Here is a 57671-nt window from a genome sequence, read left to right on the forward strand (position 1 = left end):
TGTTGGCCACGTCGTGCTCGTGCGGCTCCACCCGCGGCGTCACACCCGCCACCGTGTCCTTCACGACGTAGGTGTGCTGCAGGTAGGTGAGGAACACCCACGGCACGTCGGTGGCGAGCTGCTTCTGGAAGGTCGCGTACGCGGCCTTGCGGGCCGCCGGGTCGGTGCTGTCGCGGCCGTCCTGCAACGCCTTGTCCACCACGGCCGACCGGTACGAGCCGGGGTTGAAGAAGCCCTGCCCGGCGAAGACGGAGCTGAACAGCTTGTAGGAGACGAAGTCCGGGTCGTACGGGGTGCCGTAGCCCATGATCAGCGCGTCGGTCTTCATCCGGGGGGTGATCGCGTCCCAGGTCAGCCCCTCCGGCGTGACCTTGACGCCGACCTTCTTCGCGTCGGCGGTGACCGCGAGGGCGAGTTCCTTGCGCAGGCTGTCGCTGGCCGGGTACATCAGCGTGAACGCGGCCGGCCGGCCGGCCTTGACCCGGATGCCGTCCGGACCGGGCTTCCACCCGGCGGCGTCCAGGATGGCGGTCGCGGCGGCCGGGTCGGCCGTGGCCGCGCCGACGACGGACGGCTCGGCGAACTCCGACGACGGCGGCACCGGCCCGAACGCCGGTTCCCCGGCCCCGCCGAGCACACCGGTCACCATCGCCCGCCGGTCCACCGCCGCGGTGAGCGCCCGCCGCACGGCGGGGTCGCCGGTCACCGGGTTGCCCATCGGCAGCATCACCCCGCGGTAGTCGGCGGTGGGTACCCGCTGCACCCGGTAGCCGCCCTGCCCGTCGAACCCGGCGGCCAGCTTGGGTGCCAGCTCGGCCGCGTCGAACTCGCCGGCCCGCATCCGCTGGGCGCGGACGTTGTCGTCGGCGACGAACGCCACCACCACACCGGAGTTGGCGGGCCGGCCGCCCCAGTAGGTTTCGTTGGCCGCCAGCACGAGCCGGTCCCCCGGCGTCCACGACGTCACCCGGTACGGGCCGGTGCCCACCGGCTTCCGGTTGAACTCCGCCTTGTTGACGTCCTGGCCGGCGAACGCCTTCGCGGGGACGATGCCAAGCGCCAGGCGCTGGAGGAACGGCGCGTACGCGTACTTCAGCGTGAACACCACGGTGGACGGGTCCGGCGCGACGACGGAGGCGAGCATGTCCAGATCCGAGCGCAGCGTCGAGTCGACCTTCGGGTCCAGCACCGCCTGGTAGGTGAACACGACGTCCTGCGCGGTGAGCGGGCTGCCGTCGTGGAACAGCACCCCCTCACGCAGCTTGGCGGTGACCGTCCTGCCGTCCGCCGACACGGCCGGCAGCTCGCGGGCCAGGGCCGGAACGATCTGGTTGCGGGCGTCCCGGGCGACCAGACCGTCGAAGATCAGCGAGCCACCGTCCACGCCGTAGTTCAGCACCGGGTTCAGCGTGTCCGGCTCCCCCGCCGTCGCCACCACGACGGTGCCGGCGCCGTCGGACCCACCGGAGGGCGTCGCCGACGACGAACAACCGGCGACGGCGAGGACGGCGGCGACGGCCGCCGCCGTCACACGCGCGGACATGCGCTTACCCATTGACGTGCTCCCGAGGTTGTGCGGTGCGGGCCACTGATGCCAGCGTTACGCAGTTGCCATATCTTCGCAATAGCCTCGGGAGTCGCGATCATCGGGTCGCCGGTCGCCGCGAACTGAGACGCGACGATCCGCCAGCGGAACGCGTGGTACGGGCAGGTGCCCGGGGAGGCAGCTAGTGCGGTGTCCACTTACGTTTGCCGGGTTGGTGGCCGTGGGGATTGTCGTACGGGTGGTGTTGGCTCGGCCTCATGCCACGTCGTCGTGATCCGGGCGCGCCGCGGGTTGTGCATCGCACTGCGCGTGTCGCGTTGAGGTTGACGTCGGGGCAGCGGCGGCGGTGTTTTGGGTTGTTGCGCTCGGCTGGTGACGTGTGGGCGTGCGTGCTGGAGATCAACTCGTGGAGGCGCCGCCGCCGCGATGCGCCGCTGGCCGGCTATCAGGAGTTGTGTCGGGAGTTGGCGGCGGCCGGGCCGGGCACGTTTGGCGAGTTGGACACGACCGGTGCCCGGTCGGTGTTGCGGCGGTTCTCGGATGCGTGGTTCGCGGCGGCGAAACGTCGCGCGGCGGGTGAGGTGTCGGCCCGGTTTCCGCGTCGGCGGCGTCGGTTGGTGCCGGTGCGCTGGTATCACGGCACCTTCACGATCGAGGGGCGTCGGGTGCGCATCCCGGCTGCCAAGCGCATGCCGCCGTTGCGGGTTCGGCTGGCGCGGGACCTGCCGTATGCGGTCGAGCAGGTCCGCTCGATCACCCTGCTGTGCGACGGTGGTCGCCTGTTCCTCGACGTCACCGCCGAAGTCCCGATCGCCACCTACCCGCCCGGTGAGGAACCGGACCCACACCGGGTGGCCGGCGTGGATCTGGGGATCATCCACCCGTTCGCGGTCGCCGGCGGCGACGGCGAAGGGCTGCTGGTGTCCGGGCGGGCGATCCGCGCCGAGCACCGCATGCACCTGGCCGACACCAAGGCCCGCCGCCGCGCCGTCGCTCGGCGGGCCCCGAAACCGGGTGAGAAGGGGTCACGGCGGTGGCGACAGTACCGCCGCCGGGCCCGGGCGGTGCAGGGGCGGCATCGGCGGCGGGTCCGTCAGGCCCAGCACGAAGCCGCGGAGACGGTCATCGGCTGGGCGCAGCAACGGCGGGTCGGGGTGCTGCACGTCGGCGACCCCCGCGGTGTGCTCGACATTCCGGCCGGGCGGCGGCACAACCTGCGGCTGCGCCAATGGCAGATCGGCCGGCTCCTGCAGGTCCTGACCGACAAGGCCACCCTGATCCACAGCATCCACCGGATTACCCGGTGAACGTTAGTGGACACCGCACTAGGCGCCGACGTAGGCCGCGAGATGCTCGCCGGTGAGGGTGGAGCGGGCCGCGACCAGATCGGCGGGGGTGCCCTCGAAGACGATCCGGCCGCCGTCGTGGCCGGCGCCCGGGCCGAGGTCGATGATCCAGTCGGCGTGCGCCATGACCGCCTGGTGGTGCTCGATGACGATCACCGACTTGCCCGAGTCGACGAGCCGGTCGAGCAGACCGAGCAACTGCTCGACGTCGGCGAGGTGGAGGCCGCTGGTCGGCTCGTCGAGGACGTAGACGCCGCCCCTGTCGGCCATGTGGGTGGCCAGCTTGAGCCGCTGCCGCTCGCCGCCGGACAGCGTGGTGAGCGGCTGGCCGAGGCTGAGGTAGCCGAGCCCGACGTCGGCCATCCGGGACAGGATCGCGTGGGCCGCCGGGGTCTTCGCCGCGCCGGACCCGAAGAACTCGGTCGCCTCGGTCACCGACATCGCGAGCACCTCGCTGATGTCCTTGCCGCCGAACAGATAGGTGAGCACCTCCGCCTGGAACCGCTTGCCGCCGCAGTCCTCGCAGACGGTCGTGACCCCGGCCATCACCCCCAGGTCGGTGTAGATCACGCCCGCGCCGTTGCAGGTGGGGCAGGCACCCTCGGAGTTGGCGCTGAACAGCGCCGGCTTCACGCCGTTGGCCTTGGCGAACGCCTTACGGATCGGGTCGAGGAGTCCGGTGTACGTCGCCGGGTTGCTCCGCCGCGAGCCGCGGATGGGCGTCTGGTCGACCGACACGACCCCGGCGGAGGCGGGGATCGATCCGTGGATCAGTGAGCTCTTGCCGGAGCCAGCGACGCCGGTGACGACGCACAGCACCCCGAGCGGAATGTCGACGTCGACGTCCCGGAGGTTGTGGGTCGCGGCGCCGCGGATCTCCAGCGTGCCGCTCGGCTTCCGGACCGACTCCTTCAGGGCGGCCCGGTCGTCGAAGTGGCGGCCGGTGACGGTGCCGCTGGCCCGCAGGCCCTCGACGGTGCCCTCGAAGCAGACGGTGCCGCCCGCGGTTCCGGCGCCGGGGCCCAGGTCGACGACGTGGTCGGCGATCTCGATCGCCTCCGGCTTGTGCTCCACGACCAGCACCGTGTTGCCCTTGTCCCGCAGCCGCAGCAGCAGGTCGTTCATCCGCCGGATGTCGTGCGGGTGCAGCCCGACGGTGGGCTCGTCGAAGACGTAGGTGACGTCGGTGAGCGAGGAGCCGAGGTGGCGGATCATCTTGACGCGCTGCGCCTCGCCGCCCGACAGCGTGCCCGACGGCCGGTCGAGCGAGAGGTAGCCCAGCCCGATCTCCACGAACGAGTCGAGGGTCCGCACCAGCCTGGTGAGCAACGGCGCCACCGACGGCTCGTCGAGGCCACGGACCCAGTCGGCCAGGTCGCTGATCTGCAGCGCGCAGACGTCGGCGATGTTCCGCCCGTCGATCCTCGACGAACGCGCTTCCGCGCTGAGCCGGGTCCCGTCGCACTCGGGGCAGGTCGTGAACGTCACCGCCCGCTCGACGAAGGCGCGGATGTGCGGCTGCATCGCCTCGACGTCCTTGGACAGGAACGACTTCTGGATCGTCGGGATGAGCCCCGTGTACGTCAGGTTGATCCCGTCGACCTTGATCTTGGTCGGCTCCTTGTGGAGCAGGTCGTGCAGTTCCCTCTTGGTGTACCTGCGGATCGGCTTGTCGGGGTCGAAGTAGCCCGACCCGCGGAAGATGCGGCCGTACCAGCCGTCCATGCTGTAGCCGGGGATGGTGAGCGCGCCCTCGTTCAGCGACTTGCTGTCGTCGTACAGCGCGGTCAGGTCGAAATCGGTGACCGATCCGGTGCCCTCGCAGCGCGGACACATGCCGCCGAGACGGTTGAAGGTGACCTTCTCGGTCCTGGTCCTGCCGGGGCCGCGCTCGACGGTGACCCCACCGCTGGCCCGCACCGAGGGGACGTTGAACGAGTAGGCGTTGGGCCCGCCGATGTGTGGCTGTCCGAGCCGGCTGAACAGGATGCGGAGCATCGCGTTGGCGTCGGTGGCGGTGCCGACGGTGGAGCGGGGGTTGGCACCCATCCGCTCCTGGTCGACGATGATCGCGGTGGTCAGCCCTTCCAGCACGTCGACCTCGGGCCGGGTCAGCGTCGGCATGAAGCCCTGCACGAACGCGCTGTAGGTCTCATTGATCATCCGCTGCGACTCGGCGGCGATCGTACCGAACACCAGCGAACTCTTGCCGGAGCCGGACACGCCCGTGAACACCGTGAGCCGGCGCTTCGGGATCTCGACGCTGACGTCCTTGAGGTTGTTCACCCGCGCGCCGAGCACGCGGATCAGGTCGTGGCTGTCCGCGGCGTGCGTCGTCGGCGGCTGCGTCCTCGTGGCCTTGCTCATCGTGTCTCCATCTGTGACGCGGGGCCGCCGTCGCGGACGGCGACCAGGGCACCGCCGCCGACGTCGCGGCCGTGCCCCAGGGCGCCGTCCGTGCGGATCACCGGACGGCTCAGCCCAGCTCCTGGATGCGGATCATGTTGCCCGCCGGGTCGCGGAACGCGCAGTCGCGCACGCCGTACGGCTGATCGGTCGGCTCCTGGACCACCTCGGCGCCGCTGGCCGCCAGCTTCGCGAAGGTACCGTCGACGTCGGCGGTGGCCAGGTTGACGCCGAAGTAGCTGCCCTTGGCCATCAACTCGAGGATGGTGCGGCGCTCGTCATCGGTGAGACCGGGGGTGGCGGTCGGCGGGTGCAGGACGACGGACGTGTCGGGCTGGCCGGCCGGGCCGACCGTGATCCAGCGCATCCCCTGGTGTCCGACGTCACCGCGGACCTCGAAGCCGAGGGTGTCGCGGTAGAAGGCCAGGGAGGCGTCCGGGTCGGTGTGCGGAAGGAAGCTGGCGTGGATGGTGAGGTTCATGGCGGTCACGCTAGTTGCGGCTCGCCGGCCGGGGCTTCTCGATTCCTGACCGGTCTGGTCACCTGCTTCGCCACGCACGGCGGCATCCCCGCCGTCGCGCGCGCCGCCTGCTCCCGGTAGACGCTGGGCGGCACACCGACCAGCTCGGTGAAGCGGGTGCTGAAGGTGCCCAGCGACGAGCAGCCGACCGTGAAACAGACCTCCGTCACGCTGAGGTCACCGCGACGCAGCAGCGCCATCGCGCGCTCGATGCGCCGCGTCATCAGGTACGCGTACGGCGACTCCCCGTAGGCCAGCCGGAACTGGCGGCTGAGGTGCCCGGCCGACATGTTCACGCCGCGGGCCAGCGCCTCGACGTCCAGCGGCTGCGCGTACTCCCGGTCGATCCGGTCCCGGACGCGACGCAGCAGCGCCAGGTCGCGCAGGCGCTGCGGGGTGGCGGATCGGCCGGTCACGCGCACGATCGTGCCACGTCGCGCGGGCATTGCCCAGGTAGCCGGCGCCGGTGTCCCCGTGCCGTCCCGCGGCCGGTCCGCACGACGCGACCACGTCGCGCGGACCGGCCGGCGCCGTGGCGCCCCTCGCCCGCGGCCGGGGTCAGCGTCCGAGCCACTCCCGGTACGTGGTGGGCGCCAGGACAGCGCCTTCCTTCGCGGTGAGCACGTCACCCGGTACGGCGGCGAACATGCCGGCGCTGTCGTCGGTCGTGACGGTCCGCTGGTCACCGCGCGCGGCCAGCGTGATCCTGCCCAGCTCGTCGAGGGTGAAGACCTCGGGGCCGCCGACGTTCCGGGTGCCCTGAAGTGGGGCGCCCAGGCTGACGTCCGCGACGGCCTGTGCCACGTCGGCCGCGGCCATGGGCTGGACCGGGGTGGCGGGCAGGCGGACGGTGTCGTCGTCGGCGGTCCAGGAGAGCACCGCGTCGACGAACTCGAAGAACTGGGTGGCCCGGAGGATCGAGTACGGCAGCCGGCTCGCCTTGAGAATCTCCTCCTGGAGGACCTTGGCGCGGTAGTAGGCGAGGTCGGGGACCTGGTCGACGCCGAGGATGGAGAGGACGACCGTGTGACCGACGCCCTCCTGCCGGGCGGCCGCCAGCAGGTTGTCCATCGTCGTCTGGAAGAACCCGGCCGACGCCTCGTCGAAGGTCGGCGAGTTCGTCAGGTTGACGAGGACCTCGGCGCCCCGCAGCGCCTCCGGCACGCCCGCTCCGGTGAGCAGGTCGACCCCGGTGGACGGCGAGTGGGGTACCGCCTCGTGTCCGGCCGCCTGAGCGATCTTGACCACCTGTGAGCCGATCAGCCCGGTCCCACCCATGACAGCGATCTTCATGTCGTACACCTTCCCAGGTTTCTTCCCTTTTAACCGGTTTGCCCGGTCGGCCGGAATTCTCCCGCGCCTAAACTCGGACCCGTCCTGTCCGGGTACCATACTCGGACACAGGATGGCCGAGTATTCGGGTGGCTAAGGTGGGGCGATGAGGATGTCCGGCGGCGTCGAGTGGGCACTGCACTGCTGCGTCGTCCTCACCGCCAGCAAGGAACCGGTGCCCGCCGCCACGCTCGCGCAGCTGCACGACGTGTCCGGCAGCTACCTGGCCAAGCAGTTGCAGGCCCTGTCCCGCGCCGGCCTCATCCACTCGGTGCAGGGAAAGTCCGGCGGCTACGTGCTGACCCGGGCCGCGGAGAGCATCACGGTGCTCGACGTGGTCCAGGCCGTCGACGGCCCGGCGCCCGCCTTCGTCTGCACGGAGATCCGTCAGCGCGGCCCGTTGGCGGCCCCGGCCGCCGCCTGCACGGCGCCCTGCCCGATCGCGCGGGCGATGGGAGCGGCGGAGGAGGCCTGGCGGCAGGCGCTCGCGACGGTCACGATCGCCGATCTCGCTCGCGACGTCACCGCCGACTACGGCCCCGAGGTCATGCCCGGCATACAGGCCTGGCTCACCGGCAGCAGGAAGACCGCCTGACCGGCTCGGGCGTCGCGACGACCGGCACCGGATCTTCCCAGGGTTAGTGCCGGTCGGGCCGGGTAGACGCGACTGCCACGCGGGCGGACCGGGGACCATCCTCGGACCCCGTCCGCGTTTGGGACTGCCGAGATGTTCTCGGAGGGTCGATGTCAGACGGGCCAGCGGGACCGCGCGGGCCGGCGCGGCCGGATGACGTGGTCGAGCTGCGGGTGCACGGGGTCTCCGCCCCGAGCGCCGCCCAGGTGCTGGCCCGCCCGCTCGTGCACCAGGTCGCGGGGGATCGCAGCGCGGGCTTCTTCCGGCCCCGACCCCCCTGCGCGGAGGTCACCGGCCCGAGCGGGCTGACGACCGTCGAGGCGTACCGGTGGAGTGACCTGCCCTCCGGCACCGCGGTCCGGACCCTGTCGCTGCTGTTCCTGCTGCCGTTCATGCTGCTCAACGTGGCGGTCTGGATGCGACCGGGAGACCCGCCCTCCGACGCCGTGGTCAGGTCCCTGTGCCGGGTGCTGGGCCTCTCCCTGACCGTGCTCTTCGTGCTGGCCGCCACCGGCATCGCGCTGGATCTGGTCGCCTGGCAGTGCATGTCGTCCCCGGCCTGCCTGTCCGGCCGCAACTGGTTGTCCTGGCTGGGTGAGCGACCGGCCGGGTTGCGGTTGGCGGTGCTCTCGCTGGTCCCGGCCGCCGCCATCGGTCTGATCTGGTGGGGCAGCACCCGCCCGGGACGGGCGTTCACCGCGTTCCGTCCGCCGGAAGGCACGGCGTCCCGGCACCCGCTCAGCACAGTCGGCCAGTGGGAGGCCGAGCCGCTGGTGGGACGGTTGCGCTCCATCCACATCGCTGCCGCGTTCGCCACCCTGGACGTCAGCCTGCTCGCGGCGCGGGCGGCACAGGGCGCCTCGGCCGCCACCGTCGTGTTGGCGGTGGCAACGGCGGCCGTCCTGGCGACCTGTGTCGCCCTGCTCTGCACTCCCCCGCTGATCGATCAGGCACCCGCGAACCGGCAGCTCGACCGGGCCGCCCGCGTGCTGCGGATGATCGCCATCGGTCTCACGATCGTGGTCCCCGCCCACCTTCTCGCCGCGCCGACGCGCTGGCACGAAGGGGGTGGCCTGCCCGGCTACGGGTCGACCCTCACCTGCCTGTTCGTCGCTCACTTCGGGCTGCTGGCCGGCCTGGCGGCCGTGCTGCTGTTCAGCCGGGGCCGGCAGCCGGGTCGCCAGCCGCTCATCGGGCTGGGCACGCTGGCGGCCGCGGCCACCGCCACCGGTATCGCGGTCGCGTTCTCCGCCGAGATCGTCCACGTGGCGGCCGACTTCCTGGACCGCAGCGCGGCAACCGCCGAAGGCATGGTCCCCCGCGCGCCCCGGGCGTACACCTGGGCGATCTACGGGTTCTTCCGGGCGGCGCTGATCACGCTGGTCGTCGCCGGCCTGGTGACCCTGATCTCCCGGCCCGGCCGCTCGCGCACGGCGGCCGCGATCGTCGCGCGCGACTTCCCGGACGCCCCCGCGGAGGCCATGCCCCGGCTGCGGCAGGTGCAGCAGGCGATCGTCCGGGCCCGCTTCACCGAACGGCTGTTCCCGCTCGCCGTGCTCTACGCCGGCCTCATCGGGCTCGGCGCGGCAACCACCGCGATCGACCTGCTGGCGCTGTATCCCGGCGACGCCCTCGAGCGGAACGTCCAGGTGCCCGCCGGCCTGGTCGACTTCGCCATCCGGTTGGGCGGCTACACGATCGCGGCGACCATGCTCGGCCTGGTCGTCGGCGGAATCTTCGCCTACCGGACCGCCGCGTTCCGGCGCCACGTCGGCGTCCTCTGGGACCTGGCCACCTTCTGGCCCCGCGCCGCCCATCCCTTCGCGCCGCCCTGCTACGCCGAACGGGCCGTGCCGGAGCTGGCACGACGCATCACCTACCTGGTCGGAAGCGGCAACGCGGTCCTGATCGCCGGGTACAGCCACGGCTCGGTACTGGTCGCCGCCACCATCCTCCAACTGCCGCCCCAGGTCAGCGGCCGGGTCGCCCTGCTCACCTACTGCTCACCACTGCGCCGGTTCTACGCCCGCCTCTTCCCGGCCTACATCGACGACGACATGATGCAGGAGGTGGGTGATCGGGTCGGCTGGCGATGGCTGAACCTGTGGCGCGACACCGACGGCATCGGCGGATGGATCTTCTCGCCCCACCGGCCGGACGAGCCGGTCACCGTGACCGGTCCGGGCGCGACGGTGGACCGCCGCCTGCGGGACCCCGGCGACCTGGTGGCCCCACCCGGCGACAGTGTCCCCCCACCGATCAAGGGACACTGGCCCTACGAGGACGAGCCCTTCACCGAGGCGACCAGGGAGCTGGCCGAGCGTCTCCGCGAGCCGACGGATCCCGGGCCGGATCCGGCCGACCGGGCCGGACCATGAGTTCCGACGCGACGAGGTGATCGGGCCGCCGCCGTTACGGCCGTGCGCCGCGCAGCGACAGGGGCTCCGGTGGGTGCCGTCGGGCACGGGCCGCGTCGGCGGCGGCGACGCCGGCGAGTACGGCGGTCGCGGCGACACCGGACAGCAGCGGCGGCACGTGCGGCATCGCGGGTGCCAGGGCGGCCAACGCGAGCAGCCCGGTCAGCCGGCTCCGGGAGACGCGGGCGAAGACCACGTACTCGAAGGTGGCCCGCCCGGCGAGGAACAGCGCGGGACCGCCGAGCACGACGGCGGCCCAGGCCGGCCGACTGTGCCCGAGTGGGTGCGCGATGACGAGTTCGGCGCCCACGGACGTGACCACGACGCCGGCCACCATGGTCAGGTGGGTGTGGAAGGCGAATCGCGCGCGCCGGGCCGGGTCGGGGGCCGCGGCGATGGCCGCGGACAGCAACTCCCCGGCGCGGAAGATGTAGATCCGCCACAGCAGCACGGCAGTGGTGATCGACACGAGGAAGGCCACGGTCCGGTAACCGGTGAAGCCGGTGCCGCGCATCGTCAGCCCGGCCAACAGGATCAACTCACCCAGCGCGATGATGTAGAACTGCCGGTACCGCTCGGCCAGATGCTCGGCGGCGCTCGGCAGCTGGGCGGCGGGCGTGCGGCCGATTCCGGGCGTGGGGTGCCGCAACACGTAGGCGGCGTAGTCCAGGGCCACCGCCAGGGTCCACAACGCACCGCGTGCCGGACCGTGCACGAGCGCCCCGGCGATCCACGGCAGCGCGGACAGGCCGAACCAGAACAGTCCCCGGATCGTGCTGCGTCGAAGGTCGTGACCCCGCAGAGCGATCACCAGGAAAAGGTCGCGACCGATGTGGATGGCGACGTACACACCTGCGAAGACCAGACCCTGCGTGCCGAACGCGTCCGGTAGCGCGACCGCCATCATCAGGGCACCGACCATCATCGCGATGGTCAGCATCTGGATCGCGGGGCGGTGCGGGTCGAACAACTCGGTGATCCACGCCGTGGTGAACCAGACCCACCACACGGCCAGCAGCAACACCGACGCCTGGAATGCACCGCTCCACGTGAGGTGCTGGACCAGCGCGTACGAGAGCTGCGCGAGCGCGAAGACGAAAGCCAGGTCGAAGAACAGCTCCAGGAATGTCGCCTGCGACGCCCCGGGCCGCCGCAACAGCCCGTCCGCCCTGCTGGTCGTCATGCGCTCGCCTGTCCTGCCGGTTCCGCCGGGCAGAAGCAGTAATACCACGCTTGTCAGAGCTACCACCGCAAACCGGAGGAACGACCGGCGACAGGCGTCCTGCGCTCCCTCCGAGCCCGTCGCCGTCCCGGCCGGTCAGAGCTGCTGGCCGGCGACGACCGCGAGGAGCCGCAGCTTCTCGTGGCTCTCGCTCCCCGGTGTGGCGGTGAAGACCTGCAACGACTGGGACTGATCGGGGTCGACGAGGATCTGGCAGTGCAGTTCGAGGAGGCCGACCTGCGGATGCTGGATCCGCTTCAGGCCGCAGTACGGCCCGGGCACCGGATGCTCCCGCCACAGCTCGGTGAATTCCGGGTTGCGGACGAGCAGCGACTCGACGATCTCCCCGGCCCGCGAGTCCCTCCCGTCCCGGGTGTACGCGCGGTGCAGGTCGGCCGCGATGAGGCGGCTGTGCCCGGGATGGTCCTCGGCGGCATAGTGGCGCCGGGCGTCCGGGTCGGTGAACCAGCGGTAGTGCAGGCTGCGGGCCAGGCCGGTGTACGCGGTCTCGTCGCCGAGCAGGGCCCTGGCGAGCCGGGTCTGCCGCAGCGTCTCGCCGAGGTCGCTCACCACCTGGGCGGCGGCGTCACCGAGGCCGTCGAAGATGCGCATCATCCCCGGGTTGAGGTGGTCGACGCGCCGGACGCGCCGCGGTGTCGGGTACCCGCCGAGGCGGAACAGGTGGTCCCGTTCCTCCAGGGAGAGCCGCAGGCCGCGAGCGATCGCGGCGAGCATCTGCTCGGACGGGTACGGGCCGCGCTGCTGCTCGATCCGGCTGTAGTAGTCGGTCGACATGTCGCTGAGGGCGGCGACCTCCTCGCGACGCAGCCCCCCGGTGCGCCGCCGTCGCTGCCCCCGGGGCAGCCCGACGTCCTCCGGTTGCAGCGCCTCACGCCGGGTACGGAGGAAGTCGGCGAGTCGGGCGCGGTCCATGGTGCCTCCTGGTGCGGTGGTGCCGTCGGTCGTGGTCGACGCGGCCGGCCGGGGGCGCGTCCCCGGCCCGCGTCCTCATCCGGCGAACTCGACCTGGGCCAGCTGTTCCGAGACGGTCCAGAGCCGGGCCGCGTCCGCGTCATTGCGGGCCGAGCGGTACACGGCGAGTTCGGTCGGGCCGCCGGTGAACTGGCCGAGGCCGTCGGGGCCGTAGAACCGGCCGCCCCGGGCCTGCGGATGGGTGGCCGCGTACAGGGCGGGTAGGAGGCCGGCGTCGACGGTCTGGACGAGGACGCCCCAGCGGAGCAGGCGCCGCAGGACCGCTTCGTGCGGGGACGGGCGGGAACGCCCCAGGTTCGGACCGGCGGCGTACAGGTTGGTCATCGTGGTGCCCGGGTGGGCGACGTTGCTGCTGATGCCCCAGCCGGCGGCCCGGCTGCGGCGGTCCAGTTCGAGGCCGAAGTGCAGGGTGGCCAGCTTCGAGAGGTTGTACGCCCGGACCGCCGAGTACTTCCGCTCGCCCTGCAGGTCCGTCCAGTCGATCTTGGCGTAGCGGGCCGCGCTGCTCGACATCGTGGTGACCCGCGCCTGCCCAGCCCGCAGCAGCGGCAGCAGGCCGGCGGTCAGCGCCACGTGGCCGATGTGGTTCGTCCCGAACTGCAGTTCCATGCCGTCCCCGGTGACGTGCCGGATCGGCGGGGCCATCACCCCGGCATTGTTGATCAGGACGTGGACGGGGCGACCCTCGTCGCGCATCCCGTCGGTGAATGCCCGGATCGAGGCGAGTGAGGCGAGGTCGAGGTTCCGGACGGAGACGGTGCTCCCGGACGCCGCCGCCCGTACCGTCTCGGCCGCCGCGGCACCTTTGTCCGGGTTACGAACCGGAAGTACCACCTCGGCGCCGGCCTCCGCCAGGCGACGGGCCAGGCCGAGGCCGAGGCCGTCGCTGCCGCCGGTCACCACGGCCAGCTTTCCGGTCAGTTCGGGCACGGTCACGCTCTTCACAACAACTCCCTGGTAGACGGTGTTTCCGCGAACGGAAACCACCGTCACACCGGCGTCGGCGGGCAGCCAGGTCACGCGTGTCCAGGGATCGAGAGGCCCTGGATGTCGGTGCCCGCTTCGTCGCTTGAGCTCACCGACGGCGCACGGCAGACTCGGGGCATGACGCGAGGCACCGCCCTGGTCCGGCGACCGAGCGCCCGGCTGGCCGAAGGGCTGGTCACCCACATCGAGCGCACGGACGTGGAGGTCGAGCGAGCCCGGCGTCAGCACGACGCGTACCGGGCCGCGCTCGCCGACGCCGGCTGGCAGGTGCACGAGGTCTCCCCCGCCGACCACTGCCCCGACTCGGTGTTCGTCGAGGACACCATCGTGGTCTACGACGACCTCGCGGTGATCACCCGGCCGGGAGCGCCGCAGCGCCGCCCGGAGACCGCCGGCAACGAGAAGGCGGTACGCGAGGCCGGGCTGGAGGTCGTGCGCGTCGCGGCTCCCGGGACGCTGGACGGCGGCGACGTGCTGCAGGTCGGCAGCACCGTGTACGTGGGCGAAGGGGGCCGCACCAACGGCGGGGGCATCGCCCAGCTGGATGCGCACCTGGCGACCCGGGGGCGCACGGTGCTCCCGGTCCCGCTGCGCGACGTGCTGCACCTCAAGTCGGCGGTGACCGCACTGCCCGACGGCACCTTGCTCGCGCTGCCCGACCTGTCCGACCCGACCGGGCTCCGCCTGACCTCCGTCCACCGCGCCGACGCGAGCAACGCAGTGGTCCGGGAGCGCGCCGCGGTGGGGCTGGCCGGGATGGAGCGGCACCCGGCCGAGACCGGATCGATCAGGAAGAGAGAAGCCCTGGCCCGGGAGCCGCGCCTAGCATGATCGTCATGGACATCACCATTCACACGAGCTTCCTCCCGCATGACGACCCGGACGCATCGCTGGCCTTCTACCGCGACGCCCTCGGCTTCGAGGTCCGCAGCGACGTCGGGCAGGGCAATATGCGCTGGATCACGGTCGGCCCCGCCGGTCAGCCCGACACGTCCATCCTGCTGGCGCCGCCGGCCGCCGACCCCGGCGTCACCGAGGACGAGCGCCGCACCATCGCCCAGATGATGGCCAAGGGCACCTACGGCTGGATCCTGCTGGCCACCCGGAACCTCGACGAGACGTTCGACAAGGTGCAGGCCGCCGACGCCGAGGTGGTCCAGGAGCCGACCGAGCAGCCGTACGGAATCCGCGACTGCGCCTTCCGCGATCCCGCCGGCAACCTGGTGCGCATCCAGGAGCTTCGCTGAGCCGGGAGGTCTCTCATGTGTCACCCCTCGTGGGGGCGCGCACGCGCCGAGGCGCAGCGCCTCGGCGATCTCGCGCGGCAACCGCCCTCTGCTGTGTCACCGCCAGCCGCTCGGCCCGGCCGCCGGTCCGGAGACGGCAGCCGGGTGGACCCGACCGATGACCGACGGAGCCCGTCCCGTGCAGGATGGGCTCCGTCTCAGCCGATTCCGTACCGCTCGCGCGCCTCCTGAACGGTCTCGGGCTTGACCTCGCCGCGCCGGGCCAGGGCCGCGAGGGCCGCGACCACGACCGACTGCGGGTCGACCCCGAAGTGACGACGGACGGCCTCGCGGGTGTCGGAGAGGCCGAAGCCGTCGGTGCCGATCGAATGCCAGTCCTGCGGCACCCACTGGCTGATCTGGTCCGGGACGGCCCGCATCCAGTCGCTGACGGCGAGCACCGGTCCAGGTGCGCCGTCCAGCGCCCGGGTGACGTAGGGGATCCGGTCCTCGCCCTTGAGCAGCGCCGCGTCACAGTCCAGGGCGTCGCGGCGCAGTTCGCTCCAGGAGGTGACGGACCACAGGTCGGCCGCCACGTTCCAGTCGGCGGCGAGCAGCCGCTGGGCCTCCAGGGCCCAGTGGATGGCGGTGCCGGAGGCGAGCAGTTGCAGACGCGGGGCGTCCGCCGCCACCTGCTGCGGGTCCGCCTCCCGGAACCGGTAGATGCCCTTGAGGATGCCCTCCTCGACGGCCGGGCCCGGCGGCATGGGCGGCTGGATCTTCGCCTCGTTGTAGACGGTGAGGTAGTAGAAGATGTCCTCCGCGTCCGGCCCGTACATCCGGCGTAGACCGTCGCGGACGATCACGGCGATCTCGTAGGCGAACGCCGGGTCGTAGGCGATCGCCGCCGGGTTGGTGGAGGCGATCAGGTGGGAGTGGCCGTCCGCGTGTTGCAGGCCCTCGCCGGTCATGGTCGTCCGGCCGGCGGTGGCACCGATGAGGAAGCCACGGCCGAGCTGGTCGGCGAGCGCCCACATCTGGTCGGCGGTCCGCTGCCAGCCGAACATGGCGTAGAAGATGTAGAAGGGGATCATCGGCTCGCCGTGGGTCGCGTACGACGTGGCGGCGGCGGTGAAGTCGGCCATCGAACCGGCCTCGGTGATGCCCTCGTTGAGGATCTGCCCGTTCGTGGCTTCCTTGTAGTACAGGAGCGTGTCGCGGTCGACCGGGTCGTAGGTCTGGCCGCGCGGCGAGTAGATCCCGGCCGTCGGGAAGAGCGACTCCATGCCGAAGGTACGCGCCTCGTCCGGGACGATCGGCACCCAGCGCCGGCCGGTCTCCGGATCCCGCATCAGGTCCTTGACCAGGCGGACGAAGGCCATGGTCGTCGCGATCTCCTGGTTGCCGGATCCCTTGGCCAGGGTTTCGAAGGGCTTGGCGGGCGGCCGGGGCAGCGCCACCGGGTGGACCCGGCGGGCCGGGGCCGGTCCGCCCAGCGTGGCCCGACGCTCGTGGAGATAGCGGACCTCCGGCGAGTCGGCGCCCGGGTGGGCGTACGGCATCACCTCGTCGTCGAGCCGGTGGTCGGGAATGGGGAGTTCGAGGCGGTCGCGCAGCGCGCGGAACTCGTCACCGGTCAGCTTCTTCATCTGGTGGTTGGCGTTGCGTGACTCGAAGCCGGAGCCGAGCGTCCAACCCTTGACCGTCTGCGCGAGGATCACGGTCGGCGCGCCCCGGTGCTCGACCGCGGCCCGGTAGGCGGCGTACACCTTGCGTGGCTCGTGGCCCGCCCGGGAGGAGTGGAAGCACTCGGCGATCTTGGCGTCGGTGAGCACCTTCGCCATCTCGACGAGCGCCGGGTCGGCGCCGAAGAAGTGGTCCCGGATGTAGGCGACGTCCCGGGCGGCGTACGTCTGGAACTGCCCGTCGGGGACCTCCCGCAGCCGGCGTACGAGCGCGCCCGTGGTGTCGAGCGCGAACAGGTCGTCCCAGGCCGTGCCCCACAGCGACTTGACCACGTTCCAGCCCGCCGCGCGGAACTGGGCCTCCAGCTCCTGGACGATCTTGGAGTTGGCGCGGACCGGCCCGTCGAGCCGCTGGAGGTTGGCGTTGATGACGAAGGTGAGGTTGTCCAGGCCTTCGCGACCGGCGAGGGCGAGTGCGGCGGTCGACTCGGGCTCGTCCATCTCGCCGTCGCCGAGGAACGCCCACACCCGCGAGGCGGAGGTGTCCTTGATGCCACGGTGCTGCAGATAGCGGTTGAACCGTGCCTGGTAGACCGCGGACAGCGGACCCAGGCCCATCGACACGGTCGGGAACTCCCACAGCCACGGGAGCCGGCGCGGGTGCGGGTAGGAGGGAAGGCCGTCGCCGCCCGCCTCCTGCCGGAACCGGTCGAGGTGGCCCTCGGTGAGCCGCCCGTCCAGGAAGGCGCGGGCGTAGATACCGGGCGAGGCATGGCCCTGGATGTAGAGCTGGTCGCCGGAGCCGTCGGCCTCCTTACCCCGGAAGAAGTGCTGGAAGCCGGTCTCGTAGAGCCAGGCGGCGGAGGCGAAGGTGGCGATGTGGCCGCCCAGGCCCCGGCGGCTGCCGCGGCTCACCATCGCGGCGGCGTTCCAGCGGTTCCAGGCGGTGATGCGCCGTTCCATCTCCTCGTCGCCGGGGAACTCCGGCTCGGCGGCGGTCGGGATGGTGTTGAGGTACTCGGTCTCCAGCAGCTTGGGCAGCACGAGGCCGGAGCGCTCGGCGTGTTCGACAGTGCGGCGCACCAGGTACGAGGCGCGGTTCGGCCCGGCCGCCGCGGTGACGGCGTCGAGCGAGGCCGCCCACTCGGCGGTCTCCTCGGGGTCGCGGTCCGGGATCTGATCGAGGGCGCTCGGCTGGTTACGTCCGATGTCGGTCATGGCAGGTCACCTTCCGACGGTTCCGGACCTCCCGCCGCCCGGGCGGAAGGTCGACACGATGGGACTGGGGAGCTGCCGGCCGGGGATACTCCGGCCGGCGGCTCCCGGCGACGGGACGTGGGAGTACTAGGACCTGGGAGCGCCGGACGCGTGCGCGTCCCGGTACGGGGCCAGGAACGTGGTCAGCGTGGCCAGCATCTCGTCCGGGGCCTGCTCGGCGAGCCAGTGCCCGGCACCGGGGATGACCACGGTCCGCACGTCGTTCGCGGCGGCCTCCATCGCGTGGCCGGCGTGGTCACCCCAGCTCTTCTCGCCGCCGATGCCGAGCACCGGCATCGTCAGCGGCAGGGTCTTGCGCTGCTCGTTCTGCGCCAGGGTGGCGTCCCACGCCCGGTACAGCCCGAAGCTGCCCCGCAGCACCTCCGGATCCGAGTACACGCCGACGTAGTACTTCACGACGTGCTCCGGCAGCGGCTCGCCACCCTGGATCGCGAACTCGTAGCCGTAGAAGATGTCCTCCCGGCCCCGGACCAGCTTCTCGGTCAACTCGTCGTCGACCCGGTTGAACGGGATGTGCCACACCCGGTTGTTGACCGCCGCCGGCACGAACAGCGGCGGCGCCGGCGCCACCCCGGGCGGCCCCGGGATCTCGGCGAGGGCCACCCGCTCGACCCGGTGCGGATAGTCCGCGGCCAGGGCGTACCCGATGATGTAGCCGGTGTCGTGGCCGACCACGGCGAACCGCTCGTGACCCAACGCGTCCATCAACGCCGCCAGGTCGTTGGCCAGCGTCGCGCTGTCGTAGCCGTCCCGAGGCTTGTCGGTCAGCCCGATGCCCCGCTGGTCCGGCACGATGACCGTGAAGTCCCGCGCCAGGGCCGGCATCACCAGACGCCACGCGTACCAGTTCTCCGGCCACCCGTGCACCAGCAGCAACGGCGGACCCTCACCACCGACCACCACATGCTGGCGAATCCCACCGGCCTCCACGTACCGGCTGCTGAACGTGTCGGTGAACCCGGCCGGAAGCTGCGGCGCCTGCGAAACCGAGCCGGGGCCCTCCGCGACGGGGAACCGGCTGAAAGATGAACTCACGACGTCTCCTTCTCACCACACTCGGCGAATCGGTACCGGATCGGTGCTTCGTCCTGCGCCTTTCGGCTTCGTCGGCGAGTTGCCCCGCCCTGTTCACCATCAAGGACCAGGTGACCCGGGGATCCGTGACAGCCCGGCCCGACGCCCAGATGGCGATTCGAATCACGGAACGGGTATGCCGGTCGCTGAGGCGGCAACCGGCACGCTGGAATCAGGTGGACGACAAGAATCCGACACTACCGACAGCCCGTGACTTGTGGGAGGAAAGGGACGTCATGCCCCACGGCGAGGTCTTGACGGATGCGGTGCGGGCCTTCGACGCCGTCCGGCCCCGCCTGTTCGGCATCGCATACCGGATGCTCGGCACCGTCCAGGACGCCGAGGACACCGTCCAGGACACCTGGCTGCGGTGGCAGCACACGGACCGGAGCGCGGTGCGGGACGCGACAGCCTTCCTCGTCACCACGACGACCAGGCTCGCCCTGAACGCGGCCACATCGGCGCGTGCCCGGCGGGAGTCCTACGTCGGCCCGTGGCTTCCCGAGCCCGTCCAGACGTCGCTCGACCCGGCGGACCGAGCGGAGCAGGGCGAAGCCGTCGGCCTCGCGTTGCTCCTCCTGCTGCAGCGACTGACCCCGACCGAGCGCGCCGTGTACGTGCTCCGCGAGGCCTTCGACTACTCCTTCCGGCAGATCGCCGAGGTCCTCGACATCACCGAGGCGAACGCCCGGCAGCTCGGGCGCCGGGCGCGTACCCACCTCGCGGAGGAACGGCACATGCCGGTCGCCCCCGCCGATCACGGCCGGCTGCTCCACGCCTTCCTCGGCGCCGCCCGCTCCGGCGATCTCGGCCGGCTGGAGAAGCTGCTCGTGAACGACGTCGTGTCCTACGCCGACAGCGGTGGCCTCGTCAGCGCGGCACGGGTGCCGGTCACCGGCCGGGCCAACGTCGCCCGCTACCTCGTCGGTCTCGTGCGAAAGTACGGCGCGGGCGTCTCGCTGGACGTCGTCGAGTCCAACGGCCAGGAAGCCGTCCTCGTCCGCCGGGCGGGGTCCGCCGTCGCGCTCTGCGCGATCGACGCGTCGCCCGAGGGGATCGCCCGGGTGTTGATCATCCTCAACCCGACCAAACTCGCCCGGTTCGGCCCGCACGCCGCCTTGTGATCCACGTCACCCCGCTTCACGGCCGGCGTTCGCCCCCTCGTCTCGTGGTCGTCATCACCGCGAGAAGGAGCAGGGACATGAACAGGATCGTGATTCTCGGCGCGGGATACGCGGGCATGGCCGCGACCGTCAGCCTGGCCGCTCGCACCGCCCGCCGCGACGACGTGCACATCACCGTCGTCAACGCGGACGATCGGTTCACCGAGCGCCTGCGGTTGCACCAGACCGCCTCCGGGCAGCAGTTGGCCGACCTGCGCATCTCGCACCTGCTGGACGGCACCGGGGTGGAGTTCGCGCGCGGCCGGGTCACCGGCGTGGACGCCGACGCGCGTACCGTCCGCACCGACGACGGGCGGTCGCTGGAGTACGACCGACTGGTCTACGCGCTCGGCGCGGTCGCCGACACCGCCGCCGTACCCGGTGTGGACGACCATGCGTACACCCTGAACAGCGCGTACGACGCCGAACTCCTGGCGCGGCGGCTGGCCGACCTGGGCACCGGAACCCTGGCCGTGTGCGGCAGCGGGCTGACCGGCGTCGAGGCGGCGGCCGAGATCGCCGAACGGCACCCCGACCTGGACGTGGTGCTCGTCGGCCGGCAGGAGCCGGGGTCGACGATGGGACCGAAGGCGAAGGCGTACGTGCGGGGCGCGCTCGCGCGGCTCGGCGTACGCGTCCTGAGCGGCGTCGAGATCACCAAGGTACGGCCCGAGGCGGTGGATCTCGCCGGTAGGGACAGCGTCCCGGCCGACCTGGTGCTGTGGACCAGCGGGGTGCGGGTGTCGCCGCTGGCGGCCGCGGCGGGTCTGCGGGTCGACGAGCGGGGCAGGATCGTCACCGACCACGCGCTGCGGTCGGTGTCGCATCCGCAGGTGTACGCGATCGGTGACGCGGCCGCCATCCGGCAGCGCTACGGGACCATGCACGGCACCTGCCAGAGCGGCATGCCGACCGGCGTGCACGCCGCGCTGTCGATCGCGCGGGAGCTGACCGGCCGGCGGCCGGGACGGTTCCGGTTCGGCTATCTCCACGTCCCGGTCAGCCTGGGCCGGCGCGACGCGGTCGTCCAGTTCACCCGTCCCGACGACAGCCCCGGGAGGCTCTGCCTGACCGGCCGCGCGGCGGTCTGGTACAAGGAGACGGTGAGCTCGTCGCCGTGGCCGTCGTTCGTCCGGCTGAAGACGTTCCCGTCGGCGGGCTCGTTCGCGTGGCGTCGCGGCGGCCGGTACACGCGATGACGTCCGACCGGCGTGGGCAGGTGTTCGACGACCATCGGAACCTGCTGTTCTCCGTGGCGTACCGCGTCCTGGGCACCGCGGCCGATGCCGAGGACGCGGTCCAGGACGCCTGGCTGAGGTGGTCGGCGGCCGACCGGTCGCAGGTGGCCGACCCCAAGGCGTATCTGGTGCGGATCGTGTCGAACCTGGCACTCGACCGGTTGCGGTCGGCCCGGGCCCGGCGGGAGACGTACGTCGGCCCGTGGCTTCCCGAGCCGATCCTGACCAGCACCGACACCGCCGACGACGTGGCCGCCACGGACGCGCTGTCGATGGCCCTGCTCGTGGTGCTGGAGACGCTGACCCCGCTGGAGCGCGCGGTGTTCGTGCTGACGGAGGCCTTCGGCTTCAGCTACGCCGAGATCGCCGAGGCCGTCGAGCGCTCGGAGGACGCCGTACGCCAGGCCGCGCACCGCGCCCGCGGGCACGTGCAGGCCCGGCGGCCCCGCTTCCCGGCCGACCGCGCGCGGCAGGCGCAGGTCACCGAGCGCTTCCTCGCCGCCGCCACCGGCGGCGACATCAACATGCTGATGCAGATGCTCGCGCCGGACGTGACGCTGTGGACCGACGGTGGCGGCAAGGTCCGCCAGGCCATGCACCCGGTCACCGGCGCGGACCGGGTCGCCGCCTGGTTCGCGGGCATCGCCACCCGCCCCTACCAGGGCGTGGAGCCCGCCGACATGGTCGTCGAGCTGGTCGAGCTGAACGGCCGGCCGGGCATCGTGTTCAGCGGCGGTGGCCGCGTCATCGCCACGCTGACCCTCGACCTCGACGAGGACGGCCGCATCGCGGGCATCCACAACGTGGCCAACCCCGACAAGCTCCACGCCGTCGCCGCCCGGACCGTCCACCGCCTCGAAACCGGCCCCTGACCAGGTCCGCGGGCCCGACGGAGGCGGCCCGACCAGGGACGGCATGGCCAAAAACTCTTGTGGGGTTCCTACAAACTGCGCCGCGAAGGGTTCGGCGGTTACGACATGGCGCTGCCGGCCGGCAGGCGGAAGGGTGATCACTGCCGGCGGCCCGGGGGGTCGCGGCGCGTACCTGTGGGTCTACCGGAGGGGTCGGACGGGTGTTCAGCCGTGTCGCCATCGTCAACCGTGGTGAGGCCGCGATGCGGCTCATCCACGCGGTCCGGGAGCTGGCCGCCGAGACCGGGTCCCGGATCGAGACCGTCGCCCTCCACACCGACGTCGACCGTACCGCCACCTTCGTGCGGGAGGCGGACATCGCCTACGACCTGGGTCCCGCGTCGGCGCGCCCGTACCTGGACCTGAAGACGCTGGAGCGCGCGCTGGTCGAGACCGGCGCCGACGCCGCGTGGGTCGGTTGGGGCTTCGTCGCCGAGGACCCGGCGTTCGCGGAGCTGTGCGAGAAGGTCGGGGTGACGTTCGTCGGGCCGAGCCCGGAGGCCATGCGCAAGCTCGGCGACAAGATCGGCGCGAAGCTGATCGCCGAGGAGGTCGGCGTACCGGTCGCGCCGTGGAGCCGGGGGGCGGTCGAAACCCTGGACGCCGCCCGCGCCGCGGCGGCCGAGATCGGCTACCCGCTGATGCTGAAGGCGACCGCGGGCGGCGGCGGGCGCGGCATCCGCGTGATCACCAGCGAGGCCGAGCTCGCCGACGCGTACGAGCGCACCAGCCAGGAGGCGGCGCGGGCGTTCGGCAGCGGCGTCGTGTTCCTGGAGCGCCTGGTCACCGGCGCCCGGCACGTCGAGGTCCAGGTGATCGCCGACGGCCAGGGCACCGCCTGGGCGCTCGGGGTCCGGGACTGCTCGGTGCAGCGGCGCAACCAGAAGGTCATCGAGGAGTCGGCGTCGCCGGTGCTCAGCCCGGCGCAGGCGGCCGAGCTCAAGGCGTCGGCCGAGCGGCTCGCCGTCGCGGTCGGATACCGGGGCGCCGCGACCGTCGAGTTCCTCTACCACCCCGGTGACCGGCTGTTCGCGTTCCTCGAGGTCAACACCCGCCTCCAGGTCGAGCACCCGATCACCGAGCTGACCACCGGGTTCGACCTGGTCAAGGCGCAGCTGCACGTCGCCGCGGGCGGCCGGCTCGACGGCGAGCCGCCGGTGGAGCGCGGGCACGCCATCGAGGCCCGGCTCAACGCCGAGGACCCCGACCGTGACTTCGCGCCCTCCCCCGGCCGTATCGCGCGGCTGGACCTGCCCGCCGGGCCGGGCATCCGCGTGGACACGGGTGTCAGCGAGGGCGACACCATCCCCGCCGACTTCGACTCGATGATCGCGAAGATCATCGCCTACGGTCGCGACCGCGACGAGGCGCTCGGCAGGCTGCGCCGGGCGATGCAGAACACCACCGTGATCATCGAGGGCGGCGCGACGAACAAGAGCTTCGTGCTCGACCTGCTCGACCAGCCCGAGGTGATCGACGCCAGCGCGGACACCGGCTGGATCGACCGCGTCCGCGGGCAGGGCGGTCTCGCCACCCACCGGCACTCCGCCGTCGCACTGGCGGCCGCCGCCGTCGAGGCGTACGAGGAGGAGGAACGCGTCGAGCGGCAGCGGCTGCTGTCGACGGCGTCCGGCGGTCGACCGCAGGTGCAGCACCAGAGCGGCCGGCCGCTGGACCTCAAGCTGCGTGGCGTCGGCTACCGCCTGCGCGTGGCACGCGTCGGCGCGCACCGGTTCCGCGTCGGCCTCGAGGCGGGCGGCGACGTCCGCACCGCCGACGTCACGCTCGACCGCTTCGACCGGCACACCGGGCAGATCGCCGTCAACGGCGTCACGTACCGCCTGCTCACCGGGACGCACGGGCCGATCCACCTGGTCGAGGTGAACGGCGTGACGCACCGGGTCGGCCGCGACGAGGGCGGCGTCGTCCGCTCCCCCATGCCGGCCCTGGTCGTCGCCACGCCACTGGCAATCGGCGCCGAGGTCGAGGCGGGCGCGCCGGTGCTGGTGCTGGAAGCGATGAAGATGGAGACGGTGCTGCGGGCGCCGTTCCGGGCGCGGCTGAAGGAGTGCGCCGTCTCCGTGGGCAGCCAGGTGGAGGCCGGCGCGCCGCTGCTGCGGCTGGAGCCGCTCGCCGACGAGGGCGCCGAGGCCGTGGCCGCCGGGCCCGCCGGGTCGGTCGAGCTGGACCTGCCCGCCGCGCCCGAGGACGTACCGGCGCGCGAGCGCGCCCGGCGCGGCCAGGAGGATCTGCGCGGCCTGCTGCTCGGCTTCGACGTCGACCCGCACGACGACCGTCGGGTGCTCGACGACTACCTCGCCGCCCGGCGGGCGGCCGCCGAGGACGGCCACCGGCCGCTGGCCGAGGAGCTCGACCTGGTCGACGTCTTCGCCGACCTCGCCGAGCTGAGCCGCAACCGGCCCACGGGCGAGGACGGCGGTGTCGGGAGCCAGGTCCACAGCGCCCGCGAGTACTTCCACACCTACCTGCAGAGCCTCGACGTCGAGCGGGCCGGGTTGCCGAGCGCGTTCCAGGCCAGGCTCGCCAAGGCGCTCGGGCACTACGAGGTCACCGACCTCGCGCGCTGCCCCGAGCTGGAAGCCGCCGTGTTCCGGATCTTCCTCGCCCAGCAACGCGCGTCCGCCGACGCCACGGTCATCGCGACGCTGCTGCGCGCGTGGCTGCGGGAGCCGCCGCCGGACGAGACGCTGCGTGAGCCCGCCGGCCTCGCGTTGGAGCGGCTGGTCGCCGCGACACAGGTCCGCTTCCCCGTGGTCGCCGACCTCGCCCGCGGCGTGGTGTTCGCCTGGTTCGCCCAGCCGCTGCTGCGCCGCAACCGCGCCCGCGTCTACGCCCAGGTCCGCGGGCACCTGCGTCACCTGGACGCAGACCCGGACGCCCCGGACCGCGCCGAGCGCATCGCGGAGATGGTCCGCAGCACCGAGCCGTTGGTGCGGCTGCTCGGCCAGCGGCTGATCCGCGACCACCTCGACAACACGGTCATGCTGGAGGTGCTGACCCGGCGCTACTACGGCAACAAGGCGCTCACCAGCGTCCGCGCCCGCACGACCGCCGGCTGCACGTTCGTGGTCGCCGAGCGTACCGACTCGACCGTGGTCTCCGCCGCGGTGGGTTTCGACGCGCTCGCCGGCGCGCTGCGCGGGCTCGCCGAACTGGCCGGCGGCGGGGATTCCATCGACGCCGACATCTACCTCGCCTGGGAGAACCAGCCGGAGGACTTCGACGCGATGGCGGCCGCGCTGCTCGAGGTCATCGCCGCGCACCCGCTGCCGCGCCAGGTACGCCGGGTCACCACCACCGTCGCGGGCCGAGGTGGAGCGGTGATGCACCACCACTTCACGTTCCGCCCCACCGGCGCGGGGATGAGCGAGGAACGGCTGATCCGCGGCCTGCACCCGTACATCGCGCAGCGGATGCAGCTGGAGCGGCTGCACAAGTTCGACCTCACCCGGCTGCCGTCGTCGGACGAGGAGGTCTACCTCTTCCAGTGCGTGGCGCGGGAGAACCCGTCCGACGAACGCCTCGTCGCGTTCGCGCAGGTGCGCGACCTGACCGAACTGCGCGAGCACGACGGGCGACTGGTCGCGCTGCCGACGACCGAGGACGCCGTCGCGGCGTGCCTCGACTCGATCCGCCGCGCCCGGTCGCGGCGACCGTCGAAGACCCGCTTCAACACCAACCGGGTCGTGATCTACGTCTGGCCGCCGAGCGAGCTCACCCGCGAGGAGATGGAGATGATCGCCGGGCGGGTGCGCCCGACGACCGCGGGTGCCGGGCTGGAGGAGATCCTGTTCATCGCGCGGCAGCGCGACCCGAAGACCGGCGAGCTGACCAAGATCGGCGTACGGATCTCCTTCGACGTCACCGGCGGCGCCGAGCTGGCCATCGGCGAGCCGCCGGTCGAGCCGGTCGAGCCCCTCGACGACTACCGGCTGAAGGTGCTGCGGGCGAGCGCCCGCAACACGGTGTACCCGTACGAGCTGACCCGCCTGCTCGGCGACTTCGTCGAGCACGACCTCGACGACGACCACGCGCTGGTGCCGGTCGACCGGCCCAAGGGGCGCAACAGCGCGGCGATCGTCGCCGGCGTGGCCACCACGCCGACGCGGCGGCACCCGCAGGGGGTCACCCGGGTCGTCCTGCTCGGTGACCCGACGAAGTCGCTCGGCGCGTTGTCGGAGCCGGAGTGCCGCCGGGTGATCGCCGCACTGGACCTGGCGGAGCGGATGCGGGTGCCGCTGGAGTGGTACGCGCTGTCCGCCGGCGCCCGGATCTCCATGACGTCCGGCACGGAGAACATGGACTGGGTGGCGGCGGCGCTGAAGCGGATCGTCGAGTTCACCCAGGACGGTGGCGAGATCAACATCGTGGTCGCGGGCATCAACGTCGGCGCGCAGCCGTACTGGAACGCCGAGGCGACGATGCTCATGCACACCAAGGGTGTCCTGGTGATGACCCCGGACTCGGCGATGGTGCTCACCGGCAAGCAGTCGCTCGACTTCTCCGGCGGCGTGTCCGCCGAGGACAACTTCGGCATCGGCGGCTACGACCGGGTGATGGGGCCGAACGGCCAGGCGCAGTACTGGGCACCGGACCTGCCCGCCGCGCGGGACGTGCTGATGGCGCACTACGACCACACGTACGTCGCGCCCGGCGAGGACGCGCCGCGGCGAGCGACCACCGTCGACCCCGTCGACCGCGACATCTCCGACTTTCCGCACGACGTGGCCGGCAGCGACTTCACGACCGTCGGCGAGATCTTCTCCACCGCGGCCAATCCGGACCGGAAGAAGCCGTTCGACATCCGGACCGTGATGCGGGCACTCTCCGACCAGGACCACCCGGTGCTGGAACGCTGGGCCGGCATGGCCGACGCGGAGACCGCGGTGGTGCAGGACGCGCACCTCGGCGGCATCCCGGTGTGCCTGCTGGGCATCGAGTCCCGGTCGGTGCCGCGCCGCGGCTTCCCGCCCACCGACGGCCCCGACACCTACACCGCGGGCACGCTGTTCCCGAGGTCGTCGAAGAAGGCCGCGCGGGCGATCAACGCGGCCAGCGGCAACCGGCCGCTGGTGGTGCTGGCGAACCTGTCCGGCTTCGACGGGTCACCCGAATCGATGCGTAAGCTGCAACTGGAGTACGGCGCCGAGATCGGCCGCGCCATCGTGAACTTCCGCGGGCCCATCGTGTTCTGCGTGATCTCGCGCTACCACGGCGGCGCGTTCGTGGTGTTCTCGAAGGCGCTGAACCCCAACATGACGGTGTTGGCGCTGGAAGGCTCGTTCGCCTCGGTGCTCGGCGGCGCTCCCGCCGCCGCGGTGGTGTTCTCCCGCGACGTCGACGCCCGCACGGCGACCGATCCGCGCGTGCGGGACCTGGAGGCCCGCGCCGTGGCCGCCTCCGGCGCCGACCGCGCCGCGCTGACCGCCGAACTCGACGAACTCCGCTCGTCGGTCCGCGCGGAGAAGCTCGGCGAGGTGGCCACGGAGTTCGACCGGGTACACGACATCCAGCGCGCTGTCGAGGTCGGCTCCGTCGACGCCGTCATCCGCGCCGCCGAACTCCGGCCCCGCATCATCGAGGCCATCGAGTCACCTCTGCGGTGACCGGTGTCTGCTCATCCGTGCCGGTGTCTGCTCATCCGTGCCGGTGTCTGCTCATCCGTGCCAGGAGCGCCACAGCGCGGCGTAGGCGCCACCGGCACGGATGAGCTCGTCGTGGCTGCCGAGTTCGGTGATCCGGCCGTCCTCCAGCACCGCCACCCGGTCGGCGTCGTGCGCGGTGTTGAGGCGGTGCGCGACGGCGATGACGGTACGGCCGGTCACGACGGCGGCGAGCGCCCGCTCGGTACGCCGGGCGGTTGTCGGATCGAGCGCGGCGGTCGCCTCGTCGAGGACCAGGATGTCCGGGTCGGCGAGGACGAGCCTGGCCAGCGCGAGCTGTTGCGCCTCGGCGGCACCGAGTTCGCGGCCACCGTCGCCGACGTGCGTGTCGAGGCCGTCGGGCAGGTCGGCGTACCAGTCGGCGCCGACGGCCACCAGCGCGGAGCGCATCTGCCCGTCGGCCGCGCCCGGCGCGGCGAAGGCGAGGTTGTCGCGCAGCGAGCCGATGAAGACGTGGTGCTCCTGCGTGACGAGGGCGATCCGGCGGCGCCGCTCGGCCGGGTCCAGGTCGGTGACCGGGCGGTCGCCCAGTCGCACCACACCCTCGCGCGGCGCGTCGATGCCGGCGAGCAACCGGGCGAGGGTGGACTTCCCGGCGCCGGAGGGGCCGACGACGGCGAGCCGTTCGCCAGGGCGTACGTCGAGGTCGATCCCGTGCAGCACGTCATGGCCGTCGGCGTACGAGAATCTCGCGCCGCGCACCACGAGCCGCTGTCCGGCGGGCACGGACGCGGCGCCCCGTGGTTCCGGTACGCCGACCGCGGCCGGGGCGACCGGGCCGGAGCGGGACGGGTTCCCCGGCGCCTTCTCCGGGCCGACACCGAGCACGCGAGCGAACGAGGCGAGGCCGCGTTGCGCCTGCTCCATCCACTGCAGCAGCCGGTCCAGGGGGTCGATCGCCTGCTGGAGATAGAGCGCGGCGGCGACCACCTCACCGAGCGTCACCGTGCCTCTGGGCAGGAAGAAGCCGCCGACGAGCAGGACCGCGGCGATCGGCAGCGGGTAGCTCGCCTCCACCACCGGGAAGAAGACGGACCGCAGGGCCAGGGTCGCCCGGCGGGTGGCCCACACGTGGCCGATGCGCCGCGTGCCGTACGCGACGCGGTCGCCGCCGAGGCGGAGCGCCTCGACGGTGCGGGCGCCCTCCGCGGTCGTGGTCAGCGCCTCGGTCAGCTCGGCGGTCGCGGCCCCCTCGGCGAGGTACGCCGGCCTGGCGCGACGCAGGTACCAGCGGGTCACCGCGACGATCGACGGCAGCCCGGCCAGGGCGACCAGGCCGAGCAGCGGGTGCAGCAGGAAGATCGCGCCGAAGAGGAGCGACAGTTGCGCCGAGGCGATGACGATGACCGGCACCACGTCACGGACGGTGGTCCCGACGGTCGTCACGTCGACCGAGCTGCGGGTGGCGAGGTCGCCGGTGCCGGCGCGCTCGACGAGTGAGACGGGCAGGTCGAGCGTCCGCGAGACGAAGTCCTCACGCAGCCGGGCCACGGCGCGTTCGCCGAAGCGGTGGCCGGCGTACTGGGCGTACCGGGTGAGCAGCCCCTGGGCCAGCACGCAGATGCCGATCGCCAACGCGAGGCGGTCCACGGCGGCGGCGCCGGCGCCCGCGGCGACCTCGTCCACGATCGTGCCCAGCAGCCACGGTGCGGCGAGCCCCGCGATCGCGGCGGCACCGTGCAGCAGCAGCACGACGGCGACGGCGCGGCGGTCGCGGGCGATGAGGTCCAGCGCGGCCCGCCGGACGACGGCCCGGTCCGCGACGGGGAGGCCGCTCACCGCACCGCCCCGTCGACGTCGGCGGACGCGCTGTCCCGGGACACCAGCGCCCGGTACCCCGGATCCCGGTCGAGCAGCTCGACGTGGGTGCCGGCGGCCACGATCCGGCCCTCGCGCAGGTACGCGACCGTGTCGGCGCACCCGAGCAGCAGCGGTGACGTGGCCAGCACGACCGTGGTCCGCCCGGCCCGCGCCGCCCGGAGCCGCTGGGCGATGCGCGCCTCGGTGTGCGCGTCCACGGCCGACGTCGGGTCGACCAGGATCAGCACGTCCGGTTCGGCGAGCAGGGCCCGGGCCAGGCGTACGCGTTGTCGCTGGCCGCCGGAGAGGGTGCGGGCACGGGTGCCGATCGGCGTGGCGAGCCCGTCCGGCAGGGCGTCGACCACGTCCTCGGCCGACGCCGCCCGCAGGGCAGCTCCGATGTCGGCGTCGCCGATGCCCGCCCGGGTGCGCAGTATCTCCCGCAGCGTCCCGGCGAAGACGTAGGAGTCGTGGTCGGCGACGAGGATCCGGGCGCGCACGTCGTCGAGCGCGATCCTGGCCAGCGGTACGCCGCCCCAGGTCACGTCGCTGGCGACGAACCGCCCGAGGCGGTCGGCCAGCGCCACGGCCTCGGCCGGGTCGTCGGCGGCGACGGCGAGCAGCCGCCCGGCGGGTGCCGTCAACCCGGTGGCGGGATCGTGCAGGTCGGCGTGGCCGTCCGGCGGGGGCGGGACGGTCGCCCCGATCGCCCGCGACGGCGGCGCGGCGTCGTCCGGAGTCAGGTTGAGCAGGGCGACGATCCGCCGGGCGGCGACCCGGCCGCGGATCAGCTGGTAGCCGCCCTCCAGCAGGAACCAGACCGGCACGATGAGGACCGCCACGTACCCGTAGACGGCGATCATCTGCCCGATCGTGATGTCGCCGTCGGCGGCCATCCGCGCGGCCAGCCAGACCACGGCGGCCAGGAAGAGACCCGGGATGACGATCGTCAGCGCCTCGATCCAGCTGTTCACGGCGCCGACCCGGTACCCCTCGGCCAGCAGTTGGCGGGACCGGGCCGCGTACCGGCCGGCGAACAGGCCGCGCCCACCGACGCCGGCGAGGACGCGCAGCCCGGCGACGATGTCACCGGCGCGGGTGGTGAGGAGGCCCTGCTGGTGCCGGTAGACCGACTCGACGCGTTCGAGGCGGCGCAGCAGCGGCCCCACGACCACCACCATCGCGGGCACTCCGAGCAGCACGAACAGCGCGAGGAGCGGGGACACCGACCACAGCAGGACGGCGACGAACGCGTACGCGAGGACCGCGCCCACGCCGGGCCCGGTCATCGTCAGCACCGCCGACGTGTGCGTGATGTCGGCGCCGCCGACGGTGGCCACGTCCCCGGCGGCGAGCCTGCGTGGCAGCACCGCGCCGATCCGGGACAGGTGTCGCAGCAGGACGGCGGCGGAGCGGGCCGACGCGTCCTCCCGGACGAACGTCATCGTGCGGTGCCGCATGATGCCCAGGTACGCCAGGCCCACTCCCGCCACGACGATCGCGGCCACCCACGACAGCAGTGCCCGGCGGTCGGCGGCGCGCAACCCGTCGTCGATGGCGCGGGCGACGAGGTACGGCCGGACCGCCAACCCGAGCATCCAGGCCGTGCCGATCAGGCCTCCGCGCAGCACCCGCCACGGCTGGCAGCGGACGAGCCACCAGATGTACCACATCGGCCCCCTCGTGTCCGGCACGCCAGGCTCGGGGTGAGGGAGCTGTGGGGGCACCCGCCCAGATTACCGATCACGGTCGCCGGCAAATGCCCCGCTCGCGAAGACATCGACAGCCGTCTCTAGCGCGAACGACGCCCAGGTGGTAGGAATCTGCCAAGGGTTTGATTGGGCATGAAACTTCCTACCGAGGGGCGTCGATGAGGATGCGAAGGATCATGGCCGGCCTGATGGCCGTGGCCGGTCTGGCCGCCTCGGCCACACCGACCTCGGCGGCCCCGTCGGACGAACGGGCCGTCAGCTACCGCGGCTACCGCCTGACGGTGCCCGCCGGTTGGCAGGTCGTCGACCTGTCCACCGACCCGCACGCGTGCGTCCGGTTCGACCGGCCCACCGTCTACCTCGGCCATCCGGGCGACGAGCCCTGGTGCCCCACCCGGCCCGTCGGGCGAACGGCAGGACTGATCATCGAGCCCATCGACTCCGTCACCGCGGACCGGCTCACGGCGGAGACCGCGATCACGAACAGCGGAACGGCGACCGCGGGCAACCCGGTGTCCCGCGACGGAACGATCCGGATCGCCGTGCGCGACGCGGGCGTGCTCGTCACCGCCCTGCACACGCCGGACACCGAGCCGGTGGTCCGCCGGGTCCTCGCCGCCGCCCGGCTGGGCCCGGACGCCAGGCCGGCGCCGACGGGCCCGGTTCGCACCGGCGCGGGACCCGCCACGGCGACGCCGTCGGCGGCGTCCGGCCCGCAGCCGGGCACCTACACCGGCAAGGGCTTCGACACGTGCACCGCCCCGTCGCAGTCCACCATGGACGCCTGGCGGAACGCCTCGCCCTACCGGGCGATCGGCATCTACATCAGCGGCTCCAGCCGCTCCTGCACCCAGGCCAACCTGACCGCGAGCTGGGTGACCAACCAGACCGGCAACGGCTGGCACCTCATTCCCATCGAACTCGACCGCCAGGCGCCGTGCGGCACCCGTACGCCGAAGATGTCGTACGACCCGGCCACGGCCCGGTCCGAGGGTACGACCCGGGCGACCGCCGCGGTGAGCGCGGCCCAGGCGCTGGGCATCCCCGCCGGGAGCGTGATCTACAACGACATCGAGCACTACCCGTCGAGTGAGTCCTGCAAGGCGGCCGTGCTGTCGTACCTGTCCGGCTGGACCGACCGGCTCCACGCGCTCGGCTACCTCTCGGGCATGTACTCCAGCGGATCCTCCGGGGTCCGGGACCTGTGCGACGCCTACCACGACAGCCGCTACACCCGCGTCGACCACCTCTTCTTCGCCTGGTGGAACGGGGTGGCCGACACCGACGCCGGCGACTACTGCCCGGACGCCCACTACGCCGCCCGGCAGCGCATCCACCAGTACACCGGTGACAGCTACGAGACCTGGGGCGGCGTACGGATCTACATCGACCGGGACTACCTCGACGTCTCGACCGGCACCCCGCCACCGCCGGACGGGTTCGACAGCACGATCGACAACACCACCACGGGGCGGTTCACGGTGAGCGCGAACTGGGGCACGTCGACGTACTCCGGCCAGCGGCACGGCGCCGACTACCGGTTCGCCACCCCGACCCCCACCAGCGACGTCGCCTGGTTCCGGGCGGCCCTACCGGAGACGGGCTCCTACCGGGTGTCGGTCTGGTACCCGGCCGACCCGGGCTACAACGACTCGACCCCGTACGTCGTGGCCACCGCGAACGGCAGCCAGACGGTACGGGTGAACCAGCGCCTCAACGGCGGCCGGTGGGTGTCGCTCGGCGTGTTCACCCTCTCCGCGGGCGACCGCAACACGGTGGGGGTGAGCCGGTGGACCAGCGGCACCGGCTACGTCATCGCCGACGCTGTCCGGATCACCCGCGTCTGACGGTGCCCACCGGTTCATCCGCCTGCCGCGGCATCCCGCGCCCGTTGCGCCGGCACGGCACTCGCCCGGTTGCCGCCCGCGCGCTTCGCGGCGTACATCGCGCGGTCGGCGTGTGCGAGGGTCTCGGCGACCACGTACGCGGGGCCGCTGGCGACCCCGACGCTGACCCGTGTCCGGCAGGTCGTCATGCCGGCTACCGCGTCGACGGTCCGCCGGGCGACGTGCGCGGCGGCCGCGGAGTCGGCGCCCGGAAGGATGGCGACGAACTCGTCCCCGCCCAGCCGGGCCACGAAATCCCCCTTGCGGACACTGGCCGTGAGCACCTGCGCGACGGCCCGCAGCACGTCGTCGCCGGTGGCGTGCCCCAGCGAGTCGTTGATGTGCTTGAACCGGTCGATGTCCACGGTCAGCACCGCGACGCAGTCGCCGGCTGCGGCGCCGGCGGGCAGGTCCCGCAGGAAGTTGTCGAGACCACGGCGGTTCGCCACCCCGGTCAGTGGGTCGGTCTGCGCCGCCCGCTCGGCCTGCTCGTGCTGCCACCGCAGGACGTCGTACGAGTGCATGGTCACCGCCGTGTGCAGCCAGCGGTGCCGCTGGCGCCACAGCAGCTCGGCGAGCGCGTCTCCGTAGGTGAGCCCCGGTGCGGCGTCGCGCGACCCGTTGGCCGCGAGCAGCACCGCGTGTGTCCGGTGCAGCGCCGCCGTGACCAGCCAGTCGGTGTCGGGCGACAGGGCGGCGACGGCGGTCTCGATGACGCGCAGGGCCTCGTCCGGGCGCCCCGAGCGGCTGAGCGCGACGGCGTGGAAGGGCCGGCACAGCAGCAGTTCCTGCTGCTGCTCCTGCAGGCCGTGGGTCCGTAGCAGCGCCATGTACCGGGGAATGTCGGCCGCCGCGCCGGCCGGGTCCTGGCGGTCGGCGCGGGCGCACGCCGCGTACAGCAACGCCGAGAGCCGCCACACCTCCGCCTTGGGCCCGCTGGCCTCCGCCGCCGCCCGCACCGCGTACTCCTCGGCGGCGGTGGTGTGCTGCTCGGCCTCGGCGACCTGACCGACCTGGTACAGCTCCAGTGCCCACATCAGGTTGAGCTCCGCCAGGTTGCACAGCCACATCGCGCGGTTGCCGTTGTCCGGGTACGACACCCGGCGGGTCGCCTCGTAGGCCGCCTGGAACTGGGGTTCGGCCAGCTCGTAGAGGCGCAGCTGCGCGTACCCGATCGCGATCCCGGTGTGCGCGTTGCCGGCGATCACCGGGTCCGGTTCGCCGGCGAGCAGGGCGGTCTCCGCGCTGACGAGGTCCCGTAGCACCGCTTCGATGTCGTACTCGGCGATGTCCTGGTCGCCGAGGCGCAGCCGCCGGTTGGCGCGCAGCGACAGCGCGCAGGAACGCCACCCGACGCTGTGCTCGCGGTCGGCGGCGGCCAGCATCAGGTCGGCGGCGGCGACGGCGGCCGGCAGGTCCCCCAACCGGGTCAACGCCACGACGCGGGCGAAGTGCATCGCCGCCGGACCGTCGCAGATCTCTCCGGTGGCTTCGCGGAGCGCCGACTCGGCAGCCGCCAGCACCTGCGCCGCGCCGCCGGCCTGTGCCTCCTCGAGGAGGCACAGCGCCCGGAGGGTCATGTCGTCCATGCGGTCGCCTCCGCACCGCCAGGGAAGAAACAGCCCGATGTTACGGTAATCGATCCGATCCGAGGAGCCGCAGCCGTCCCTGACACCGGCGAGCAGCCCGCGAGCCGCTGCCTCGGCGGCCGTCACCGGGACATTCGATCAGGTCCGCGGGCCGCCGGCACCACTACGATGCGAGCGTGGCTCGCATTGCGCCGCCGTCGCCGACGCGCTCGCCTCCCGCGGCCTGCCCCGTCCGGTCGTCGACACGGCCGCGCCGACGTCACCTGCCACGGCCGCGACCACCCCGCGGCCCGCCGCCGGCGCGCCGGCCACCTCCCGACCGGCCACCGGCAGCCGGACCGTCCCAGCCCCGGACCTCTCCGCCGTGACCAGGCTGCGAGCGGGCGTGCTCGCCACCCTGACCAGGGCGCCGGAGTCGTACCGGCTCAGCGTCCGCGGGACCGAGCTGGCCGTCGAGGGCAGCGACGTCGGTGGCACCGCGGCCGGCCTGTACCGGCTCGCCGACCGGATCCGCTCCGGCACCGGGGCGCTCCCCGCCGCCGACGCCGGTCGGCTGGTCACACCCCGGCTCGGCCTGCGGCTGACCGACGCCGGCTCGGTGGGCCGCGAGCCCGACCCCGCCGCCTTCGCCGCCGGCGACGACTACAACCTGAACACCGACGTGGTCAGGGAGGCGCTGCGGCCGCGGGCGCCGTGGGTGGACGCCGACGCGGTGGCCCGCATCGACGCGCAGTTCCGGCAGTTCGTCGACCACTCGGTGAGCCAGGGCTACAACGCCGTCGTGGGGGTACGCCGCCGTCGCCGGTGCCACCCTCACCGCCGTCGGCCTGCTGCTGTCGCTCGGCCGCCGCCGGCCGGCGGCCTGACCGCCGCTGTCGCCGGCGGACCCGGGGAACGCATCGGCGGGCTGGGCGCGCCCCCGGGGTGGGGCGGTCGGCGACGGCTGCCTACCGCTCCGCCGGCCGCCGGCCCCGGGTCGACACGAACTGGTACGACATCACGGCGAACGCCGGGTCCCGCAGCAGCCTGCGGAACCCCTCCAGTTGGCCGGCCGACAGGCCCGCGTCGAGCAGTTCGGGCTCCAACTGGCGGGAGTTCGTCGCGTACAGCGACGCCCCGGTCGAGCCTCCGGGCCAGCTCCGTGAGTGGGTCACCGTGTCGACGTCGACGAGGCCGGCGCCCACCATCTCGGCGTGCACGTCCTGCGCCCAGGCCAGGTCCGCGCCGTGGGTCTGCAGAACGCCGAGCATGGCGTCGGTCACCTGGGCGAAGAGCTTCGCCGCGTCGTCGTTGGGCGCGGTCAGCACCCGCAGCGGCGCGGTGCAGTCGAACTCCTCGACCACCAACCATCCGCCCGGGGCCAGCGCGCCGGCCAGGGTGGCCAGCACCCGCCGCCGCTCGGGCAGGTGCAGCAGCACCAGCCGGGCGTGGACCAGGTCGAACGCGTCGCCGGGCGGTGGGTCGCTGCGCACGTCGTGCCGGCGTACGTCGAGATTGGCGGCCGGGGCGAGGTGGGTGGTGTCGATGTCGGTCGCCAGCACCCGGCCCGCCGGACCGACCGCCCGGGCCATGCTGCGGGCCACCGAGCCGCCGCCGGCGCCGACCTCCCAGCACACGGCGCCCGGAGCGAGCACCGGCGGGGCGATCCGACGAGCCGTCACCGGATCCAGGAACGACTCCAGGGCCCGCAGTTGGGGCACCGCCTCCGGGGAGCCGTTGTCGAAGGTGTACCCGCTGTCACGGATGCCGGTCGGCATGATGACTCACTCCTGTCACGGTTGTCGGGTCGGGTACGCGGGATCTGCCCAGAGCCCGGGCACCGGCCGGGGAGCCGGCGGCTCCGCGACCGCGGCGACGCTGAGCATCGCCGCCAGCGCGCCCGGGTCGGTCCGGGCCTCGCTCGCCGGCCGGTCGTAGACCACCCGGCCGTACTCGAGCACCGCGATCCGGTCCGCGACCTCGATGGCGTGCTCGACCTGCTGCTCCACCAGCAGCACGGTCAGCCCGGTGCGGGCCAGGACGCCGACCAGGTCCCGCACCCGGGCCGCCAGGTCGGGGGCGAGGCCCTCGCACGGCTCGTCGAGCAGCAGCACCCGGGGCTGGCCGAGCAGGGCGCGGGCGATCGCCAGCATCTGCTGCTCGCCGCCGGACAACTGGTCGCCACGATGGCGCAGCCGGGTCGCCAACCGGGGCAGCAGCTCCAGGATCCGGGTGACCGTCCACCCCTCGCCGCCGGGCGTCGCGGCTCGCCACGGCGCCGCGGCCAGGACCAGGTGTTCGGCCACGGTCAGCCGGGAGAAGACCCGCCGGCCCTGCGGGACGAGACCGACCCCGGACCGGGCGATCCGGTGCGGCTGCCGGCCGGCCACCTGCACACCGCCGATCTCGATCCGCCCGCCGTACGGCCGCACCAACCCGGCGACGGTGTGCACGAGGGTGCTCTTGCCGGCGCCGTTGCGGCCCACCACCGCCAGGACGGTGCCGGCCGCCACGTCGAGGCTCACCTCGTGCAGCACGATCCCACCGGCGTAGCCGGCGCAGAGCCGCTCCATCCGCAGCATCAGGCCATCCCTTCCGCGTAGGCCCGGCGCACCGGACCGGAGGCACGGATCTCGGCCGGCGTCCCGGTGGCCAACGTCCGGCCGTCCCGCAGCACGGTCACCGTGTCGCAGAGCGCGTACACCAGGTCCAGCCGGTGCTCCACCAGCAGCACCGCGACGGCGCGGGGCAGCGCCCGCAGGACCCCCACCAGCCGCTCGACCTCGACGCCGGACAGCCCCGCGGCCGGTTCGTCGAGCAGCAGCAGTCGGGGCCGGCCGGCCAGCGCCATGGCGATCTCCAGCTGGCGGCGCTGGCCGTGGGCGAGCCGGCCGGCGGGGACCCCGCCGAGCTCCGGCAGGCCCACCCGCTCCAGCAGGGTCGTCGCGGTGCGCTCGGCGGCCCGCCGCCGCCCGCCCGGTCGCCACCGGTCGGCGCGCACCGCGTGGGGCAACGCGGCGACCACGACGTTCTCGATCGCGGTCAGCGTCGACCAGACGGCGGGGCGCTGGTGGATCCGGCCGATCCCCCGCCTCGACCGGGCGGCCGGGCCGAGCCGGGTGACGTCCCGGCCGGCGAGGAGCACCCGTCCCCCGCCCGCGGGGGTCGACCCGCCGAGCACGTCGAGCAGCGTGGTCTTACCGGCCCCGTTGGGCCCGATCAGGGCGTGCCGCTGGCCGTGGTCGATTCGCAGGTCGACGCCGTCCAGCGCGGCCAGGGCGCCGTAGCGCACGGTCACACCCCGGGCCGACAGCAGCGGTGTCATGCCCGGGCTCCCGTCGGTGCGGGCCGGTCCCGGCGGGGCCGTCGGGCCACGAGGTCCGGGAACAGCCGCCCGCGTACCGCCGGCCGCCGGTGACCGTCGCCGGGCAGCAGGTGAACGGTGACCACGAAGGCCAGCCCCAGCACGAGGGGCGCCTGCCCGGGGAGCACACCGAACAGCCAGTCCCGGGCGGCGATGACGATCACGGCCCCGACCAGGGCGCCGCCGACCGACGCCGTACCGCCGATCACCACGCCGAGCAGCAGCAGGGCGGAGGTGTCGAAACCGAAGTCGGCCGGCGAGACGTACCGCTGGGCCACCACCAGCACGGAGCCCGCGGCGCCCGCGACCGCCCCCGCGGCGACGTGGACGCCAGCGACGTGGACCGGAACCCGGTGCCCGCTGGCCCGCAGCCGCGCCTCGTCGTCCCGGCCGGCCCGCAGCAACAGCCCGACCCGGGTACGCAGGGCCAGCAAGATCACGCCGACCAGCACCACGACGACCGCCAGCGTGTAGAGGTAGCGGGCCCGGTCGGTGGCCAGCACCGGCAACCCCCACAACGGACGGACGGCCGGGACGCCGGCGAGCCCGTCCGTCCCGCCGGTCACCGACCGCCACCGCCCGGCGACGGTGACCACGAGTTCGCCGACCGCCAAGGTGATCATCAGGACCACCACCCCCCGCGCGGACACCACCAGCGGGACGGTCATCGCGGCCAGCGCCGCACCCGCCGCCGCCGCGACGGCGAGATGCACCACGCCGACGTCGGAGAGCTGACTGCCGACGACGGCGCTGGCGTAGGCGCCCGCCGCGTAGGGCGCGGTCTGCCCCAGGGTCGGCAGCCCGGCGACGCCGGTGAGCAGGGCGACGCTGACCCCGACCAGGCCGAGCGCCAAGGTACGGGCGAGCAGCGCCGCGGTGTAGTCGTCGACGGCCCACGGTGCCAGCACCAACGCGGCCAGGACGACCACGGCGACGCCGCGCCGCAGGGCACCGACGGCCTCCTCCCTCACGTCGTCCTCCGGGCCGGGGCCAGGCGCCGCGCCCGCACCGCGAGCACCGCCGCCATGGCGGCGAAGAGCAGGAACGGGGCGGCGGACGGGGCGAGCGCGACGCCCAGGGTCTGGACCTGCCCGACGGCGAGGGCGGCGAGCAGGGTGCCGGTCATCGACCCGAGCCCGCCGAGGACGACGATGACCAGGGACAGCAGCAGCACCACGTCGGCGGTGTCCGGCCCGGGTCCGATGATCGGCGCGCCCAGCACGCCCGCCGCGCCGGCCAGGGCCCCGGCGACGGTGAGCACGCCCACCCGGATCCAGGCCGGGCTCACCCCCAGGACGGCCACCATCTCCGCGTCGTCGACGGCCGCGCGGACCAGCATCCCGGCCCGGGTACGGCGCACCGCGAGGTGCAGCAGGCCGGCGAGCAGCGCGGCGACGACGATGAAGACCAGCCGGTACGCCGCATAGCGGTGGCCGGCGACGACCACCGTCCCGTCCAGCGCGGCGGGGACGCGCACCGGCGGATCGTCCGGCCCGAACGCCCCGACGAGCAGGCTCCCGCCGGCCAGCGCCAGCCCGAACGTCAGCAGCGCCTGGGTGAGGTGGTTACCCGCGGCGACCCGGGTGAGCAGCACGGCGACCAGCGCGCCGGCCGCGGTCGCGGCGACGACCCCGACCGCCAGCGCCAGGACCAGGCTCGGCCAGCCACCGTCCAGCAGCGCGGCGGCGGTGTAGCCGCCGATCGCGTAGAGGGTGCCGTGCGCCAGGTTCAGGATGCCGGCGACGCCGAAGCTGAGCACCAACCCCGCCGCCGCGACGAACAGCAGCAGTCCGTAGGCCACCCCGTCCAGGGCCGGCACGACGTACGGGTCGAACCGGAGCGCCACCGCGGTCACCCGCCGACGGTGGCGAGGTCGTCCACGACGGTGTTGGACAGCGCCCGGCCGTCCTGGCGCACCTGGCGCAGGTACCACTTCTGCACGGGCGCGTGGGTGCTCGGCGAGAACTGCCAGCTGCCGCGCGGACTGGCGATCTGGCCGAGCTGGCCGATGGCCGCGTTGATGCTCTCCGGGGTCGGATCGTCCCCGGCGGCGGCGATGGCCCGGTCCAGCACCGCCGCGGCGTCGTACGAGGCCATCGCGTACGTCGTCGGGGAACCGTCGTTCTTGGCCTTCCAGGCCGCCACGAAGGCCCGGTTCTCCGCGTTGTCGAGGTCGGGCGAGTAGTTGAGCACCGAGTAGATGTCGCGGGCGGCCTCGCCCTGCGCCTGCAGGACACCGCCCTCGGTCAGGAAGCCGGCGGCGTAGAGCGGCAGGTCCTTGATCTCCGACTGGGCGTACTGCTTGACGAAGTCGACGGCCGCGCTGCCGGCGTAGAAGGTGTAGACGGCGTCCGCGCCCGAGGCCTTGATCCGCGCGAAGTACGGGGTGAAGTTGGTGGTCGTCGGGAACGGGGTGAAGGTGGTCCTGCCGTCGGGGTTGGCCAGGGTGCCACCGGCCTTCACGAACGTGTCGGTGAAGCCGCGCAGCTCGTCCCAGCCGCCCTGGTAGTCCGGGCCGATCGCGTAGACGCTGCCCTTGACGTTGTCGCGCACGTGCTGGGCGATCGCCTCCCCCGGCTCGTCGGAGAGGTAGGAGGTGTGCCAGATCCGGGACACGTCCTTCAGCTCCGGACGCCCGTTCGAGCCGACCAGCGGCACCCGGGTCTCGTTGAGCAGCGGGTAGACCGCGGCCACCGAACCGCCACCGACGATGCCGGTGAGCGCGACCACCCGGTCCTGTTTGAGCAGCTTCGTCGCGGCGGGCACCGCGGTGGCCGCGCCGTTGCCCTCGTCGGCGACCACGAGTTCCACCGGGCGACCGCCGAGCTTGCCGTCGTGCGTGGACAGGTAGAGCTCGAAACCGTCGCGGATATCCTTGCCGACCGCCTGGTACGTGCCGGACAGGGAGGCCAGCAGGCCGATCTTGACCGGGCCGCTTGACGAGGCGCCGCGCTCGCCGTCGGCACAGCCGGACGCGGCGAGCAGGATCAGGGCGAGCAGCGCCGCGGTGCGGGCACGGCGGCGCCGCGGGGTGGTCAGTGACATCTTCTCTCCTGGGAAAGGGGTGGGGTTCCGGCGTGCGGGCGCCGGGGTGTCAGCGGCTGCGGCTGAGCGCCGCCGGGGTCAGCGCGTCGCCGATGCGGTTCGCCAGCTCGGTCATCTCGTAGGAGACCTTGCCGACATCGCACCGCGGGTCGGCGAGCACGAGCAGGGAGGCGCCGTCGTTGAAGGCCATGGAGAACATGAAGCCGCCCTCCAGCTGGGTGACGTTGGAGATCACCGCGCCCGCGCCGAAGAACGCCGCCGCGCCGCGCAGGAGGCTCACCAGCCCGCTGCCGGTCGCCGCCAGCTGGTCGGCCCGGTCCGGCGGAAGGCCGCGGGTGGCGGCCACCATGAGGCCGTCGCTGGAGATGGCGATCGCATGGCTGACCTCGGTGGCGCGCTCGGCGAAGGCGTCCAGCAGCCAGCCGAGATCCTGTTGGTCGGTCACGTGCACTCCCTGTCGGATCAGTTGTTGACCAGGTTGGGCCGGCGGCCGGCGACTCCCCGCGCGTACGCGGCCATCGCGCTGGCCACCTGGGTCGGGTCGCGGTACTCGGAGCGCTGCTGGGGCACCGTGACGCCGCCCGGCACCAGCAGCCGTTGCGGCTGCCGCCGGGGCAGGCCGGAGGAGGTGGTGTCGGTGACCTCTGGCGGATGGGCACGGGCGGCCGTGCGCCAGGCGTCGTCGGCGGGGCTCGCCCACGGTGTCCCGTTGGCGCCGTCGGGGCGGTCGGCCTGGAACCACTGGTTCGTCTGCTGGAAGATGCGGAGCTCCTCGGTCGGCGCGTCGCCCCGCCCGGGCGGCGTCGGCGCGGGCCGGAAGACCGGCGCCGCCGGCAGCACCCGGTCGCTCACCGCTCTCCCGGCCTGCGGCTGTGGGCCTGGCCGGTGGGCCGGCGGCGCGACGGCGGCCCGCGCCGCGCGCCGGGACGGTCGAGCGGGTGTGAGCAGGAACTCCTCCGGCGGCATCGGCCGGATCATCGTTCCCGGGAGCGCCGCCTCGGCGATGGTGCCGCGGCGGGGACCGGGGCGGAGTTGGACGGCCACGCCCAGCCGCGCCGCGAGTTGCCCCACGACGACCAGCCCCATCGCCCGCACGGCGGCGACGTCGATGGCGGGCGGGCGGGCGAGCAGGTCGTTGAGCTGCTGGCGACGTTGCGGGGACAGCCCCACGCCCTCGTCGCTGATCTGGACGATCACCCGGTCGCCCAGGCTGCGTCCGGTCACCCACGTCTCGGTGTCCGGCGGGGAGTACCCGGTGGCGTTGTCCATCAGCTCGGCCAGCAGGTGCACGATCTCGTCGACGGTCCCGGCCGCGACCGCGACGTCACCGTCGACCATGCCGAGGCGGATTCTCGCGTAGTGCTCGATCTGGCTCTGCGCGGCCTGGAGCACGTGTTGCAGCGGTACGTCGTGCCGCCGCACCCGCCCGACGCCGACCCCGCCGAGCACCAGCAGGCTGGCGTTGATCCGCCCCATGCGGGTGGCCAGGTTGTCCAGCGTGTACAGCTGGTGCAGCCGCTCGGGGTCGGTCTCGTCCTGCTCGACCTTGTCGACCTGGGCGAGCACCGCGTCGACCAGCCGCTGCTCCCGGCGGCTGAGGTGGATGAAGATGTCGGCGGTGTTGGCCCGCATGACGGCCTGCTCGGCCGCGGTACGCACGGCCGCCCGGTGCACCGCGCTGAACGCCTCCCCCACCTCGCCGATCTCGTCGTCGCTGGACGGTTCCAGGGCGTCGGCGGCCTGCCGGCGGGCCAGGTCGTCCGGGTCCACCGAGGAGCTGTCCGGCTGCTGGAGGCGGGCCACGACCTGCGGCAGCCGCTCGAAGGCGACCTGGTTCGCGGCATCCCGCAGCCGGTGCAGCCGCCGGGTGATCTGCCGCGCCACCGCCCAGGTGACCAGCGCGGTGAGCAGCAGGGCCACCAGTGCGGCGGCGGCCTCCACGACCGTGCGTCGGCGTTGGTCCGCGTGCGCGGCCCGGATGTCGTCGAGCACCGCCGCGTCGACCCGGTGGCGCAGCTCGGCCAGGCGGACGGTCCACTGCTGGGTCGCGGCGACCCAGGTGCCGAGGTCCAGCCGGAGCCGGCTCCCGGACCGGGTTCTGGACACCTCGTCCTGCATCCGTTGCAGCAGCAGGGCGTCCTCGCCGCTGCCGGCCTGCGCCCACCAGCCCCGCCAGTCGGGCCGGGCGAGCGCGAGGAAGGACAGGCTGGACTCGGTGAAGCCCGCCCGGGCGGCGGTGATGTCCTGCTGCACGGCGGGGGTCAGCTGATCGGCCGCGACCGCCCGCAGGACGGCGACCTGCTGCTGGCCGACCGCCTCGGCGGCCTTGGACAGCGCCGCGGAGGCCCGGATGCCGTCCGCGATCGAAGGGTTGACCACCCCGAGGGTGACGCTCTCGCGCAGGCTGAACAGGTCGGCGATGGCGATCCGGTAGCTGAAGGTCATCGCCGACACCGAGGCGTGTTCCGCCGTCCGCACCTGCGCACGTAACGGCGGCAGGCCGGCCAGGGCCGCGTCGACCCGCAGCAGGACGGCCTGGTCGGTGGCGGGCGCGGCGGGCATCCGCGCCCGTTGCCGCTGGTAGCGGGCGACGGCGTCGTCGGTCGCGGCGGTGACGTCGGCGAAGGCCTCCTGCTGCTCGGGCGCGCCCCGGGTCAGCAGGTCGGCGGCGGCGATGCGCTCGTGCTGCAACCGGTGGGCCAGGTCGCCGGCCTCGGCGCCGAGTTGTGCCAGGAGCCCGAGATCGCTCGCGCGGGTGGTCTGGCGGGCGCTCTCGGTCAGTGCCAGCCCGGCGAAGCCCATCACCGCGACCAGCGGGGCCGCCACGATCAGCCGCAGCCGGCCGGCTATCTTCCAGCCGCGGCGGCGCGTCGGGTAGGGTCGGGCCGCGTGGGACCTCGTGCTCGACGCCAAGAGTGACTCCTGCACTTCATCTACGAAGGTTTGTGTGCAGATTGCCGTTTGCACGTCTCATTGCGCCGGAACCTGTGCTCGGAGACCAGACCTGACGGTGGTACAAACAGCCCGTACCAGCATCTGTACCCAGAGTCAGGCAGCGCTGAAGGAAAGCTTCCCCAGGTCCGGTGTGCTCCCGGGCGAGGGTCAGCGCTGGTCGGCCGACCGGCGCGGCGGCCCGCCGGTTTCCGGCTGGCCGAGCACCTGGCCGATCAGCTCCCGCAACTCGTCGATGGCGGCCGCCACGACCGCCTCCGGGTTGCGCGCGTCCCGCAGGTGGACCGGCGCGGCACCGTCCGGGTCCGCCCGCGGTGTCTCCCCGGCCCGGGGCCCGCGCCGACCATCCGCGGCCAACTGCTCGGCCGCGACCTGCGGCCACAACGCCGCCAGCCGGCCCCCGGTGCCGAGCACCTCGTCGCAGCGGACGGCGAACTCCTGACTGCCGTACCGGCGGCCGGACTCGACCGCGGCGACCGTCTCCCGGCTGAACCGGACCCGCTCCGCCAGCGCCCGCTGGGTCAGCCCCTGCCGGGTCCGCCAGCCGCGCAGTTCGGAGCGGAACCGATGGCTGGCGTCGCAGGGTGCGGCGCTCGACGGTGGCGTGCGGTCCATGTGCTCACCTTCACGACGCCGGCTCGGCATCGGCGTCAGACCGAGGTTGGGCGATGACTGGGCGTTCGCAGGGGACAATTCTTAACCCACGGATCAACGGGTGTGAAGACGTGACTGCGCTGAGTGTTCGCCCGGCGGGGGTGGACGGTCGCTCGGGACGACCCGGCGGATCCGGTGCGGACGGTGCGTGCCCGCAGGCCGGCGGCGGTCGCCCGATCCGGCCCGGTCGCCCGGTCGACGCCCCGTGCGGCAGCATGCGTCAGGCCGCCGGCCGCTCGACGCCGGACGCCGTCCGGCTGCCGGACGGCCGTGCCGTGTCGATGACCACCGGCAGGCCGCGGTGCGCGCGGAAGGCGAGGTTGGGCTGGTACGAACGGCGGTGGCCGGTCGCCAGCCGCAGGCCGGGAAGGGCCGCGGCGAGCCGGTCCAGCGCGATCCCGGCCTCCAGTCGAGCGAGTGCGGCGCCGATGCAGAAGTGCGGCCCGTGCCCGAAGGAGAGGTGGTCGCTGGCGTCGGGCCGGGCGGGGTCGAACCGGTCCGCACGGGCGAACACCGCCGGGTCCCGGTTCGCCGCGCCGATCAGCAGCAGGCAGCGCGCCCCCGCCGGGATGGTGACCCCGCCCATGAGGACCGGTCGGGTGGTCACCCGCAGCCAACCGTCGATGGCGGGCGCGTACCGCAACGTCTCGGTGAGGAACCCGGGAATCAGCCCCGGGTCGTCGGTCAGCGCCCGCCACCGGCCCGGACTGGACAGCGCCTGGTCCAGCGCGTGGGCGAGCAGCCCGGCCGTGGTCTCGTGCCCCGCCACCAGGAGGTTGAACACGATGCTCGACACCTCGGCCACGGTGAGCACCTCGTCGTCACCGTCGCGGTACGCCAGCAACCGGCCGACGTGGTCGTCGCCGTACCGGCCGCCGTCGAGCCGGTGGCCGACGAACTGCTGGCAGTAGCGCCAGAACTCCAGCAGCCCCTGCGCCAGCCGAACCTGTTCGGCCGGGTCCGGCCTCCCCCAGATCAGCGCGATCTGGCCGTCCGCCCAGGCCCGGACCCGCCCGATGTCCCCCTCCGGCACGCCGAGGATGTCGAGCAGGACCAGCAGGGGCAGCTCGGTGGTGAAGTCCGGGACGAGGTCGGCCCGGCCGCCGTCCCGGGCGACGAGCCGGGACACCAGTTCGTCGACCCGGCGCCGCACGATCGCGCCGTACCGCCGCTCCACCCGGTCCGGGGTGTTGGCGAAGGTCGCCCGCAGCGCCCGCCGGGTCCGGGGGTGCACCGGCGGGTCGGCGGCGGCCGTCGTGGGCGGCGCGTCGATCCGCATGACGACGTCCATCGCCTCCGGGCAGACGTCGTAGACCGGCGCGAGGGTGAGCGCGTTGCCGAAGGCCCCGGCGTCGCTCAGCGCCCGGCGCACGTCCGCGTGTCTGGTGATCAACCACAGCCCCAGCTCCTCGTCGTGACGCACCCCGCCGGGCGCGTCGAGGAGCTGCCGCCAGACCTGCGCCGGATCGGCGAGATACGCACCGGCGAACGGATTCAACCGCATGACCGCCTCCTGACTGTCGAATACCGGATTCGACGCAGCATCCGGACGGTCCTGATCGCCGCCGGACACGTTCACGGTGCGCGAACGACGGAATCAAGTCAAGAATTGTCCTTGTCGATGGTTTTCGATTGGGAATTGCGACTCCGTGACATTGCGCATTCCTTGCCCACCTGCAAGTTGCGGTCCGCCGCTTGCGTGGTGAAACCATTCTTGAACAGCGCAAACGACTCAGCAACCCGGGGTGCGCGCCAGCGCCCGAACACCGCAGTCGGTTCCACCCGCAACGGTCCGGGTGTCACCGAGAGGCGGACCTGTCCACGGCCTCTCGTTGCCATTCGCGGCCCCGACGGCGCGGCCACGCCCGCATCGCATTCCGGGGACGCGCGCGTCCATTGTCTCGGCCGCATCCGCCGCTGCCATTGTCGGGAACAAGCTCCGGCAATACTCCACGGCGTCTGTCGGGCCGGCACGCGGGGCAACGACCGGAGCGACCTCGCCCGAACCTTGTCCTTACCTGACTCGAACATCGGCGGACTAGCGTTGCTGCACATGACTGAGCGGGAAGCCGTCGCACATCTGCTGCGTCGCGCCACCTTCGGCCCGACGGCCGAGGAGGTGGACGCGGCGGAGCGGGCCGGCGTGGCGGCCACTCTGGACTCACTGCTCGCCCCGCCCGGCGCCGACCGGGGAACGGCAGCGCCCCCGCTACCCGCGCTGGGCCCGGACCCGTACGCGGAACTGGCCGACAACCCGACCCGCGAGCAGCGGCAGGCGGCCAACCGGGAGCGACGCGAGCAGGTGCTGCGGCTGTCCGGCTGGTGGCTGGACCGGATGGTCGCCGCCGACGACCAGGCGGGCGAGAAGTTGCTGTTCTTCTGGCACGGCCACTGGGCGACCAGCGTACGCAAGGTCCGGTCCGCGCCGCTGATGCTGCGGCACCTGGAAACGCTACGCCGGCACGGGCGCGGTCCGCTGGACGCGCTGGTGACCGCGATGGTGCGCGATCCCGCCCTGATCCTTTGGTTGGACGGCCACCGGAACACCCGGAAGGCGCCGAACGAGAACCTGGCCCGCGAGCTGATGGAGCTCTTCACGCTCGGCATCGGCGGCGGCTACACCGAGACGGATGTGCGGGAGGGCGCCCGGGCGCTCACCGGCTGGGTGGTGGACCGCCGCAGCGGGGCGGCCCGGTTCACCCCGCGCCGGCACGACCCGGGGCCGAAGACCATCCTCGGGGTCACCGGCGACCTCGACGCCACGGCGTACGCCCGGCTGCTGGCCAGCCGTCCGGAGGCCGCGCGGTTCGTCGCGAGCCGGCTGTGGTTCCGGTACGCCGGCCCGCAGGTGCCCGCACCGGCCGACCTCGCCGGCCCGGACACCGTCGGTACGCTGCGCCGGGTGTTCACCGCGCCAGCCTTCGCGCAGACCCCGGGCACCCTCGTCAAGCAGCCCGTCGAGTGGCTGGTCGGGGCGCTACGACAGCTCGGCGTCCGCCCCTCCACCCTGCCGGAGCAGCGACGCCGGCAGCTGCTCGCCGGCTTGGAGGCGATGGACCAGGTACCCCTGCGCCCGCCGAGTGTCGGCGGTTGGCCGGCGGGCGGCGCCTGGTTGACCACCTCGTCGTTGCAGGCTCGACTCCGCTCGGCGAACCTGCTGGCCGCCGTCGCCGCCCCCGCCGCGCTGGACCGTCTCGCCGCCGCGCCGCCGGACGGCCGGCTCGACGCGCTCGCCCGGCTGCTCGTCGTGGACCGCTGGAGCGACCGCACCCGGGCCGCCCTGACGCCGCTGGCCGGTGCGCCACGGCAGCTGCTGGCCGCCGGCCTGGTCAGTCCCGAATACACCGTCAGCTGAGCCGGAGGAAGCCCGATGGACGCCCTGACCCGACGACGGTTCCTCCTGGCGAGCGGGGTGGTCGGCGCGACCGCGCTCGCGGCCGGCGCCGCCGCGTACCGCCTGGACGACCTGTTCGCCACCGCCGGCGACCGCGACCCGGACGCCGCCACGCTGGTCCTGGTCACCCTGTACGGCGGCAACGACGGTCTCAACACGGTCGTCCCGTACGCCGATCCGGCGTACCACGACGCCCGTCCCGAACTGGCCTACTCCGCCGAGCAGGTGAAGCGGCTGGACGACACGGTGGGCCTCAACCCGGCGCTGGGCGGGCTGCACCGCCTGCACGGCGAGGGCCGGCTCGCGGTGGTCCGGGGTGTCGGCTACCCGAAGCCGGACCGCAGCCACTTCCGGTCGATGGACATCTGGCACACCGCCCAGCCGGCGCGCCCCGGCACCACCGGGTGGCTCGGTCGGTGGCTGGACCGCGCCGGCGGCGACCCCCGACTCGCGGTGTCGTTCGAGCCGGCCCTGCCCCCGCTGCTCGCCGGTGAGCGCGCGGCGGGTGCCTCGGTGCCGGTGACCGAGCGGAAGGCGGCGCGCGGCCTGCCCGAGCCGGTCCTCGCCGCGCTCGCCGCCACCGAATCGGGCGAATCGGCGGCCCGGGCCCGGGCCGCCGCCTGCTTCGCGGACCTGCTGTCGGTCGACGAGATGGTGCGCACGGTGCACGACGCCGCCGGCACCGACGAGCCGGAGGCGGACGGCGAGGCCGGCCCCGCCACCGCGACCGGAGGTGCCCGCACTCCGCTCGACGCCCAGCTCGACCTCGTCGCGCAGTGCGTCGAGGCCGGGGTGATGACCCGGGTCTTCTCGGTTTCCCTCGGCGGCTTCGACACGCACGCCGACGAGAAGCAGTTGCAGGAGGTGCTGCTCGGCCAGGTGGACCGCGCGGTGACCGCCTTTGTGGACCGGATGGCGCGGAGCGGGGCCGGCCGGAAGGTCGTGGTGGCCGTGTACTCCGAGTTCGGGCGCCGGGTGCGTGCCAACGCCTCCGACGGCACCGACCACGGCACCGCCTCCGACGTGCTGCTGCTCGGGTCGGCGGTGCGCGGCGGAGTGTACGGCGAGGCACCCAGCCTCACCGACCTGGACGACGGGGACCTCACGTTCACCACCGACTTTCGGGACGTCTACGCCACCCTGCTGGAGCAGGTTCTCAAGACCGACCCGGTGCGGTGCTGGCTGGCTGGCGTGGCCGGCTGGCCGGCGTCGTGTGACCGTGCGGCCCGACCGGACCGGCACGGTCTCCCGACGGGGCATCGCACATGAATCGACCATCGGTGGGTAACGGTCGGCGATGGCACGGTATACCAAGCCCGATCTCCGGGAGCAGATCAAGGAAGAGATCAAGGCATCGGACAAGGGCGGCCGGCCCGGACAGTGGTCGGCCCGCAAGTCGCAGCTGCTCACCCAGGAGTACAAACGGCGCGGCGGTGGCTTCCAAGGCCCGAAGGACGAGCGGCAGAAGTCGCTGCAGCGGTGGGGCAGCGAGAACTGGCAGACCAAGGAAGGCGACACCCGGGCGCGGCGGGACGGCGAGACCCGCCGCTACCTTCCGGAGCAGGCCTGGAAGCGGCTCTCACCCGAGGAGCGACGCGCGACCGACGCCAGGAAGCGCAGGGAGTCGAGGTCGGGCCGGCAGTACGTGCCCAACACCGGGCCGGCCAAGCGTGCCCGCCGGAACGCCACGTCCGCGGGGAGGCTGTCCGAGCTGACGGTCGCCGAGGCGAGCAAGCTCGTCCACGGCCTGGACACCCGCCAGCTCAAGGCGGCCCTGGAGCGGGAACGCGGCGGCAAGGCCCGCAAGACCCTGATCCAGCGGCTCCAGTCGGAGCTCAACCGCCGCTGACCGGGCGGTCGGGGGTGCCGCGCCCGCGACCCGTGACGACGAACTCGACCCGACCGGCGACCCGGGTCCGGGTCGCGGGGGGCCCGGACCCCCGGCTCACCGGTCACGACCACGACACCTGGGGGGACGGGTAGAAGTCCACCTCCTGCAGGCGCCACCGCGGCGCCTGCGCCCCCAGTCGGGTCCGGAACGACTCCCAGTCGTGGCTGGCCGCCGGCGACCAGCCGAGTTCGGCGATCGCGGGCAGGCGCGGGAAGGCCATGTACTCGATGTCGTCCAGGCTGCGCAGCGTCTCCGACCACAGCGGCGCCTCGACGCCGAGGATCGCGTCTTCGCCGACGCCCGTCACGCGGTGCGCCGGGTCCCAGCCGTACGCGTCGCGCACCTCGATGTAGCCGGCCCACCGCAGGCCCAGGCGGGTGGTGGCGTCGTACTTCATGTCGAGGTAGGCCTTGCTCGCCGGCGACATGATCACCTTGTTGCCCCGGGCGGCGGCCTCGACCAGCACGTCGTCGGTCGTGCCGGTACCCCAGAACTGGGCCACGACGTCGGTCGGCGGGTCCACCTGCACGATCTCGTTCCAGCCCGAGGTGCGCTTGCCGTACTTCGCGACGAGCGGCAGCACGCGCTCCATGAACGTGCGGTAGTCCTCGTCCGTGGTCGCGTGCGCCTCGTCGCCGCCGATGTGCAGGAACGGCCCGGGCGTGATCGCCGCGACCTCGCGGATGACGTCCTCGACGAACCGGTAGGTCAACTCGTCGTCGATGCACAGGGAGCTGTAGCCGACCGCCATGTCCGTACGGGGCGGCGGCGCGATTCCGTCGCAGTTGAGTTCGGCGTACGTCGACTGGGCGGCGTTGGTGTGCCCCGGCATGTCGATCTCGGGAACGATCGTGATGTGCCGCTCGGCGGCGTGGGCCACCACGGCCTGGTAGTCGGCCTTGGTTAGGTACCCGGGCCCGGCACCGTCGACGCCGGTGCCCGGACCGCCGCCGACGGTGGCGAGCCGGGGCCAGGAGTCGATCTGGATCCGCCAGCCCTGGTCGTCGGTGAGATGGAGGTGCAGATAGTTGATCTTGTACTGGCTCAGCAGGTCCACGTACGCCGTGATCTCGTCGACGGTGTGGAAGTGTCGAGCCAGGTCGAGCATCGCCCCCCGGTACGCGAAGCGCGGATAGTCCACGATCCGCCCGCCGGGCACCGACCAGGTGACCCGCTGCCGTTCGGACGCCTCGATCCGGGCGGGCAGCAGTTGCCGCAGCGTCTGCGCGCCGGCGAACAGCCCGGCCGCGGTGTTCGCCCGGATCGTCACGCCCCGGCGGGTGACGTCGAGCTGGTATCCCTCCGGGCCGACGCGCCCGTCCGCGCCCTCCATGACCAGGGCGATCTCCGGCAGCGGCGTCGAGCGGACCGGCAGTACCGGCAGCGGGTAGCCGGTCGCGGGGCGCAGCGTCTCGGCGAGTTGCCGCCCCACCCGCCGGGCGGGGACCGAGCCGGGCGACGTGCGGATGACGGTGTGCGGGCCGAGCGTGAACGTGCCCCGGGCGTCGGGGCGGGTCTCGACGGGCGCGGGGACCACATCGCTCAACCGCCGGACCGGGGCGGCCACGGCCGGGGCCACCGGGAGGACGAACGGCAGTCCGAGTACGGCCACGGCCAGCAGGCGGGTCATGGTGTTTCGCCGACGCACGAGTACCTCCAGGGTCGCGGCAATCGATACAGGTCGATCGAACAGCACGCTACCCGCGCGGGGCACATCCTGTAAACCTTCCTTACAGTAAGGTCTCCGAACGTCCGCCGGGTGGGCGCGACCCGGCGTCCGGTCGGGATTCGCCTACTCCTCCTCGGCGAACACGACGTCGCGGCGCTTGCGGATCGTCGGGAGAAGGGCGACGACGAGCGCTGCCACGGTCAGGGCCAGCAGCACCGCGGAGATCGGTCGGGTCAGGAAGACCGACGAGTCGCCGCGGGAGATGATGAGCGCGCGCCGCAGGTTCTCCTCCAGCAGCGGTCCGAGGACGAAGCCGAGCAGCAGGGGTGCCGGTTCGCAGCCGCACTTGATCAGGATGTACCCCAGCAGCCCGAAGAACACGATCGCGTAGACGTCGTACGGGTTGAAGCTCAGCGAGTAGGTGCCGATCGCGGCGAACAGAATGATCATGGGGAACAGCACCCGGTACGGGATGCGCAGCATGCGCACCCAGACGCCGATCAGCGGCAGGTTCAGCAGCACGAGGAGCACGTTGCCGATCCACATCGACGCGATCAGGCCCCAGAACAGCGCCGGCTCGTCGGCGAGGACGTTCGGGCCGGGGGTGATGCCGTGCACGATGAACGCGCCGACCATCAGCGCCATCACCGGATGGGCGGGCAGGCCCAGGGTCAGCAGCGGGATGAACGACGTCTGCGCGGCGGCGTTGTTCGCCGACTCGGGGCCGGCGACGCCCTCGATCGCGCCGCGACCGAACTCCTGCTGCCGCTTCGAGATCCGCTTCTCCACCGCGTAGGAGGTGAACGAGGCCAGCACGTGGCCACCGCCGGGCAGCACGCCCAGCGCGGCGCCGAGACCGGTGCCCCGCAGGATCGGGCCGGCGATCCGGCGCCGGTCCTCGCGGGTCGGCCAGAGGTTCCGCACCTTGCCGACGATGGCCGTGCGGCCCTGCTCGTTCTCCAGGTTGCGCAGGATCTCCGCCACCCCGAACATGCCGACGGCCACCGACACGAAATCGATGCCGCCGTACAACTCGCGCTGGTCGAAGACGAACCGGGGCGTGCCGGTGTAGATGTCCTGACCGACCGCGCCGAACAGGACGCCGAGCGCGATCATCGCCAGCGCCTTGAGCACCGAGCCACGCGCCAGCGCGATCGACACGATCAGGCCGAGCAACACCAGCGAGAAGTAGTCCGCCGGGCCGAACTGCAACGCGACGCGGGCCAGCGGTGGGGCCGCGACGGCCAGCACAATCGTGGCCAGGGTGCCCGCGACGAAGGACCCGATCGCGGCGGCGGCCAGCGCCGGCCCGGCCCGACCCTGCCGGGCCATCTCGTGACCGTCGAGCGCGGTGACCGCCGCCGACGACTCACCGGGCAGGTTGATCAGGATGGCCGTCGTCGAGCCGCCGTACTGTGCGCCGTAGTAGATGCCGGCCAGCATGATCAGCGCCGTCACCGGCTCGAAGTTGAACGTGATCGGCAGCAGCATCGCCACCGTCGCCGTCGGTCCGATGCCGGGCAGCACGCCGACCGCCGTGCCGAGCAGCACGCCCACGAAACAGTAGAGGACGTTCTGGACCAGGAAGGCGGTCGAGAAGCCCAGCACGAGGTTGTCGAGAAGGTCCATGCCTCAATCCGGGTGGCGCGTCAGAACGACAGCCAGGGACCCCACAGCGGGATCCGCAACTGGAGGCCGACGACGAAGATGAGCGTGCTGGCCACGGTCAACCCGGCGGCCACGACCACGGCCGTGCGCAGTCGCACCTGTCGGCTGGCCAGGGTGGAGAGGAGGGCGGTCACCGCCGCCGTGGGCACGAACCCGAGCTTCCGGAAGCTGTACCCGAAGAACACGACCGCGACCACGATGACGGCGACCGCCCGCCAGGGCACCACCCCGAACGGGAGCGCCTCGCCGGCGACGAGCCCCTTGCCGACGATCGTCAGGCCGAGGGCGGCCAGGATCACGCCGAGCACCAGCGGGAAGTAGCCGGGACCCATCCGCAGCGGGGTGCCCAGCTCGTAGCTGAGCGACCCCACCACGAATGCGCCGCCGACGAGGACGAAGATTCCTCCGGCCAGAACGTCCGGAAGGGACCGTCGGCGTTCCACCTCAGGAGGCCTTGACCCCGGCGTCGGCGATGATCTTCGCCCAGGTGCCGAGCTGCTCCTCGAGGTGCGCCCGGTGTGCCTGCGGGGTCGCGTCCGCCGCCGGGACGGGCGCGGTGCCCAGCTTCGCCATCTGGTCGATCACCGCCTGGTCGGCGAGCGCCGCCGTCAGCGCCTCGGACAGCTTCTGGACGACGTCCTGCGGTGTGCCCTTCGGGGCGTACAGGCCGTGCCAGACGCTGACCTGGAGCTGGGGCAGCCCCGCTTCGGCGGTGGTGGGCAGGTCGGGCAGGCTCTTCACGCGCTCCGGGGTGGTGACCGCGTACGCCTTGACCTTGCCCCCGGAGATCTGGCCGCTGGTGTTGGTCGTCTGGTCGCACATGAAGTCGACCTGGCCGCCGACGAGGTCCGTCAGCGCGGGGCCGGTCCCCTCGTACGGGACCTCCTGGAGCTTGACACCGGCGGCGTGCTGGAACAGCAGGCCGCACAGGTGGGACGCGGCGCCGATGCCGGCGTTGGCGAGGGTGAACTTGTTGGCGTTCGCCTTAACGTGGCTCACCAGGTCCTGGAGAGTCGTGGGCGGGAAGTCCCGGCGGGCGACGATGGTCATCGGCACCTCGGTGACGAGCCCGATCGTCTCGAAGTCCTCGAGCGGCTGGTAACCCAGGTTCTGGTAGAGGGCGGGCGCCGTGGACATGCCGATGTGGTGCATGAGCACGGTGTAGCCGTCGGGCTCGGCCCGCGCGACCTCGCCGGCGCCGACCGTGCCACCCGCCCCCTCGACGTTCTGTACGACGATCTTGGCGCCCAGCTTCGCGGCCATCGGCTCGGCGATCATGCGGGTGACGGTGTCCGTCGGGCCGCCGGCGCTGAACGGCACGACGAACGTGATGTTCCGGTCCGGGTAGTTCCCGGCGTCGCCGCCGCTGCCGCCGTTGCCGGAACAGGCGGCCAGGAGCGAAACGGCGCCGATCGCGGCGATCATCCGCGCGGCGGCCCGGTGCCTGGTCGTTGTCATGTCGGGGCCTCCTCGTCAGCGCATGCGCACTCGTCCGTGGGTGCGCCGCCCCAGTCTCGACCAGCGGGGACGCGGATGGTGTCAGAGGAATCCCAAGAACTGGAGGGCTTCCACGGGCGTCGATCGGGCTCGTACAATTCGCCGGTATGCGGATCACCGTCATCGAGGATGACGACCGTGTGGCGCGGGGTCTGGTGACCGTCCTGGCCCAGGCGGGCTTCGAGGTCCACCGCGTCGCCACCGCCGCTGCGGCCCTGCGGGCCGCCCCGTCCGACGTGGTCCTCGTCGACCTGGGCCTGCCCGACGGCGACGGCCTCGACGTGATCCGCCGGCTGCGGGACCGCCCGGCGACCGCCGTCATCGCCGTGACGGCGCGCTCGGAGGAGCACGAGCGGGTCCGTGGCCCGCGTTCCGGCGCCGACGACTACATCGTGAAGCCGTTCGGCATCCCGGAGTTGCTGGCCCGGATCGACGCCGTCCTGCGGCGCACCCGGGCCGCTCGTGCCCTGAGTCGCCCCGACGAGCCGCTCGTCCTGGGTCCGATGCGGGTCGGCGTCGGCACCCGCGAGGTCACCGTCGACGGCACGCCCGTGACGCTGACCCGCAAGGAGTTCGAGCTGCTCCTGCTGCTGGCCCGGCGTGCGCCGAACGTGGTGAGCCGCGACGTCATCCTCGACCAGATCTGGGGCGCGACCTGGGAGGCGTCGAGCCGCACCCTGGACACCCACATCGCGGCGTTGCGGCACAAGCTCGGGCCGGCCGTGCTGATCCGCACGATCCACGGGGTCGGCTATCGGCTCCTGGCCGACCAGCCGGAGCTGATCGGCTGACGTGCCGTGCACCGTCGCCTGCTCGTCGTCCTGGTGCCCCTCGCGGTGCTGCTCGTGGCGGCGCTCGGGGTGCCGCTCAGCGTCACCGTGGCCGAGCGGGAGATGCAGGAGACGTACGTCGACCGGCTGGGCGACGTCGGCCGGTTCGCGTCGCTCGCCGAGACCGCGCTGGCGACCGGGCGGACCGAGGCGCTCAACCAGGCGCTGGTGCGCTACCACGAGCTGTACGGCATCCCGGTCGCGCTGATCGACACGTCCGGCACGGTGCTGCTCGGACCAGGCCGTGCGTACCAGGAGGCGGCGCGGGCCGAGCCGGAGTTGCCCCGGATCGTGACGGCGGCGCTGGCCGGGTCGAGGTCCGAACCGTCCGGGGAATGGGCGCCGTGGGACGACTCGGCCCTCGTGGTCGCGGAGCCCGTGGGCCGGGACAGCGAGGTCGTCGGCGCCGTCGTGACGGTCTCCGACCTGTCGAGGACGCGCGACCGCATCCTCGTGCGCTGGGCCCAGCTCGCCGGGCTCGGGCTGCTGCCGCTGATCGCGCTGGTGGCCGTCGCGTGGCCGGTGTCGGCGTGGGTGCTGCGACCCGTGCGGGAGCTGGACGCGGCGAGCTCGCGGATCTCGCGGGGCGACCTGACGATCCGGGCGGACGCCGAGGCCGGCCCGGTCGAGCTGCGGCGGCTGGCGGAGTCGTTCAACACCATGATGGACGCGGTCGAGAACGCCGTGCAGCGGCAGCGGGCGTTCGTGTCCGACGCGTCGCACCAGTTGCGCAATCCGCTGACCAGCCTCCGGCTCGCGGTGGAGAGTCTGGAACCGCACCTGCGTCCGGCCGGTGCCGGGCGGCAGGTGTACGACGTCGCCGTCGACGAGCTGAAGGCGATGCAGCGGATGCTGAACTCGCTACAGGCCAGCGCGCGGATGGAGAGCATGCGGACGGCGTCGCCGGTGGACCTCGACGCGGTACTGGCGACCCGGGTGGACCGGTGGCGGGCGTTGACGGCGGCAGCGGGGCAGACACTGGCGGTCGACGTGCCGCCGGGGCTGCGGCTGCTGGAGCCGCCGGGCGGGCTGGGCAGCGTCCTGGACGAGCTGGTCAGCAACGCGTTGCGGCTGTCCGACGCTCAGCTGGTGGAGGTGAACGCCCGGGTCGTCCCCGGCGCGGCGGACGCCGGACGCGGCAACGGCCCGACGGCCGGAGGCATGGTCACCATCGCCGTCCGTGACGACGGCCAGGGCCTCGACGTCTCCGAGCGGGCCCAGGCGCTCGGACGGTTCTGGCGGTCACCGCGGCACCAGAACGTGCCCGGCACCGGGCTGGGACTGGCGATCTGCGCCGACCTGGTCGGGGCTGCCGGGGGCGCGCTGCGGCTGGAGGAGGGCCTGGCGCGTCCGGACGGGTCCGGGCACGGATTCGCCGCCGTGATCACGTTGCCGGTCGTTCCCCGGGTGGCGTCGCCGGCCGCCCCGGCTCCGACCCCGGGCTGAGCGGGCCCGGCCGCGCCGCTCCCCCACGTCAGCGCTTACGGTCGCGGAACCAGGCGGCCGCGCCCGGATGGAGCGGGACCGATCCCGTGGAGATCCCGGTGCGCACGTTGATCTGCCACGCTTCCGGAACGGCCTCGGCGTCGTCCCGGCTCGCGGAGGTGATCGTGCGGGTGTGCGTGAAGATCGTGTCGGTGATGGCGTGGACCAGGTCGTCGGGCAGGTCGTCACGCACCAGGAGCACGTTCGGCACGGCGACGGTGCGGGTGGCCGGGACGCCGGCGTAGGCGGTCGCGGGGATCACCGCCGGAGCGTACGGACCCGGGTACGCCGTGAAGAGCGCGTCCGCCTGCGGGTCCAACGGGATCAGCCGGACCGGGTGCCGCTGCGCCAGCTCCGTGACGGCGGGGGTCGGGACGCCGGTCAGGGAGAACATCGCGTCGATCTCGCCGTCGCGCAGGGCCGCCGCCGATTCGGCCTGGCTGAGGTACCGACCGTCGGCGCTCACCGGGCCGAGCTCCAGGACCCGCAGCGACGTGAACTCGGTCCCCGAGTCGCGCGCACCGAGGGAGACTCTCCTGCCCTGCAGGTCCCGGAACGTGTCGATCGCCGAACCGGCCAGCACCACGAGGTGCA

The 57671-nt window shown here is 73.1% G+C and carries 43 protein-coding genes (2 of these 43 running past the window's edge); 15 read left to right on the plus strand and 28 right to left on the minus strand.

What is annotated here, in order from left to right; translation table 11 throughout:
* Positions 1 to 1543: the 5' portion of an ABC transporter substrate-binding protein gene (locus tag AB0873_RS11570; RefSeq protein ID WP_366599597.1), read on the minus strand. Its footprint begins 41 nt before the window's first position; only the first 1543 of its 1584 coding nucleotides appear in the window; its start codon is at positions 1541 to 1543; the stop codon falls past the left edge of the window.
* Positions 1544 to 1923: 380 nt separating this feature from the next.
* Between AB0873_RS11570 and AB0873_RS11575 the strand changes: the two genes are divergently transcribed.
* Positions 1924 to 2853 (plus strand): transposase, encoded by a 930-nt coding sequence (locus AB0873_RS11575; RefSeq protein WP_366599598.1) that lies wholly within the window; start codon positions 1924 to 1926, stop codon positions 2851 to 2853.
* Positions 2854 to 2871: 18 nt separating this feature from the next.
* On the opposite strand, the gene AB0873_RS11580 is transcribed toward AB0873_RS11575, so the two are convergent.
* From AB0873_RS11580 to AB0873_RS11595, 4 genes are all read right to left on the minus strand, one after another.
* Positions 2872 to 5259, minus strand: a complete 2388-nt coding sequence (locus tag AB0873_RS11580) for an excinuclease ABC subunit UvrA (RefSeq protein WP_366599599.1) — start codon at positions 5257 to 5259, stop codon at positions 2872 to 2874.
* 109 nt (positions 5260 to 5368) lie between these two features.
* Positions 5369 to 5779, minus strand: a complete 411-nt coding sequence (locus AB0873_RS11585) for a VOC family protein (RefSeq protein WP_155331615.1) — start codon at positions 5777 to 5779, stop codon at positions 5369 to 5371.
* A 5-nt stretch (positions 5780 to 5784) separates the two neighbouring features.
* On the minus strand, positions 5785 to 6264 hold the full coding sequence (locus tag AB0873_RS11590) for a helix-turn-helix transcriptional regulator (RefSeq protein ID WP_366599600.1): 480 nt from the start codon (positions 6262 to 6264) through the stop codon (positions 5785 to 5787).
* Between the two features lie 112 nt (positions 6265 to 6376).
* The gene (locus AB0873_RS11595) at positions 6377 to 7111 is read right to left on the minus strand and encodes an NAD(P)H-binding protein (RefSeq protein WP_366599602.1); all 735 of its coding nucleotides are present in this window, start codon (positions 7109 to 7111) and stop codon (positions 6377 to 6379) included.
* Between the two features lie 145 nt (positions 7112 to 7256).
* Here AB0873_RS11595 and AB0873_RS11600 point away from each other — a divergent pair, with 145 nt between their 5' ends.
* The gene (locus tag AB0873_RS11600) at positions 7257 to 7745 is read left to right on the plus strand and encodes an Rrf2 family transcriptional regulator (protein ID WP_155331612.1); all 489 of its coding nucleotides are present in this window, start codon (positions 7257 to 7259) and stop codon (positions 7743 to 7745) included.
* A 149-nt stretch (positions 7746 to 7894) separates the two neighbouring features.
* Positions 7895 to 10162 carry a hypothetical protein gene (locus AB0873_RS11605; protein ID WP_366599603.1) on the plus strand — a complete coding sequence of 756 codons (2268 nt, stop codon included), beginning with the start codon at positions 7895 to 7897 and terminating at the stop codon, positions 10160 to 10162.
* Between the two features lie 34 nt (positions 10163 to 10196).
* Here AB0873_RS11605 and AB0873_RS11610 read toward each other — a convergent pair whose 3' ends face one another.
* The 3 genes from AB0873_RS11610 to AB0873_RS11620 form a co-directional block, all read right to left on the minus strand.
* Positions 10197 to 11384 carry a low temperature requirement protein A gene (locus tag AB0873_RS11610; RefSeq protein ID WP_366599604.1) on the minus strand — a complete coding sequence of 396 codons (1188 nt, stop codon included), beginning with the start codon at positions 11382 to 11384 and terminating at the stop codon, positions 10197 to 10199.
* A gap of 135 nt (positions 11385 to 11519) precedes the next feature.
* Positions 11520 to 12356 (minus strand): helix-turn-helix transcriptional regulator, encoded by an 837-nt coding sequence (locus AB0873_RS11615; RefSeq protein WP_366599605.1) that lies wholly within the window; start codon positions 12354 to 12356, stop codon positions 11520 to 11522.
* A gap of 75 nt (positions 12357 to 12431) precedes the next feature.
* Positions 12432 to 13361 carry an SDR family oxidoreductase gene (locus AB0873_RS11620; RefSeq protein WP_366599606.1) on the minus strand — a complete coding sequence of 310 codons (930 nt, stop codon included), beginning with the start codon at positions 13359 to 13361 and terminating at the stop codon, positions 12432 to 12434.
* 159 nt (positions 13362 to 13520) lie between these two features.
* Between AB0873_RS11620 and AB0873_RS11625 the strand changes: the two genes are divergently transcribed.
* The gene (locus tag AB0873_RS11625) at positions 13521 to 14234 is read left to right on the plus strand and encodes a N(G),N(G)-dimethylarginine dimethylaminohydrolase (protein WP_366599607.1); all 714 of its coding nucleotides are present in this window, start codon (positions 13521 to 13523) and stop codon (positions 14232 to 14234) included.
* 5 nt (positions 14235 to 14239) lie between these two features.
* Positions 14240 to 14650: a VOC family protein gene (locus AB0873_RS11630; protein ID WP_366599609.1), complete on the plus strand. Its 411-nt coding sequence runs from the start codon at positions 14240 to 14242 to the stop codon at positions 14648 to 14650.
* 197 nt (positions 14651 to 14847) lie between these two features.
* Here the strand turns inward: AB0873_RS11630 and aceE are convergent, their stop codons facing one another.
* Together aceE and AB0873_RS11640 are read right to left on the minus strand one after the other, a co-directional pair.
* On the minus strand, positions 14848 to 17532 hold the full coding sequence (gene aceE, locus AB0873_RS11635; protein WP_366599610.1) for a pyruvate dehydrogenase (acetyl-transferring), homodimeric type: 2685 nt from the start codon (positions 17530 to 17532) through the stop codon (positions 14848 to 14850).
* A 126-nt stretch (positions 17533 to 17658) separates the two neighbouring features.
* Complete coding sequence (locus AB0873_RS11640; protein ID WP_366599612.1) at positions 17659 to 18627, minus strand: alpha/beta hydrolase; 969 nt, start codon at positions 18625 to 18627, stop codon at positions 17659 to 17661.
* 293 nt (positions 18628 to 18920) lie between these two features.
* Between AB0873_RS11640 and AB0873_RS11645 the strand changes: the two genes are divergently transcribed.
* The 4 genes from AB0873_RS11645 (at position 18921) to AB0873_RS11660 (ending at position 27605) form a co-directional block, all read left to right on the plus strand.
* Entirely contained in the window at positions 18921 to 19790 is an 870-nt protein-coding gene (locus AB0873_RS11645) for an RNA polymerase sigma-70 factor (protein ID WP_366599613.1), read from the plus strand.
* A gap of 77 nt (positions 19791 to 19867) precedes the next feature.
* Entirely contained in the window at positions 19868 to 21028 is a 1161-nt protein-coding gene (locus AB0873_RS11650; protein WP_366599615.1) for an FAD-dependent oxidoreductase, read from the plus strand.
* Positions 21025 to 21939, plus strand: a complete 915-nt coding sequence (locus AB0873_RS11655; RefSeq protein ID WP_366599616.1) for an RNA polymerase sigma-70 factor — start codon at positions 21025 to 21027, stop codon at positions 21937 to 21939. Before AB0873_RS11650 ends, AB0873_RS11655 begins: the two co-directional genes overlap by 4 nt.
* A 200-nt stretch (positions 21940 to 22139) precedes the next feature.
* Complete coding sequence (locus tag AB0873_RS11660; protein WP_366599617.1) at positions 22140 to 27605, plus strand: carboxyl transferase domain-containing protein; 5466 nt, start codon at positions 22140 to 22142, stop codon at positions 27603 to 27605.
* A gap of 51 nt (positions 27606 to 27656) precedes the next feature.
* On the opposite strand, the gene AB0873_RS11665 is transcribed toward AB0873_RS11660, so the two are convergent.
* Positions 27657 to 29441, minus strand: a complete 1785-nt coding sequence (locus AB0873_RS11665; protein WP_366599618.1) for an ABC transporter ATP-binding protein — start codon at positions 29439 to 29441, stop codon at positions 27657 to 27659.
* Positions 29438 to 31135, minus strand: coding sequence for an ABC transporter ATP-binding protein (locus AB0873_RS11670; RefSeq protein ID WP_366599619.1), 1698 nt, complete (start codon positions 31133 to 31135; stop codon positions 29438 to 29440). Before AB0873_RS11670 ends, AB0873_RS11665 begins: the two co-directional genes overlap by 4 nt.
* Positions 31136 to 31332: 197 nt before the next feature.
* On the opposite strand from AB0873_RS11670, the gene AB0873_RS11675 reads away from it, so the two are divergent.
* Positions 31333 to 33021: a glycoside hydrolase domain-containing protein gene (locus AB0873_RS11675; RefSeq protein ID WP_366599620.1), complete on the plus strand. Its 1689-nt coding sequence runs from the start codon at positions 31333 to 31335 to the stop codon at positions 33019 to 33021.
* Positions 33022 to 33035: 14 nt separating this feature from the next.
* On the opposite strand, the gene AB0873_RS11680 is transcribed toward AB0873_RS11675, so the two are convergent.
* From AB0873_RS11680 to AB0873_RS11730, 11 genes are all read right to left on the minus strand, one after another.
* The gene (locus AB0873_RS11680; RefSeq protein WP_366599621.1) at positions 33036 to 34649 is read right to left on the minus strand and encodes a GGDEF domain-containing protein; all 1614 of its coding nucleotides are present in this window, start codon (positions 34647 to 34649) and stop codon (positions 33036 to 33038) included.
* 947 nt (positions 34650 to 35596) lie between these two features.
* Positions 35597 to 36406, minus strand: a complete 810-nt coding sequence (locus tag AB0873_RS11685) for a methyltransferase domain-containing protein (RefSeq protein WP_366599622.1) — start codon at positions 36404 to 36406, stop codon at positions 35597 to 35599.
* A 15-nt stretch (positions 36407 to 36421) separates the two neighbouring features.
* Positions 36422 to 37210 carry an ABC transporter ATP-binding protein gene (locus tag AB0873_RS11690; RefSeq protein ID WP_366599623.1) on the minus strand — a complete coding sequence of 263 codons (789 nt, stop codon included), beginning with the start codon at positions 37208 to 37210 and terminating at the stop codon, positions 36422 to 36424.
* Positions 37210 to 37953, minus strand: coding sequence for an ABC transporter ATP-binding protein (locus AB0873_RS11695; RefSeq protein WP_366599624.1), 744 nt, complete (start codon positions 37951 to 37953; stop codon positions 37210 to 37212). Before AB0873_RS11695 ends, AB0873_RS11690 begins: the two co-directional genes overlap by 1 nt.
* The gene (locus AB0873_RS11700; RefSeq protein ID WP_366599625.1) at positions 37950 to 38963 is read right to left on the minus strand and encodes a branched-chain amino acid ABC transporter permease; all 1014 of its coding nucleotides are present in this window, start codon (positions 38961 to 38963) and stop codon (positions 37950 to 37952) included. Before AB0873_RS11700 ends, AB0873_RS11695 begins: the two co-directional genes overlap by 4 nt.
* The gene (locus AB0873_RS11705) at positions 38960 to 39847 is read right to left on the minus strand and encodes a branched-chain amino acid ABC transporter permease (RefSeq protein WP_366599626.1); all 888 of its coding nucleotides are present in this window, start codon (positions 39845 to 39847) and stop codon (positions 38960 to 38962) included. The genes AB0873_RS11700 and AB0873_RS11705 overlap by 4 nt, the downstream gene beginning before the upstream one ends.
* On the minus strand, positions 39844 to 41037 hold the full coding sequence (locus AB0873_RS11710) for an ABC transporter substrate-binding protein (RefSeq protein ID WP_366599627.1): 1194 nt from the start codon (positions 41035 to 41037) through the stop codon (positions 39844 to 39846). The genes AB0873_RS11705 and AB0873_RS11710 overlap by 4 nt, the downstream gene beginning before the upstream one ends.
* A 49-nt stretch (positions 41038 to 41086) precedes the next feature.
* On the minus strand, positions 41087 to 41482 hold the full coding sequence (locus tag AB0873_RS11715; RefSeq protein WP_155331591.1) for a roadblock/LC7 domain-containing protein: 396 nt from the start codon (positions 41480 to 41482) through the stop codon (positions 41087 to 41089).
* A 17-nt stretch (positions 41483 to 41499) separates the two neighbouring features.
* Entirely contained in the window at positions 41500 to 43950 is a 2451-nt protein-coding gene (locus AB0873_RS11720) for a nitrate- and nitrite sensing domain-containing protein (RefSeq protein WP_366599629.1), read from the minus strand.
* Between the two features lie 189 nt (positions 43951 to 44139).
* On the minus strand, positions 44140 to 44604 hold the full coding sequence (locus AB0873_RS11725; protein ID WP_366599630.1) for a helix-turn-helix transcriptional regulator: 465 nt from the start codon (positions 44602 to 44604) through the stop codon (positions 44140 to 44142).
* A gap of 259 nt (positions 44605 to 44863) precedes the next feature.
* Entirely contained in the window at positions 44864 to 46147 is a 1284-nt protein-coding gene (locus tag AB0873_RS11730) for a cytochrome P450 (protein ID WP_366599631.1), read from the minus strand.
* A 549-nt stretch (positions 46148 to 46696) separates the two neighbouring features.
* On the opposite strand from AB0873_RS11730, the gene AB0873_RS11735 reads away from it, so the two are divergent.
* From AB0873_RS11735 to AB0873_RS11745, 3 genes are read left to right on the plus strand one after another with little or no spacing between them, the layout of a single operon-like run.
* Complete coding sequence (locus AB0873_RS11735) at positions 46697 to 47998, plus strand: DUF1800 domain-containing protein (protein ID WP_366599632.1); 1302 nt, start codon at positions 46697 to 46699, stop codon at positions 47996 to 47998.
* A 15-nt stretch (positions 47999 to 48013) separates the two neighbouring features.
* Positions 48014 to 49306, plus strand: a complete 1293-nt coding sequence (locus tag AB0873_RS11740; RefSeq protein WP_366599633.1) for a DUF1501 domain-containing protein — start codon at positions 48014 to 48016, stop codon at positions 49304 to 49306.
* Positions 49307 to 49334: 28 nt separating this feature from the next.
* Positions 49335 to 49886, plus strand: a complete 552-nt coding sequence (locus AB0873_RS11745) for a DUF5872 domain-containing protein (protein ID WP_366599634.1) — start codon at positions 49335 to 49337, stop codon at positions 49884 to 49886.
* Positions 49887 to 49989: 103 nt separating this feature from the next.
* Here the strand turns inward: AB0873_RS11745 and AB0873_RS11750 are convergent, their stop codons facing one another.
* From AB0873_RS11750 to AB0873_RS11765, 4 genes are all read right to left on the minus strand, one after another.
* Positions 49990 to 51576 (minus strand): beta-N-acetylhexosaminidase, encoded by a 1587-nt coding sequence (locus AB0873_RS11750; protein ID WP_366599635.1) that lies wholly within the window; start codon positions 51574 to 51576, stop codon positions 49990 to 49992.
* A gap of 144 nt (positions 51577 to 51720) precedes the next feature.
* Positions 51721 to 53226 carry a tripartite tricarboxylate transporter permease gene (locus AB0873_RS11755; RefSeq protein WP_366599636.1) on the minus strand — a complete coding sequence of 502 codons (1506 nt, stop codon included), beginning with the start codon at positions 53224 to 53226 and terminating at the stop codon, positions 51721 to 51723.
* A 20-nt stretch (positions 53227 to 53246) separates the two neighbouring features.
* A complete protein-coding gene (locus AB0873_RS11760; protein ID WP_366599637.1) occupies positions 53247 to 53708 on the minus strand; it encodes a tripartite tricarboxylate transporter TctB family protein in 462 nt (153 codons plus the stop codon).
* A gap of 1 nt (position 53709) precedes the next feature.
* Complete coding sequence (locus tag AB0873_RS11765; protein ID WP_366599638.1) at positions 53710 to 54723, minus strand: tripartite tricarboxylate transporter substrate-binding protein; 1014 nt, start codon at positions 54721 to 54723, stop codon at positions 53710 to 53712.
* A 146-nt stretch (positions 54724 to 54869) separates the two neighbouring features.
* Here AB0873_RS11765 and AB0873_RS11770 point away from each other — a divergent pair, with 146 nt between their 5' ends.
* The gene (locus AB0873_RS11770; RefSeq protein ID WP_366599639.1) at positions 54870 to 55553 is read left to right on the plus strand and encodes a response regulator transcription factor; all 684 of its coding nucleotides are present in this window, start codon (positions 54870 to 54872) and stop codon (positions 55551 to 55553) included.
* 6 nt (positions 55554 to 55559) lie between these two features.
* Positions 55560 to 57038, plus strand: a complete 1479-nt coding sequence (locus AB0873_RS11775) for a HAMP domain-containing sensor histidine kinase (protein WP_366599641.1) — start codon at positions 55560 to 55562, stop codon at positions 57036 to 57038.
* A 28-nt stretch (positions 57039 to 57066) separates the two neighbouring features.
* On the opposite strand, the gene AB0873_RS11780 is transcribed toward AB0873_RS11775, so the two are convergent.
* Positions 57067 to 57671 carry the 3' portion of a TAXI family TRAP transporter solute-binding subunit gene (locus AB0873_RS11780; RefSeq protein WP_366599642.1) on the minus strand. It continues 355 nt past the right edge of the window, so only the last 605 of its 960 coding nucleotides appear in the window; the start codon falls outside the window, past its right edge — the gene reads right to left on this strand; its stop codon occupies positions 57067 to 57069.

This window comes from Micromonospora sp. NPDC047707 (genome assembly GCF_040704235.1).
Taxonomy (GTDB): Bacteria; Actinomycetota; Actinomycetes; order Mycobacteriales; family Micromonosporaceae; genus Micromonospora.

Excerpts from the sequence above, each read along its gene's own strand:
- AB0873_RS11580 (WP_366599599.1), bottom strand. The coding sequence starts at position 5,259 with ATGAGCAAGGCCACGAGGACGCAGCCGCCGACGACGCACGCCGCGGAC.
- AB0873_RS11585 (WP_155331615.1), bottom strand. The coding sequence starts at position 5,779 with ATGAACCTCACCATCCACGCCAGCTTCCTTCCGCACACCGACCCGGAC.
- AB0873_RS11590 (WP_366599600.1), bottom strand. The coding sequence starts at position 6,264 with ATGCCCGCGCGACGTGGCACGATCGTGCGCGTGACCGGCCGATCCGCC.
- AB0873_RS11595 (WP_366599602.1), bottom strand. The coding sequence starts at position 7,111 with ATGAAGATCGCTGTCATGGGTGGGACCGGGCTGATCGGCTCACAGGTG.
- AB0873_RS11600 (WP_155331612.1), top strand. The coding sequence starts at position 7,257 with ATGAGGATGTCCGGCGGCGTCGAGTGGGCACTGCACTGCTGCGTCGTC.
- AB0873_RS11605 (WP_366599603.1), top strand. The coding sequence starts at position 7,895 with ATGTCAGACGGGCCAGCGGGACCGCGCGGGCCGGCGCGGCCGGATGAC.
- AB0873_RS11610 (WP_366599604.1), bottom strand. The coding sequence starts at position 11,384 with ATGACGACCAGCAGGGCGGACGGGCTGTTGCGGCGGCCCGGGGCGTCG.
- AB0873_RS11615 (WP_366599605.1), bottom strand. The coding sequence starts at position 12,356 with ATGGACCGCGCCCGACTCGCCGACTTCCTCCGTACCCGGCGTGAGGCG.
- AB0873_RS11625 (WP_366599607.1), top strand. The coding sequence starts at position 13,521 with ATGACGCGAGGCACCGCCCTGGTCCGGCGACCGAGCGCCCGGCTGGCC.
- AB0873_RS11630 (WP_366599609.1), top strand. The coding sequence starts at position 14,240 with ATGGACATCACCATTCACACGAGCTTCCTCCCGCATGACGACCCGGAC.
- aceE (WP_366599610.1), bottom strand. The coding sequence starts at position 17,532 with ATGACCGACATCGGACGTAACCAGCCGAGCGCCCTCGATCAGATCCCG.
- AB0873_RS11650 (WP_366599615.1), top strand. The coding sequence starts at position 19,868 with ATGAACAGGATCGTGATTCTCGGCGCGGGATACGCGGGCATGGCCGCG.
- AB0873_RS11655 (WP_366599616.1), top strand. The coding sequence starts at position 21,025 with ATGACGTCCGACCGGCGTGGGCAGGTGTTCGACGACCATCGGAACCTG.
- AB0873_RS11670 (WP_366599619.1), bottom strand. The coding sequence starts at position 31,135 with ATGTGGTACATCTGGTGGCTCGTCCGCTGCCAGCCGTGGCGGGTGCTG.
- AB0873_RS11675 (WP_366599620.1), top strand. The coding sequence starts at position 31,333 with ATGAGGATGCGAAGGATCATGGCCGGCCTGATGGCCGTGGCCGGTCTG.
- AB0873_RS11680 (WP_366599621.1), bottom strand. The coding sequence starts at position 34,649 with ATGGACGACATGACCCTCCGGGCGCTGTGCCTCCTCGAGGAGGCACAG.
- AB0873_RS11685 (WP_366599622.1), bottom strand. The coding sequence starts at position 36,406 with ATGCCGACCGGCATCCGTGACAGCGGGTACACCTTCGACAACGGCTCC.
- AB0873_RS11690 (WP_366599623.1), bottom strand. The coding sequence starts at position 37,210 with ATGCTGCGGATGGAGCGGCTCTGCGCCGGCTACGCCGGTGGGATCGTG.
- AB0873_RS11695 (WP_366599624.1), bottom strand. The coding sequence starts at position 37,953 with ATGACACCGCTGCTGTCGGCCCGGGGTGTGACCGTGCGCTACGGCGCC.
- AB0873_RS11710 (WP_366599627.1), bottom strand. The coding sequence starts at position 41,037 with ATGTCACTGACCACCCCGCGGCGCCGCCGTGCCCGCACCGCGGCGCTG.
- AB0873_RS11725 (WP_366599630.1), bottom strand. The coding sequence starts at position 44,604 with ATGGACCGCACGCCACCGTCGAGCGCCGCACCCTGCGACGCCAGCCAT.
- AB0873_RS11730 (WP_366599631.1), bottom strand. The coding sequence starts at position 46,147 with ATGCGGTTGAATCCGTTCGCCGGTGCGTATCTCGCCGATCCGGCGCAG.
- AB0873_RS11735 (WP_366599632.1), top strand. The coding sequence starts at position 46,697 with ATGACTGAGCGGGAAGCCGTCGCACATCTGCTGCGTCGCGCCACCTTC.
- AB0873_RS11740 (WP_366599633.1), top strand. The coding sequence starts at position 48,014 with ATGGACGCCCTGACCCGACGACGGTTCCTCCTGGCGAGCGGGGTGGTC.
- AB0873_RS11745 (WP_366599634.1), top strand. The coding sequence starts at position 49,335 with ATGGCACGGTATACCAAGCCCGATCTCCGGGAGCAGATCAAGGAAGAG.
- AB0873_RS11755 (WP_366599636.1), bottom strand. The coding sequence starts at position 53,226 with ATGGACCTTCTCGACAACCTCGTGCTGGGCTTCTCGACCGCCTTCCTG.
- AB0873_RS11765 (WP_366599638.1), bottom strand. The coding sequence starts at position 54,723 with ATGACAACGACCAGGCACCGGGCCGCCGCGCGGATGATCGCCGCGATC.
- AB0873_RS11770 (WP_366599639.1), top strand. The coding sequence starts at position 54,870 with ATGCGGATCACCGTCATCGAGGATGACGACCGTGTGGCGCGGGGTCTG.